Raw genomic sequence first — 57,671 nt, 5'->3', positions numbered from 1 at the left:
GGGCAAGGAAACCGTGCAGAACATTCTGGTCAGCCGGTTCTCCAACAGCCTGTTCGAAGCATTCTGGAACAATCACTACATCGACCACGTACAGATCACCGCCGCGGAAACCGTTGGCGTTGAAACCCGTGGCAGTTTTTACGAACACACCGGCGCGCTGCGCGACATGGTGCCCAATCACCTGTTCCAGTTGCTGGCGATGGTGGCCATGGAACCTCCGGCAGCGTTCGGCGCGGATGCGGTGCGGGGCGAGAAGGCCAAGGTGGTCGGCGCCATTCGCCCATGGACCGTGGAAGAAGCGCGGGCCAACTCGGTACGCGGGCAGTACAGCGCCGGCGAAGTGGGCGGTAAGCCACTGGCTGGTTATCGCGAAGAGGCCAACGTTGCACCCGACAGCAGCACCGAAACCTACGTCGCGCTCAAGGTGATGATCGACAACTGGCGCTGGGTCGGCGTGCCGTTCTACCTGCGCACCGGCAAGCGCATGAGCGTGCGCGACACCGAAATCGTTATTTGCTTCAAACCGGCGCCATATGCGCAGTTTCGCGACACCGAAGTCGACGAGTTGCAGCCGACCTACCTGCGCATCCAGATCCAGCCGAACGAAGGCATGTGGTTCGATCTGCTTGCCAAACGTCCTGGTCCGGCGTTGAACATGGCCAACATCGAGCTGGGTTTTGCTTACAAGGATTTCTTCGAGATGCAGCCGTCGACCGGCTACGAAACACTCATCTACGACTGCCTGACTGGCGATCAGACACTGTTCCAGCGCGCCGACAACATCGAGAATGGCTGGCGCGCCGTGCAGCCGTTCCTCGACGCCTGGCAGCAGGATGCGAGCGTGCAAAGCTATGCCGCCGGTGAAGACGGCCCACAGGCTGCCGAAGATCTGCTGACTCGCGATGGCCGCGTCTGGCATGGCCTGGGATGAGCGAGCCTGTCCGTTTTTTGCTGAGCGATATGGACGGCACGCTGTTGTTGCCCGATCACAGTCTGAGCCAGCGCACCATCGACGCTGTCCGGTCGTTGCGCGAGGCGGGCGTGCTGTTCAGCCTCGCCACGGGTCGTCCACCCAAAGCCATGCTGCAGCAGATCGAAGCCTTGGGCGTCGACCTGCCGACGGCGGCGTTCAATGGCGGCACCATCGTCAATCCGGACGGCAGTCTGCTGGTGGCGCATTACCTGCCGGCGACAACCGCACTGATTGCACTGGCGACGTTCGACGATCAACCTGATGTTGAAGTCTGGGTGTTCAGCGGCGGTGACTGGCTGCTCAAAGACCCGCACGGGCCGATGGTGCCGCGCGAGCAGCATGGCCTTGGTTATCCGCCGGTGGTGGTGGAGAGTTTTGAGCCGTATCTGGAGCGCATCGACAAGATCGTCGCGACCAGTAACAACACCGAGTTTCTGATCGAGCTGGAAGCGCGCCTGTTGTCCAAGGTCAACGGCATGGCGCAAGTCTCGCGCTCACAACCGGTGTACCTCGACGTCACGGCGCTGGAGGCGAACAAGGGCACGGCACTGGCGACACTGGCTGCGCATCTGGGCGTGTCGCTTGCGCACACAGCGGCGATTGGCGATGGCGGCAATGATCCGGCGATGTTCCATTGCGCGGGGTTGTCGATTGCCATGGGCCAGGCGGAAGAGGCGGTGCAGCGTCAGGCTGACGTGGTGACGGCGCCGAACACCGAGGACGGTGTGGCCCAGGCGATCGAGAAATACATCCTTGCTCGCTGACTCAACCGCATCCCGATGTGGGAGCGAGCCTGCTCGCGAAAACGGTGTGTCAATCAACGAATCCGTTGTCTGACTCTCCCTCTTCGCGAGCAGGCTCGCTCCCACAGGTTTATTCGGTACTGATCAGAGCCAGTAACTGACGGCATACCAGCCCAGCAGGCCCATCACCACGGTGTAAGGCACTGCCATCCATACCATCCGCCCATAAGACAAGCGCACCAGCGGCGCAATCGCCGACGTCAGCAGGAACAGAAACGCGGCCTGACCATTTGGCGTCGCCACACTCGGCAGGTTGGTGCCGGTGTTGATCGCAATCGCCAGCGTCTCGAAATGCTCGCGGCTCATGTGGCCGGCGAGGAATGCCTGCTTCACTTCGGTGATGTAGATGGTTGCGACAAACACGTTGTCGCTGATGGCCGACAACAGACCGTTGGCCATAAACAGCATGCCCGGTTGTTGATCTACCGGCAGCGTCAGTACCCACGTAATCAGCGGCACAAACAGGTGTTGATCGTGAATCACTGCCACCACGGCAAAAAACACCACCAGCAATGCAGTGAACGGCATGGCGTCCTTGAAGGCACTGCCCAGACGATGCTCGTCGGTGATCCCGGTAAATGTGGTGATCAGTACAATCACCATCAAACCGATCAGGCCGACCTCTGCCACGTGAAAGGCCAGACAGCCAATCAGGATCAGCGCGGCGGCGCCTTGCACCAGTAGCGCAGCGCGTTGACGCGCGGTACGTTCGGCGTTGTCTTCGGCGGCGTAGTTGGCCAGTACGGCGCGCACGTTGTCCGGCAGCAGGGTGCCGTAACCGAACCAGCGCAGTTTCTCCAGCAACACGCAGGTCAACAGGCCCGCAGCCAATACCGGCAGGGACACCGGCGCGACTTTCAGGAAGAACTCCGCAAAATGCCAGCCCATTTCATGGCCGATCAGCAGGTTCTGCGGCTCGCCCACCAGCGTACAGACGCCGCCAAGCGCTGTACCGACCGCGCCGTGCATCAACAGGCTGCGCAGAAACGAGCGAAATTGTTCCAGGTCGTCATAGTGCAGGGTCGGCAGGTGTTGGTCGTTGCCGAATTCGCTGTCTTTGCGCGGATCCTTGCCCGAGGCCACCCGATGGTAGACCGAGTAAAAGCCTACCGCTGCACTGATGATCACTGCGGTTACCGTCAGGGCATCGAGGAACGCCGAGAGAAACGCCGACAAAAAGCAGAACATCAGCGACAGTATCGCTTTGGAGCGCACGCCCAACAGCAGTCGCGAAAACAGATATAGCAGCAGGTCTTTCATGAAGTAGATGCCGGCGACCATGAACATCAACAGCAGGATCACCGGGAAGTTGTGCACCAGCTCATCGTAGAGCGCCTGCGGCGTGGTCATCTTCAGCAGCAGGGCTTCGATCAACAGCAAACCACCCGGCATCAGCGGATAGCACTTGAGGGCCATGGCCAGGGTGAAAATGAACTCGATCACCAACAGCCAGCTCGCCGCGACTGGGCCGACGGTGAACAGCACGAGTGCATTGAGGATCAGGAAGCCGACGATGGTCGCCTTGTACCAACGAGGCGAGTGCCCGAGAAAGTTGTGCGCGAGCGCCTGGGCGATTGAACCGGACATCGGTTGCTCCTTGTATTCAGAAGCGCGCAAGTTGCCGGATGTTTCAGCCGAGTTCAAGTTCTAACTGCCTGAAACACGCCCCTTTAGAACTGCTGAAGGCTGCGATCCTTCGATCCTGTTTCTAAAATCAAAAAATAGCAGCCTTCGGCAGCGCCTGCAGGAGTCGTAATTGTGTCAGGGGAAGATCAGTGATTGAGATACCGAGCAACCATCGCCCGGTAGTTGCCATCCAGCGAATAGCCACCCACCAGTATCGCGCCGTCTGGTTGCACGGCCAGTGAGTTGGCCGTGTCGAGGCTGCGGCCAAGGCGTGTGCGTAGCCAGCCGCGGCCATGACCGAAGCTTGGGTCGAGGCTGCCATCGGTGCGATAACGAGCGACGATGAAGTCTGCCTCGACACCGCCAAGGGTTGCTCCCACCGCAATCATCCGACCGTCTGCCATGCGTTGCGCGGCGCTCCACTGGCAGCCGCTGGGTCCGATTTCGAGCAGTTGCGGCTGGCCATTGTTGATGTGCGAATCCGGGCGACCATTGGGGTGCATGGTGAGCGCCAGGCAGCGGATCGGGTCGCGACTGCTGCCGAAACAGTGCAGTGATTCGGTGGACTCAAGAATCTGACTGACCAGTGCACTTTTGCCTTGGGCGGTGAACGCCATGAAACCATCTACCGCGAAGCTTTCATCAAGACAACCCTCGGGCAGATATCGCGCCAACAGACCTTGCTGCGGAAAGTCGATCGATCCGCCGACCACGATCCGCCCGTCGGCCTGCAACAATAGACTGTTGAGCCAGGTATTGAGCAGCAAATGGCGGATCATCACGAAGCCGCGACCGTTGAAAGTCTCATCCAGACTACCGTCGGGTTTGAGACGAATCAGCATGCCGGCGTGATCGGCGAGTTCGAAGTGATGGTTGGCGATCAGCAGAATATGCCCGTCGTCCTGAACCGCGAAGTCGCAGGCTTCGGCACCAGGTACACCGGGCGGGAGCCAGGTATCGCGGGTGCCCATGGACAAATCGCCCGGCAGACGCACGACTTGCCGGCCATTGTCGCCGAACGTCTGATCCGGATTGCCTTGCGCGTCAAACAAGGCCAGGGCGGGCAAGGTGCGATGGCTGTTTTCATAGTGCAAACCGGCCAGCAGGATGCGTCCATCGGCGAGCGCCTGGACTTTGCCGGCCATTGCTTCGAAACCATGGGTAAACGTGTCAATCACGCTGCCCTGATTGCCAAAGGACAAATCCGCAGAACCATCTGCAAGTAACCGTGCCAGGCCGAAGCGGCTGCCTTCGGCAACGCCGACTTTCGCCGCCACCAGAATTCGCCCCTGCGCATCGAGCGCGACATCCTCGGTCAGGCTGGACAAACTGCCGGCGAAATACACCTGGGCAACGCCGCCGTGGGCAAAGGTTTGGTCAAGTTGTCCCGCGTCATTCAATAACGCTGGGAGCGCAAAGGCGTTCAGTGTGGACATGCACGCATCTCCTTGCGAGTTGACCAACACCGAAAACCGGCTGGTAACTGCATGAGCGGAACATTCAAAACCTGAACTGAGGGAAGTACAACTGTAAGAACTAACAGGTGGAGGGTCGCACTGTGCCAGAACAGTGTCTTTTTGAACCAATTGCAAGCGTGCCAAGCAATTTACGCTGGAGCGTAATCCCCGAAGTTGTACAAAAGTACCGAGGACTCACCAGAAACAGCAACTAACAAGAGGAGGGCGGATGACCAGGAAGTCATCCGCATCACCCGGTTATCAGTGTGGCATCGACCAGGATTGCAGCGCGTAACCTTCTTCGCTCAGTTCAGCACGCGCCTGCTGCAGCAGTTGCTCAAGTTGTGCTGGATCGGAGTAGGCACTGCTGGGAATCTGTTTGCGACCGATGTGGGAGTTGGTGCGGTCGATAACGGTCAGGCTCAGTTCGCCATTGCCGTCTTGCGGCGCCCAGGCCACGCACTGGAAAGGCTTGAAGGCGTGGTTGGCAATCAAAAGTGCTTCGTTGATACGGAGCGGGGCAGTCATGGGGGTCTTCTCTCTATAGTGCCCAATCAGTGATTTGCCGTCGGTTGGGCTGACCGTCCGGCTGGTTACTTGTACTGATGCACGCAACCGGGGAGCAGGTCACACTCTTGGCAAAGAAATTTCGACTTTCTTTCATACACCCGGTTTTAAGTCAGTTTTGAAAGCTTGGCGAAAGCTTGTTAACGGCGAGTCAAAAACAGACATAAGTCGATAGCTAACTAACAACTAACGTTCTTATAACGAGTTTGGTTGTACACCTATAAGCAAACGATACAAGGCGCTGTCAAAATCTTGCTAGTGTTACAGCCAGGTCTGCCAAATGACTGTTTTTTCAACCTTTTCCTAAAATTTGGCGCCAAGGAACAGTCATGAGCGAAGCGCCTGCGTTACGACGTTTATTGGTGGTCGATCCGTGCGACGACTGCCATCGCCTGTTACCGGGTTTACGCGCGGTAGGGTGGGATGTCGACAGTTGTACCTTGGAAAACGCTGCCGACCGCAGCTGTGATGTCGGGCTCTTGCGTTTGCAGCCCTTTCATCTGGAACGACCCGAAGCCGTTAAAGAACTGATCAGCCGCAGCGGCACCGAATGGATCGCCGTGCTCAATCAGGAAGTTCTGCGAATGCAGAACGTTGGCGACTTCGTTTGCGAATGGTTTTTCGATTTTCATACCTTGCCGTTCGACGTGTCACGGGTGCAGGTCACCCTCGGCCGGGCCTTCGGCATGGCGCGGCTGCGCGGGCAGGGCACGATCCACGTCGATCAGCCTGAACATGAACTGCTTGGCGACAGCAAACCGATCCGCGAACTGCGCAAGTTGCTCAGTAAACTGGCGCCCACCGAATCGCCAGTGTTGATCCGTGGCGAAAGCGGCACTGGCAAGGAACTGGTTGCGCGCACACTGCATCGCCAATCCCAACGCCACAGCAAGCCATTTGTGGCAATCAATTGCGGGGCGATTCCCGAGCATTTGATTCAGTCCGAGCTGTTTGGCCACGAAAAAGGTGCGTTTACCGGCGCCCATCAACGCAAGGTCGGGCGCATTGAAGCGGCCAACGGCGGTACGTTGTTTCTGGATGAAATTGGCGATCTGCCGCTGGAATTACAAGCCAATCTGCTGCGGTTTCTGCAGGAGAAACACATTGAGCGAGTGGGTGGCAGTCAGCCTATTGCGGTGGATGTACGCGTGCTGGCGGCGACCCACGTCGATCTTGAGGCGGCAATCGAGAAGAAGCGCTTTCGGGAAGACCTTTATTACCGGCTCAACGTGCTGCAAGTCGTCACCGCGCCGTTGCGCGAACGGCATGGTGATCTGTCGATGCTGGCCAACCACTTCTCGCATTTTTATAGCCACGAAACTGGCCGCCGTCCGCGCAGCTTCAGCGAAGATGCGTTGATTGCCATGGGCAAGCATGACTGGCCGGGCAATGTGCGTGAATTGGCCAACCGCGTGCGTCGGGGCCTGGTTTTGGCCGAAGGCCGGCAGATCGAAGCGCGGGATCTGGGGCTGATCAGCCAGCATTCGATCGCCACGCCCATGGGCACCCTGGAAGACTACAAGACCCGCGCCGAACGCCAGGCCCTGTGCGACGTTTTGAACCGGCACAGCGATAACCTCAGCGTTGCGGCCAAAGTGCTCGGCGTTTCCCGGCCGACGTTCTACCGTTTGCTGCACAAACACCAGATCCGCTAGGGCGGGGGGCATGAAAAAGGCCCGCTGCGATCATCTCGCAGCGGGCCTTTTTCATGTAGGCAAGTTTAGAAGTAGTACGGGAATTTCAGGCTGAAGGAAAAGTCCGGCGCATCCTCGGTAATGCCGATGGACAAGTTGGGCACGATGGTCAGGTTGTCGGTGGCCGCAATGGTCATGCCGACGTTGAAGTAACCGGCGTTGGCGTCGCTGGACACCACCGATTCCCAATCCCCGCCATCCTGCTTCAATTTGCTCTTGCGCTGCACCAGGTCGGATACCGAGAACGACATACTCATCTTCTCGTTCAGTGCGAAGGCAATACCGGCGCCGATCTGGAAGCTGTCGCCGATCTTCACCTTGCCCGGGTTTTTCTGGTTGACGGTGGAGCTGATATCGTCGAACGACTCCTCGAGGTTGTGCGTATAGGACAGGCTGCCGAACAGCACGGCCGGGTCAAACGTCTTGACCAGCGAGATGCCCGGTGTGATCGACCAGACGCCGTTACCGGTCGGCAGGGTGTCAGGTACGAACAGGTTGGAGTTGGCGTCGGTCTGGCGCAGTTTGATCCCGAACGGATCCTTGCCGGTTGGCGCCTTGACCCGCAAGGTGACTACCGCATCCGGCGTGTTGACCGACTCGTCGAGGAACTTGTACGCAATACCGAAGTTGACGTCGCCGATGGTTGGATCCTTGGTGACGGTTTCCTCGGTGGTGACGCCCGCCGCACCCTCGTTGCCGCCGCCCGACTGATACGTCGACTCGCGGTACACCACGGGCACGTTCAAATCGAACTGCCAGCGATTGTCGAAGTTGTAGCGGCCTGTCAGGTCGAGCGTCCAGGTATCGGCCTTGATCCGGTCGAGGTTGATGTTGCCGAGAAAAATCGAGTCCAGTGCCAGAAAGCCGTTGAGAATCAGCTGGCGAGTGTCATAGCGCGAATAAGTGATGCCGGTTTCAACGCTGAATTTGCCACCGCCAAAAAAGCCGCTGGCCTCGTCATAGAGGTTGGATACGCTTTGCGCCGGTTGTGAATCGTCAGCCAGCGATTGCCCGTAAGAGGCGCCGCTGCCCCCGGCGGCTCCTCCTGATGCTGCGGCGGCACCGGTGCCGGTGGCGACGCGATTGCCTTTCATGTCCGACGGCGATTTCGCCAGCCGTTTTGGTGGTGGGGCAGCGGGTTGATCTTCTACCTGGCGTACCCGTTGCTCGAGTACCGCCAGGGCTTTTTGTTGTACTTCGTATCGTTGCTTCAGCTCCAGAAGTTCCTGTTTCAGGGCCTCTACATCCGCGTTAGGAGCCGCTTGCAGCATCGCGGCAGGGATAAGAGTGCTCAAACACACTGCTGCGCGCAGTGATACTGATCGATACATGAATAAGCCGTCCCTTTAAGCCCAATGATCGAGAATCAGCGTAGTTCAATATCCAATACTGCGTAGGGCACCGAGTTGGGTCAGGTTGCAGTCCAGTGCACCGGCGCTTCTGCCGTTATTGTTGAGTACGACGTTGAGTTGAGTCAGGTTGTTGACCACGTTGGCGCTGCCCAGCAATCGAGTGTTCTGCAGCAAACCGCCCTGGGCGACCTGTTGCAGTGCAGTCCCCTGATTGCCGCTGGCTTGAATTGCCATTTGAACGCCGCCGCCAGTGGCCGAAACCGCGACACTGCCCGCAGCGTTGCTGCCATTGATGGTTTGTCCGGCGACCAGCGCCTGGCCTTGGGAAGGTGCCAATGCAGGTGCCTGACTGGCTTCTTTGACGTTGATTGCAACATTGTTGTTGGCGGTATTGCTGTCGCCGGCAGCACGTACGCTTTGCGTCACGCCCTGGCTGCTGTTGAGTCCCGCGCCACCGATAACGGTGCCCGTACCCAGCACAGGGACGCTGCCGTTGCCGGTCTCTTTGATGGTCGAGACGTAGAATTCCGGTTTTACCGTCGCGGCCTGAATCTGCATCGAGGTCGCGGCCCCGATCAAGTCACCGCTGGCGTTGCGCCAGGTACTGCTCATGACAATGCCGAAGCTGATAATTCGCCCCGGCATGACATAACGACCACGCAGCTCGGCGAGCTCATGGTCCTTGATTTCGATAGGTGTGAATCCTGCATTGGCATAGCCTGAAGCACTCGCCGCCAGGCAGGCGGCGGCCAGCCAGTATGAGGTTTTCATTTGCTGCTCCCGGGACATCCAGTCCCATTTCTATAATCGGCGATTAAAAGAAGTCGCTCTGTATGAACCCGAAATCCATCAATTCAGCATCTTTGACAGGGTTGAAGCCATCCAGCTTGTTCTTGGCCGTCAGCGGTACCGGTGGACTGCGCAAGGCGTTGGCCTTGTCGTAGCCGGGGCCGACGATGGCGAAGACAATGCCGTTCCAACCTTTGACAAAGTCATCGTGTTTGTAGCGCTTATGTCCCAGGACAGGGTCTCCGATGTAAACCCACTCCTTGTCTGCACGCTGCAACACAACGAAATGCTTGTAGCCGCGAATATCTATCAGTACCACCACCGGAATCGTCACCGCTTCGAGCTTCTCGGGCGGTATCCGGTAGCCTCTGGCACGCATGCCGATGCTTTCCACGTAGCGCTTCATGTCGAGCATGGAGAAACCTTGAGTACGAACAAGGTCATGGTCTGCATGGACCAGCATGCCTTTGATGATGTGCTCTTCATCGACGTCGAGCCAATAAGCCTGGCGTAACACCGTGGCCAGTGCGGCAGCGCCGCAGCTGAAATCGGTTTTCTGTTCGACGATGTCGGCAAACTTGCGCTCACGAATGCTTTGCACGTCCTTGTAGACCAGTACGCCGCCCGGCAGGGCAGCCACAGGCATCTGCGCAGCCTGAGTCAGGCCACACAGGCAAAGCAAAACGAAAAGGGCCGTTTTACGCATGATCGATACGCCTTTGCGGACTGAGGAAAAGCCCCGTTTCCGGGGCTTTCGTTTCGATCGCGATTACAGGCAGGCTCTGCAACCTGCGGCGATGGACAGCGAGTTGCTTTGTTGGTTGCCCACACCCGCCGAGACGTTGGCTCCGCCGTTGCCGGAGAAGTTGTTCATCGAGTTGGTCATGTTGGCATTGTTGACCACTGGCGCTTTCCAGCCGTCTTTGGTCATGACTTGCTGAGTGGTTACGCCAGCGAGGCCAAAGGTACCCACGGCTTCGAACTTGGCTTTCTGGTCATCGTTGCCGCCGTGGCCGCCGCCACGATTGCCCCAACCGCCGTGATTGTTATCGTCTTCGATGGTTGCAGTGCCTTTTGCCTTGAACACGCCGGCAGCGGCATAGGTGCCGGTGAGGGTGTCGGTTTTGTAGGCCTGCACGCCTTTGTTATCTACAACCAGGCCAGTGGAAGACTGGTTGGCAGAAGCAGCAGCCTGAGCTACGCGGCCACCGGATACGGCGATCGCCAGGTTGTTTTTCTGCTGGTTGAAGTTGCCGGCAGTGACGTTGATACCGATGTTGCCGGAACCATTGTTGCCTGCGTTGTTGAGATTGGCGTTGTTGAAGGTGGACGAGTTTTTCACATAGTTGTTGTTGTTGACTTGAGTGGCACTCGAGGCAGCAACAGCGTTGCCGAAGATGAAGCTTTCGTCAGCGGTGGCCAGCGCAGCAGCGTTGTCCTGCTGGTTGCCGTCGCCGGCTGCAACGTTGGCGCCCATGTTGCCGTTGGAACCGTTGAGCGAATCACTGGCATTAGCGTTGTTCAGAGTGCCCTGGTTTTTCACCACGTTGCCGTCGCTGTCTTGCACGTCAAGCACAGCGGCACCGGCGCCTGCGGTGATTTGCAGCAGTTGTTCCAGGGTTGGGCCTTTAGGCTGGTTATTACCATGCCCGTTGCCGTGCCCATTACCACGATCGTCATCACGACCGCCTGCCTGTGCTGCGATTGCCATCACTGCTGCAAGTGCGAAAACCAGTGGTTTGAGAGCCATTGTAGGTTTCATGGTGTTTCTCCATCGTGCTTATTAGTTGGTTAAGTGTTGGTACTTTTCTAATTGCACTGCTTTTTATTTGGGTCAGTCTGCGACCCGGATGCTCAGGGTGTTAGCCATACGGTTCCCCACCCCGGCACTCTGGTTCACCTGGATTACCCCGCGGCTGCCGGTGAAGGCCTGATCACTTGTCGTGACCTGGCGACTGCCGATTGAGGTACCAGTTGCTCCTGAGCTCGGTAACAACGCCACGTTCTGTTGCGAAAGGGCGCTATCGTCAATGCTCTGCGGGGCAGCACTGATGCTGACACGCGTCACATTGGCCATTTGGTTGTTGGCCCCGGCGCCCTGGTTGACACCCAGAATTCCGTTGCCATTACTGAAAGAGTTGCCGCCGATGTTGGCGCTGGCGTTCATCGAGCGATCGGCAGGTGTGTCGATCCTCTGAATGACGCGGGTGGTGGCCTGAGATTCGGTACCGATGGCGATCGCCTTGGTATTGGATTGTTGCATCTGGTCACCGGCGGCCTGGTTGACGTTGAAATTGCCGCGGTATTGCATGCCTGAATCCTGAATGTTTGCGCTGTTGACTGAATTCGGGTCAGCCATGGCGCTGGTGCAACCGAGCACGGCGAGGAGAAGGAGAGTGCGATTCATCTCATTGGCCTCCGGCCATGCGGGTCAGGGGGGCCATGCCAGTGCTCATGGCACGGTTGACGGTATTGGAGATCGAGCCGCCGGCACCGCCGCCGGTGCCAGTTCTCATGCCCGGCAAGCCGTTGGTGTTGGTCAGCGTGTTCATCCCCGGCAGGTTCGAGGCAGGCGTGTTCATGTTGCCGCGTATCGAAGAACCACTGGCGACCCCGGCGAAGTCACCGTCACTGAGTTCAGTGCTGCTCAGGGTCTGATTGATTCGAGCAGAGGGGTTGGCGTTGACGGTCGTCGGGTAGGGGTCTTTGCCGCCATTGCGACCGATAGGGATAGGCTGAACATCGCGATTCAGGACGATCACGCCATTGCCTTCGGCCTGAACGTTGAAACTGATAAATGCGCTAGCCGCTGATCCGATCAGCAGAAGGCAGGTCATGCTCTTTTGGATATTCCCCACGGCTGCAATTCCTTCTTCAGTGGGCTGCCCTTGTCAGCGTTGTGAAGGAGATAGCGAAAGCTGTGCCGCTTTTGAATTGTTGTTGTTTTCCAGTGAGTTATCAGTAAAACGCGCAGCGCCGATGCACAGTGTGTTTCAGCGTTGAAACACACGCAGTCTCGCCAGCCTGTCAATTGGCTAAACAAAGCTCTGGAACAAGGGTTTGCGGGGATGTGTATCAGTGGCGTAACAAGTGCCATGACAAAGCGATGAATAGCGTTAAAACGGCCACTCTGCACTCGGGCGAGTGTTTCAGGAATGGACAGTCTTCCCCCAAAACAGGGGCAAACAGTGAGCCTGGCGCCCCGTCAGTCGGCCAACAGTCGCGCAACGGCCGCGAAGGCTTGGGCCTGTCGCTCGGCCCAGTCGCCCTGAATGATCTGGCACGGTTGCTGATGGTGTTGCAGCCAATCGCGCGTGGCCTGGAAGAAAGTGAGGCGCTGATCCAGATCCGGCTGGCAGCGCTGACCGTCATCGGTCCAGTCAATGCGTTCCGGGGACAACAGAAGGTGCAGGTCGTAATGGCGCGCCAGCAACTCGCCTTCCAGCCAGTCCGGGCACGCGCCAAACAGGGTCTGGCTCCAGAGAATATTGCTCAACAAGTGGGTGTCGAGAATCAGCAGCGCCGGTTGTTGCGCCCGCGCCTGATCTTCCCATTGCAGTTGTCCGCGGGCGATCTCGGGGATGTCGGCCAGGCAGGTGTCACGCGGATTCTGCTCGATAAACCAGCGCACGTACTCGTCCACCCGCAAACCGCCAAACTGTTGCTCAAGGCCTGCCGCCAGCCAGCTCTTGCCGGTGGATTCCGGGCCGGTCAGCACCACGACCTTCATGTGCGCAGTGCCGGGTCGGCGCGCCATTCACGAAAGCCCTGGATGGCAATCACGGTGAACAGCGCGTACAGGCCCGCGGTGAGGTAAAGCCCCTTATAAAGGAACAGGCCGACAAAAATCACATCCAGCACGAACCACAGTGCCCAGCATTGCAGGCGTTTCTGCGCCATCCATAACTGAGCAACCAGGCTGAAACCGGTGAGCGCCGCGTCCAGCCACGGTTGTGCCGCGTCAGTCCAGTGCGCCATGGCCGCACCCAGCAAAACACTGCCGACAGCGCCGACACCCAAGCCAAGGGCTATCGAACGAGCATCCAGGCGCGTGACCTGACGCCCGTCATGCATCGTCCCGGCGCGCGTCCATTGCCACCAGCCATAAACCTGCAGCGCGGCGTAGATCACTTGCAGCAACATGTCCGAATACAGCTTCACTTCAAAGAAGATCCAGCTATAGAGCAGCACCATGACCAGCCCGATCGGCCAGCACCACGGATTCTGTTTGACCGTCAGCCACACGGCGATGACACCGAGAGCGGCGGCAAACAGTTCAAGCCCGGACATGGGGGTTCCTTGAGGGGAGTTGAAAGAGGTGGCGGATTGTACTGTATTCGCCAGAACACTGAAGGACCCTGTAGGAGTGAGTTTGCTGGCGAGTGTGTCGGCCCACTCAACACTGATGCTGAATGTCGCGCCCCCATCGCTGGCAAGCCAGCTCCCACAGGGATTTATGCGGCACTCAGGCTTTGTGGCACGCCGCCAAAGCCTGCCAGCTGCCACAGGTATTTATGCGGTGCTCAGGCTTGTGGCACGCCGCCAAAGTCTGCCAGCCGCCACATGGATTTTTGTTGTGCTCACAGAAGATGGCACTGCACAAAAACCTGTGGGAGCTGGCTTGCCAGCGATAGCGGTGGGGCAGGCGACATCTCTATCGACAGGTCCACCGTTATCGCGAGCAGGCTCGCTCCCACAAGGGGAGTGGTTCTAGACGCGGAACTGGCGCAGCAGGCCGTTGAGTTGTTCGCTCAACTGCCCAAGTCTTACGCTCGCCGCACTCGACTGTTCCGCCGCCATGGCCGTGCTGTGAGAAAGCCCCGCCGCCTGGGTAACGTTCTGGTTGATGTCCTCGACCACATGCGCCTGTTGCAGTGTGGCGCTGGCAATCGACGCGTTCAGGCCACTGAGGTTGCGCAACGCCTGGCCGATGGCATTCAGGCTCGCCCCCGCGAGCCCAGCCTGTTCAATGGTCAGTTGCGACGCCTTGCTGCTGTCACCGATGACCTTCACCGCCGCCTCGGAGTGATTTTGCAGGCGCTCGATCATCGACTGGATTTCCGCTGTCGACTTCTGCGTACGTTGCGCCAGCAAACGCACTTCATCCGCCACCACGGCGAATCCACGACCCTGTTCGCCGGCCCGTGCCGCTTCGATCGCTGCGTTGAGGGCGAGCAGGTTGGTTTGCTCGGCAATCGAGCGAATCACCTCCAGCACGCTGCCGATCTGGGTACTTTCGGTGGCCAAGGTGCGAATCACCTCGACCGCTTGGTCAATGGTGCCCGAGAGCTTGTCGATCTGTTGCAGGCTGCCGTCGATATTGATCTGGCCCTGTTGCGCCTGCGCCTCGGCATCACGCATTTCGGTGGCCGCATGCTCGGCGTTTTTCGCCACGTCCTGGACGCCGTAAGTCACCTCGTTGATCGCGGTGGCCACCAGCTCCATTTGTTGCGATTGCTGCTGGCTACGTTGCTGGGCTTGCGAGGCATCGTTGCCCAGTTCGCTGGACGATTGACCGAGCGCAATGGCCGACACCTGCAACTCACCGATCACCCGGCGCAACTTGGCGGTAAACGCATTGAAGTGGTGAGCCAGTTCGGTCACTTCGTCCTTGCCGTGGGTATCGAGGCTGCGGGTCAGGTCACTTTCGCCGCTGGCGATGTTGGCCATGGCGTTCACGGTTTCCTGCAAGGGGCGCACGATGCTGCGCGCGATCAGGATCACCAGCAGAGCCATGATCACGGCAATCGCCAGCCCGATAACGGTGGCCTTGATCACCTGGCCCTGGAATTCGCCCTGCACGTCGTCGACGTAAACCCCGGAACCAAGTACCCAGCCCCACGGTTCGAACAGCTTGACGTAGGAGGTCTTGGCCACCGGCTCACTGGCGCCCGGTTTCGGCCAGCGGTAGTCGACCATGCCGGCGCCTTTGGACCGGGCAATCGCGACCATCTCGTTGAACACCGCAAAACCGTCCGGGTCGCGGATGGCCGAAAGATTCTGGCCTTCGAGTTTGGGATTGGTCGGGTGCATGACCATCACAGGGGTCAGGTCGTTGATCCAGAAGTAATCGCTCTGGTCATAACGCAGCCCACGGATGGCAGTGAGAGCCTGTTTCTGCGCGGCCTCTTTAGTCAGCGTGCCCGCGGTTTCCAGGTCGTGGTAATAGGTCAGCAGGCCGCTGGCGGTCTGCACCACGTGCTGGGTTTTCTGGGCTTTGGCGTGATACAGGTCGTCGTGGATCTGCTTGAGCATCAACACGCCCAAGGTCAGCAACATGACCACCGCCACAATCAAGATGAGCCACAAGCGTCGGCTGATCGACACACTGCGCAAGCTGTTCATAACGCTGTCACTCCGGATTCTTTTTCTTGTAATTGACGACCGCCAGCATCCGATCACGATTTCGCGAGCGGGCCTACGCGACCCAAGTCGTATAACGCGGCAGCGCTATTAAGGCTTGTCTGTTAGGATTTCGGCCCCGCGCGTGAAAACCTGAATCGAAGTTGATATTTCACGGAATTTTGACCCGTTCGTAGGGATCCTGTGCGCGCGGAATCGGTCCAGCATTAACCAGCTACGCTGATCGCAGTGAACGTAAAAAATACTATCGGGGCATGCCCGCGTGCATCGCTCTTTGGGGGATTGATGGATCTTTGGACCGCCTTGCAGGCATTGATACTAGGAGTTGTAGAAGGGCTGACGGAGTTTTTGCCCATTTCCAGTACCGGACACCAGATCATTGTTGCCGACCTGCTCAACTTCGGCGGCGAACGGGCCATGGCGTTCAACATCATTATTCAACTGGGCGCGATTCTCGCCGTGGTCTGGGAATTTCGCCGCAAGATTATCGACGTGGTCATTGGCTTGCCGACCCAGCCAAGTGCGCGGCGCTTCACGGCTAATCTGCTGATCGCGTTCTTGCCAGCCGTGGTCTTGGGGGTGATTTTTGCCGATCTGATCCACGAATACCTGTTCAACCCGATCACTGTTGCGGCGGCGTTGGTGGTGGGCGGAGTGATCATGCTGTGGGCGGAAAAGCGTCAGCATAAAGTGCATGCCGAAACGGTCGATGAGATTCGCTGGAGCGACGCCCTTAAAATCGGCTTCGCCCAATGCCTGGCAATGATTCCCGGCACTTCGCGTTCCGGCTCGACGATCATTGGCGGCCTGCTGTTCGGCCTGTCGCGCAAGACAGCCACCGAGTTCTCGTTCTTCCTCGCCATGCCGACCATGGTCGGTGCCGCAGTGTACTCGGGCTATAAGTATCGCGATCTGTTTGTACCGGCGGATTTCCCGGTGTTTGCCATCGGTTTCGTCACCGCGTTTATCTTCGCGATGATCGCCGTGCGCGGTCTGCTCAAGTTCATCGGCAGCCATAGCTACGCGGCATTCGCCTGGTATCGGATTGTGTTCGGGCTGGTGATTCTGGCGACGTGGCAGTTCGGCTGGGTGGACTGGTCGGCGGCCAAGGCATGAGTGATTCGCGCGCGCGCCGCCCTGAAGGTCGGCCGTCCGGTGGCGGTATTCAGAACCTGAAACTGAAGCTGGTCGTCCTGTTGATCGTCTGCGCATTGCCGTTGGCAGGCTCGCTGTCGATGTGGCTGAGCGGCATTTCTCTGGTGCCGCTGGCGGCGTATGGGATTGTCAGCGTGTTGGCGTTTTTCATGTACTGGGCGGACAAGCGCAAGGCTCGCAACGATGCGTGGCGTACGCCGGAAAACATCCTCCATGCGCTGGAACTGGCTGGCGGCTGGCCGGGTGCGTTGATTGCCCAGCAGGTGTTCCGGCACAAGACGCGCAAGGTGTCGTTTCAGATGCTGTTCTGGGTGATTGTTGTATTGCATCAGGTGTTCTGGATCGACCAGTTGTTCCTCGGCTCGAACCTGTTATCCCTCATCTGAACCCACGCAAACCCTTGTAGGAGCTGCCGAAGGCTGCGATCTTTTGATCTTGATTTAAAAGCCAAGATCAAAAGATCGCAGCCTTCGGCAGCTCCTACACGGGTGAAGTGTTAAGCAACAATGCCGCCATAGCGAGGTGTTAAAGCAGCAATCCGATCCGGGTTTTCTTCGGCAACTTGCTCACCACCAACTGATGCGACCGTTGCAGCAACCCTTGCAATTCCTCGGTACCCAGCGGATAGGGCGGATGCATGATGATCCACTGTGCCCTTGCCAGATAAGGAGCCGGATGAATCCCGGGGCGGTCGCAATGGCCTAAAAACAGATCCTTGTCGACCTTGAACGCCAGCGAATCCCCACGCAGCCCTTGCAAGGCAAACATCTTGTTGCCGGCAATCGAAAATACGCGCACGCCACCCCACTTGTAGTCCTCGCGCGCGCCGGGCAATGCCAGACAAAACGCGGCGACGTCCGCTTCGCTCATTTTTCCCTTGCTCATAACAACCGCTCCCCGCAGGCATTGAACGACTCGACCAGGTGATCAATCCACGCACGCACCGCCGGCATGACCCCGCGTCGATGCGGGTACACCGCTTGCAGCCAACCGCCGGGCAGCGACCATTCTGGCAGCAACTGCACCAGCGCGCCGCTTTCCAGCTCGGCCTCGCAATACATCATGGGCAGTAACGTGAAGCCCTGGCCGGCCAGCACACAAGCCTTGCGCACGACAAAATCGTCGATGCCCAGCCGTGCTTCCATGCTCAGCTCGAAACTGGTGCCCTGTTGATCGAGTAAACGCACATGCACCAGCCGATCGGCCTCAAGCGCCCCGAGCACCGGCAAGTTCTTCAGGTCTTGTGGGTGGCTGATCGATTGGCCTTGCATGAATGTCGGGCTGGCCACGACCACCATTTGCGCCTGACGCAGACGGCGCGTGACCAGTAACGGGTCTTCATCACCCAACTCGCGCACGCGCAGGGCAACGTCAAACCCTTCGGCGACCAGATCGACCCGACGATTGAGCAGCACCACTTCAAGTTGCACCTGAGGAAATTTGCCGAGGAAGTCGCTGATCACCCACGGCAGCATTTCATGCGCCAGGCCGGTGGGGCAGGACACCCGCAAACGTCCCCGCGGTTCGCTGGACATGCTGGCGACGGCTTCGTCGGCCATTTCCGCTTCAAGCAGCATCGCCTGACAGTGACGCAAATAACGCTCGCCGACCGCAGTGAGGTTGAGTTGGCGTGTGGTGCGCTGCAGTAAACGCGCACCGAGACGCTCTTCCAGTTCGGCGATGCGCCGCGACAGTCGTGACTTGGGAATCCCCAGCAAACGGCCGGCCGCCGCAAAACCGCCAGCCTCGACGACTTTGGCGAAATAGTAGAGATCGTTGAGATCTTGCATGGTTGATATCCAACTGTTCTATCAGTGGGACGAACTATCGCATTGCTGGCGGCTAATCAGCTATTGGTTTGTTGCGTAGGATTGTCTCTATTCCGTCGCCACCGGCGATTCATTCCAGGGGATTCCACATGAAACTGCTGCATATCGATTCGAGCATTCTGGGCGACAACTCGGCTTCCCGTCTGTTGAGCAGCGAAGTCGTCAAAGCCTGGCAAGCCGCTGAGCCAAGCGCTGTGGTGACTTACCGCGACCTGGCCGCTGACGCCATCAGCCATTTCTCGTCGACCACGCTGGTTGCCGCAGGCACCACCGCTGAACTGCGCAACGCTGCACAACAACACGAAGCCGACCTGAGTGCTTCGACGCTGGCCGAGTTCATCGCTGCTGACGCTGTAGTGATCGCTGCACCGATGTACAACTTCACCGTACCGACCCAACTCAAGGCGTGGATCGACCGTGTTGCCGTTGCCGGTCAAACCTTCCGCTACACCGAAGCCGGCCCCGAAGGCCTGTGCGGCGGCAAGAAAGTAGTGATCGTTTCCACCTCTGGCGGCATTCACGCCGGTCAGGCCAGCGGTATCGCCCACGAAGAATATCTGAAGCTGGTATTGGGTTTCCTTGGCATCACCGACATCGAAATCGTCCGTGCCGAAGGCTTGGCGTACGGTGACGAAGTGCGCAACAACGCCATGACCGCCGCGCAAGCGAAGATCAGCGAGCAACTGTTCGCCGCCGCTTAAGGCTTGCGTAAGAAACAGCTGATGTTCAGGTAGCCCCCAAAAAACTCTGTATTCTGGTTCCGCAAGGGCCAAATACGGAGTTTTTTATTTCTGGCTGTTACATAATCTGGCCCGGGTTATGCAGTCAAACGATCAGCGTCTGAGTGCAATGTTGTGACCTGCGCACCGAATCCACGGCTTTCTGGTCTCACACTGCAACGGATCTTTCGATTGAGTCACAACAGGGTGGGGCGTCCGGTGATACGTCTTTGTGCAACGTTACTGATTTGCCTGCTCGGCAGCCTGATTACGGTGCAGGCGGCGCCGGGGCGCCATCCTGTCTGGAGCGTTGGTTACCATGAGATGACGTTCCTCGATCCGCTCGACTTGCAACCGATGCGCGCCATCGCGTTCTATCCCTCCAGCGACCGCGAACACCTGAGCCTGCTCGAGGGTTATTCGGTCGAAGCCGGCGAAGACACCAAAGTCGCCATTGGTCGATTCCCGATGCTGATGCTGTCTCATGGCAACACCGGCACGCCGCTGGCGCTGCACGATCTTGCCACGTCACTGGCGCGCAAGGGGTTCGTCGTGGTGGCGGTGATTCACCCCGGCGACAATTCCAGGGATCACAGCCGACTCGGCACCCTGAGCAATCTTTATGGGCGGCCGATCCAGATTTCCGAAGCGATTACTGCGACCCTTGGCGACCCCATGCTGGCGCCGTTCGTCAATGCTGAACAGGTTGGCGTGATCGGCTATTCGGCCGGGGGCGAGACAGCGTTGATTCTCTCGGGGGCGCAACCGGATCTGGATCGCCTGCGCCGCTATTGCCAGGAACGCCCGGACGACCGCGACGCCTGCAATACCCAAGGCGAGCTCATTGTTGACCGTGATGACTTGCAACCGGTGGCCGACCCACGCGTGCATGCCTTGTTGCTGATGGCGCCGCTCAGCCTGAAATTCGGCCGACATACGCTGGCTGACGTACATGTGCCCGTGCTGCTGTACAGCGGCGATGGCGACAAGCTGGTGGCTTTCGATAAAAACGCTGCCGCACTGGCGCGCAAACTGCCGACTGCACCGGACTTCAAATTGCTGGCCGGGGCAGGGCACTTTGTGTTCATGGCGCCGTGCAACGAAGAGCAGATCATTGCCATGCCGGCGTTGTGCACGGATGCAGATGGGGTTGATCGCAAAGACATCCATCGCAATCTGATTTCCGAGGCCGGCCGATTCTTCGCCCATGCCCTGGGCCGGCCTACACGGGCGGGTATGCAGACTGCGGATCAATAGCGTCAGGTGTTTATCCTGAAGTCACCATAAAACCCTGTGGGAGCGAGCCTGCTCGCGAAAGCGGTCTATAAGTCAATGCGAAATGTTGAATGTAAATCCGTCTTCGCGAGCAGGCTCGCTCCCACAAGGACTGTGTGAGTTTTCAGGAAATTGCCCGGCGCTTGAGCATCAAGGTCAACCCCAGTCCCGTCACCGACAACAGCGCCGCACTGAAGAAAATCCACGAATACCCCAGATTCAACGCCACCGCCCCCATCAACGGCCCGGCAACCGCCAGTGCCAGATCAAAGAACACCGCGTAGGCACTCAACCCGGCACCGCGACTGGAACTCGGTACCTGCTTGATCGCCTCCACGCCCAGTGCCGGATATACCAACGACAGGCCAAACCCCGCCAGTCCGGCGCCGATCAATGCAAACGCGGTGGAGGGCGCGAGCCACAGCATCACCAGCCCCACGGTTTCAACGGCAATGCAGGCGATGGCCGAGGTGAAGCCGCCGAATCGACTGATTGCCGAAATAAACATCAGCCGCGACACGATGAAGCACACCCCGAACACTGTCAGGCAATACGCCGCGCCGCTCCATCCGCGGTTGAGGTAATAGAGGGTGATAAATGTGGTGAGTGTGCCGTAGCCGATTGAGGCCAGCGTGAGGCTTGCGCCGAACGGTGCAATCCGCCCGAACACGGCCCAAAACGGCAGACGCTCACCGCGTATCACCGGTACCGAAGGTTTGTTACGAATCAACAGCAACGCCCCCGCCGCCAAGACCGACAGCGAAATACCGAGGCTGGCGAAACCGTATTCGGCCACCATCACCACCCCCAGCGGCGCACCAATCGCAATGGCGCCATAGGACGCGATACCGTTCCAGCCAATGGACCTGGCGGTGTGCTCGACCCCGACCTGGCCCATACACCAACTGATGGTGCCGACACCGATCAACCCCTGCGCAATGCCCAGCAACAATCGCCCGAGAATCAGAATCAACAGGCTCGGCAGCGGATAGCTTTGCAGCAGCGTGGACAACAGCGTCAGCGCGCCACTGAGCACAATCCCCAGCAAGCCATACACGATCGCCCGTTTGGTGCCGATGGTGTCAGACATGCGCCCGGCCATCGGCCGGCTGAGCAGGGTGGCCAGGTACTGCGAGCCGATCACCAGTCCGGCAATGATCGCGCTGAAACCCAGTTGTTCATGAACATAACCCGGTAGCACCGCAATCGGCAGCCCGATGCAGAGGAAGGCAATAAAGGTATAGAAAACGATAGAGACGATCTGCACGGTGATCGCCATGGAGCGTTGCGGTGGCAGTTGCTGCGCAGACATGAGGACTCGTTCGCGGGCGGCGGTGGGAGAATTCGCATCATGGCGTGGGTGTGGAATAAAAGGAAGCTGGCTAACTATTTTTCCGGAAATGCATTCCCCTGTGGGAGCGAGCCTGCTCGCGAAGGTGTCTGCACCAAAAAATGACTGACCCTGAAATGCAAAAAGCCCTGTCACATGGACAGGGCTCTTAACTTGCAGCTAGCAGCTGAAAACTCGAAGCTGCTTTTTTAGAATACGACACCCTGGCTACGCAGGTAATCATCGTACGTACCGCTGAAGTCGGTCACGCCGTCCGGGCTCAGCTCGATAATGCGAGTGGCCAGGGACGATACGAACTCACGGTCGTGGCTGACGAAGATCAGCGTGCCCGGGTAGTTTTCCAGCGCCAGGTTCAGCGCTTCGATCGATTCCATGTCCAGGTGGTTGGTCGGTTCGTCCATGATCAGCACGTTCGGCTTTTGCAGGATCAGCTTGCCGAACAGCATGCGGCCTTGCTCACCACCGGAAATCACCTTCACCGACTTGAGGATTTCGTCGTTGGAGAACAGCATCCGACCCAAAGTGCCACGGATCACTTGCTCGCCCTGAGTCCACTGACCCATCCAGTCGAACAGGGTCATGTCGTCTTCGAAGTCGTGCGCGTGATCCTGAGCGTAGTAGCCCAGCTCGGCGGCGTCGGTCCACTTGACGCTACCGGCATCCGGAGTCAGTTCGTTGACCAAAGTACGCAGCAGCGTGGTCTTGCCGATACCGTTCGGGCCGATGATCGCGACGCGCTCGCCGGCTTCAACCTGGAAGCTGAAATCCTTGAACAGCGGCTTGCCGTCAAAACCTTTAGCCATCTTCTCGACCATGACAGCCTGGCGGTGCAGCTTTTTGTTTTGATCGAAGCGGATGAACGGGCTCACGCGGCTCGAAGGCTTGACCTCGGCCAGCTGGATCTTGTCGATCGCCTTGGCGCGGGAAGTGGCCTGCTTGGCTTTCGAGGCGTTGGCCGAGAAGCGGCTGACGAACGATTGCAGCTCGGAAATCTGTGCTTTCTTCTTGGCGTTGTCCGACAGCAGTTGCTCGCGGGACTGGGTCGCCACGGTCATGTACTCGTCGTAGTTGCCCGGGAACAGGCGCAGCTCGCCGTAATCCAGGTCAGCCATGTGCGTGCACACGCTGTTCAGGAAGTGACGGTCGTGAGAGATGATGATCATCAGGCTGTTACGCTGGGTCAGAATGTTTTCCAGCCAGCGAATGGTGTTGATGTCCAGGTGGTTGGTCGGTTCGTCGAGCAACAGTACTTCCGGATCGGAGAACAGTGCCTGAGCCAGCAACACGCGCAGTTTCCAGCCTGGCGACACTTCGCTCATCGGGCCGAAGTGCTGCTCGATGCCGATACCCAGGCCCAGCAGCAGTTCACCGGCACGGGATTCGGCGGTGTAGCCGTCCATTTCGGCGAATTCGGTTTCCAGCTCGGCCACGGCCATGCCGTCTTCTTCAGACATTTCGGGCAACGAGTAGATGCGATCGCGCTCGGCCTTGACCTTCCACAGCTCTTCGTGACCCATGATCACGGTATCGATCACGGTGAATTCTTCGTAGGCGAACTGATCCTGGCGCAGCTTACCCAGGCGTACGTTCGGCTCGAGCATGACCTGGCCACCCGTCGGGTCAAGGTCACCGCCGAGGATTTTCATGAAGGTCGACTTGCCGCAACCGTTGGCGCCGATCAGGCCATAACGGTTACCCGCGGCAAATTTGACGGAAACGTTTTCGAAGAGCGGCTTGGCGCCGAACTGCATCGTGATGTTAGCTGTAGAGATCAAGAGTTTTTCCTGCGAAGCATTCTGAATAGCGAGGGTGCGGCTGTAGCGCTTGGCCCGAGTCAAGGTGCGCTGAGGCGGGGAGTTCCCGGCATCAACCAAGGGGGCGCGTAAAGTTTGGCGGCGATTGTACTGGTCTGGCTCTTTAAACGATAGGGCGAAGACGTCGCGGGTGCCGATTGGCACAATCGCGAGACAGTTTTTCACAGATGAAGGTTCACTATCGGTTACAAAGTGTGGCTAAAATGCCATCCATTCACCCACCGCCCTACAGCGGCGCGGGCTCAAGGACGTGCCATTTTGTACTCAGACCACTGCATAAGACGCTGGGCCTCAGGCCGACAGGCGCGCAGTTTGTTAACTTCTGACGTGTGACGAATTCCGTGAAACTCATCATTGCTGCTATTTATGTCATTTCCATTGCATACGTTCACTTGCGTGGCCGTGTGCGCCACAAACTGGGTCGGCAACTGAGCGATCATTCGACGTTTCTGGCACCGATCAACTGCTTTCTCTACCTGTTCTCGAAAAAGCCGAACAAGCCTTACCTTGATCCGGCTGAATTTCCCGACCTGAGCCCGTTGCAGGCGCATTGGGAAGAAATCCGCGAAGAAGGCCAGAACCTGCTGCGCGCGGGGGAGATCAAGCGTTCGAACCAATACGACGACGTCGGTTTCAACTCGTTCTTCAAAAGCGGCTGGAAGCGTTTCTACCTCAAGTGGTACGGCGAGAGCCATCCGTCGGCCATGAAGCTGTGCCCGCGCACCACGGAACTGGTTCAGAGCATCGGCTCGATCAAGGCTGCGATGTTTGCCGAACTGCCGCCAGGTTCGAAACTGGTACGCCATCGCGACCCGTACGCCGGCTCCTATCGTTACCACTTGGGCCTGGACACGCCTAACGATGCGGGTTGCTACATCAACGTCGACGGTGAGAGCTACCACTGGCGTGACGGTGAAGCGGTGATGTTCGATGAAACCTTCATCCATTACGCGGAAAACACCACCGACAAGAACCGCATCATCCTGTTCTGCGACATTGAGCGCCCAATGAAGTACCGCTGGGCTGCAGCGTTCAATGCCTGGTTCAGCCGTACGGTAATGTCCGCCGCCGGTGCGCCCAACGATGCGGGCGACCGTACCGGTGGGATCAACCGTTTGTTTACCAAAATCTACAAGATCAGGTTGCGTGGCAAAGAGCTGAAGAAGCGTAATCGTGCTCGGTACTACATGGAAAAGTGGGCGATCCTTGGTGGTTTGCTGGCGATCTTTATTCTGATCTGAACATTATTGCTGTGACTGTCCTGACGCCATCGCTGGCAAGCCAGCTCCCACAGTGGCCAGCGTGAGGCTGCGATCGCATTCACACCGCTAAACCTGTGGGAGCTGGCTTGCCAGCGATGAGGCCCTGAGATTCACCCGATGACTCAGGAGGCTTTTTTGGCCTTCTTCGCTGGCGCTGCCTTGCTCGCCGTTTTGGCCTTCGGCTTGGCGGGGGCCTTGCCACCCAGGCTACGTTTAAGCAGCTCGGTCAAGTCGATAACATCGGCAGTCTTGCGCTGTTCCTCACCACCCACCGTCTCGACATCCTCGATCTCGCCCTTATGGGCCTTTTTCTCCACCAGCGCCATGATCTTGTCTTCGAACTCGTCTTTGTAATCCTCGGGGCTCCAGTCCCCGCTCATGTCCTCGACAAGACGTTTGGCCATGTCCAACTCACCTTTGGCAAGCTGAGGCTTGGTCACTTCGCTGCCCAGTTCCAACTGATCGAGGCCGCGTACTTCCTGGGGCCAGCGCAATTTCACCAGCACCAGCGCTGACTCCAGCGGCATCACCGCCGCCAGATACTGGCGCGTGTGCAAGACGACGCGGGCGAGCGCAACCTTGTTGGTTTTGCTTAACGTTTCACGCAACAGCGCGTACACCTTGCCACCGCGCTTGTCCGGCGCCAGGTAGTAGGGCGTATCGATGTTCTGCAACGGGATCTGCTCGGCGTCGACGAAGGAAAAGATGTCGATGGTCTGGGTCGAAACCGGGTGCGCCGAGCGGATTTCCTCTTCGCTGAGCACCACATAACGACCCTTTTCGTAGGCCACACCTTTGACGATGTTTTCCTTGGTAACTTCCTTGCCGGTCACCTTGTTGACGCGCTTGTAGCCCACCGGGTCCATGCTGCGACTGTCGAGCCAGTCAAAGTCCACGCCTTGGGATGAGGTCGCTGAAACCAGCGCGACAGGGATATGGACCAGTCCGAAGCTGATCGCGCCTTTCCAGATTGCCCGAGCCATGGTGAGTTCTCCGAGTGATGATCAGGTGACCTGAAGCCCGGCGCGAAAGTTTCCAGAGAATGCGCGTTTTCAATTAGGTTCGGTCAAGCCGTGTTACATGTTGTTTAACGCCGACGGGTTAACAAATCCGAACCTGAAGCGTAGCGTGGACTCGAAGGCTCTACACCACGCACATCGAGAGGCTGACCCATGAACCGATTTCTGATTGGCATTGCCGTCCTGACACTCAGTGGCGGTCTGGTTCATGCGGACGTTGTGCTAGCGCAGAGTCCGACCGGCAACAGCAACAATCCCTATAACAGTCCGATTCGCCGGGCGAATCCCAACAGCATGCAGGGCACCCAGCCCAGTGCGCCGCCCATCCGTGGACCAAGCACCGTTCCCGTGCCGCGTCCGCCAACCCTCGATAACCGGGGCATTGGCAATGGCCAGCCGATCCGTTCAGCGCCGGCCAAGCCACCTACATTCATTCCAAACCCACCCTCGCGAAGCACCGACACTCAACGTTAAACGGCAGGTAAAACGCTCTGCCAGACTTTGAAACGACAAAAGGAATCGTGCATGTTGCGTAAAACCCTTCTGGCCAGCCTGTGCGCCGGCGCTCTGATCAGTGCTCCGGCATTCGCCGCTGCCCCCAAAGAGCTGCAAAGCGAGCAAGGCACTCTCGAAGTCACAACAATTGCCCAAGGGCTTGAGCATCCATGGTCGCTGGCCTTCCTGCCGGATCGGCAAGGCATGCTGGTGACCGAACGACCGGGCAATCTGCGCGTGGTGGGTGCGGACGGCAAGCTATCGGCTCCTCTAAGCGGCGTGCCGCAAGTATGGGCCAAGGGGCAGGGCGGTTTGCTGGATGTCGTGTTGTCACCCGACTTTAAACAGGACCGACTGGTTTACCTGTCCTATGCCGAAGGTGGCGGCGCTGGGGACAAGGCAGGCACGGCGGTGGGGCGCGGTTACCTGTCGGATGACTTGAAAACGCTGAAGGATTTCAAAGTGATTTTCCGTCAGGAACCAAAGCTCTCCACCGGAAACCACTTCGGTTCTCGGCTGGTGTTTGATCGCGATGGTTATCTGTTCATCACCCTGGGTGAAAACAACGACCGGCCGACCGCGCAGGATCTCGACAAGCTGCAAGGCAAGATTGTGCGGATCTACCCGGACGGCAAGGTTCCGGACGACAATCCATTCGTGGGGCAGTCAGGCGTGCGCCCGGAAATCTGGGCTTACGGCATTCGCAACCCGCAGGGTGCAGCACTTAACCCGTGGAACGGCACAGTCTGGGAAAACGAACACGGCCCGCGCGGCGGTGATGAGGTGAATATCATCGAACGCGGGAAAAACTATGGTTGGCCGCTGGCGACCCACGGCATCAACTATTCGCTGCTGTCGATTCCCGAAGCCAAAGGCAAAAGCGTTGAAGGGGGCGTCGATCCGCGCCATGTGTGGGAGAGATCACCGGGCGTCACCGGCATGGCGTTTTACGATGCCGATCGCTTCAAACCCTGGCAGAAAAACCTGTTTATCGGCGCGCTGGTGAGTCAGGAGTTGATTCGCTTGCAGTTCGATGGCGACAAGGTCGTGCATGAGGAGCGCTTGTTGGGTGAGCTGAAACAGCGCATTCGAGACGTGCGACAGGGACCGGATGGGTATCTATATGTGCTGACGGATGAGGAGAACGGTTCGTTGTACAAGGTTGGCCTGAAACCCTGACTTTGAAATGCATGCCCTTGTAGGAGCTGCCGGAGGCTGCGATCTTTTTATCTTGCCTTTTAAAAAACCAGATCAAAAGATCGTCCGATCCCGGCCCGAGCCTTCGGCAGCTCCTACAGGGTCAGGGTCAGACTACTCACTACGAGAGTAAAGAATCACGGCGGCCCTTAGCTTCCCCCGCCCAAACCGGCACATCTTCTCGAACTCGCCATGACTGACCGGCACATGCTGGCAGTCAATGGGCTGGCGGTGCTGGCTATGGTCGACGTCCGGATCGTGCAGGTAAACGAAATCCTCATCGCAATCGGTCACCACCACCCAGTGCGGCGATTTCGATCGAGTCAGCCGATAGCTGCTGATCAGCACCAGCGGCTGGCCTCCCGCTTCCAGTAAGCGCGGCAAATCCAGCGGAGCACCGATCACGCGCTCGACATCGGTCTGCGCCAACTGTGCGGTGAATTCTTCATGGACCAGGCGCATGACGTCTTTTTTATGCTCATTGCGTACGCCGTCGAGGAACAACGGCCCCGCGAGGCTCAACTCCAGACGCACGCGAAATCCCCGTCGCCATGCGGCGAGCGCCAATCCCTGCGGACTGCAACCACCATGCCCCGACGTCATGAAAACGGTCGTCGCCTCGCGCCAGATCTGCAGTTCCTCACGGCGCTCTAACAAGCGTTCTGACTGCAACGCCCCCATGGCCATCAACAGACACGCCGGGCCACAGGTGAAATCGGTGGTTTGTCCGTACCAAGGCACTTTGATGCTGCGTGAGTCTCGATGCTGGAGAATGCGTTTCTCCAGGCGCAGCGCGTCGGCATGGTCTTCGTAGTAATCGTGGATCAGTGCAAAACGCCGGTAGCCGTTGCGTTCATACAGGGCAATGGCGGCGGGGTTGTCGGTGCGTACCTCCAGGCGCAGGTACGCGCAATCTTGTTCCAGCGCGCAAGCCTCGATACGTTGCAGCAGTTGTTTACCCAACCCGCTCCCGCGCGCCTCGGCGGCAATGGCAATGGAATACAGGCGCGCCAGCGACGTACCGCGGTGAAACAACGCCAGTGCGTAACCCCGTAAATGGCCGTCGACCTCGGCCACCAGCAGCTGTGCGTGGGCGCGGGTAATCATCCAGTGAAAACTGCGACGGCTGAGCCCGTCCGTGGTGAAACATTGCATTTCCAATGCCAGCAACGCCGGCAGATCTTCAACTACCGCCAAACGAAAAACAGCACTCATATGACCACCGTAAAAGTTGCGTAACGAAACGAGACTTTCGAAAAACTTCGTGCTTAATAGAAAAGGTCTTGTTCTCCAACGGATCAATCTCTATGTCAGCGGTACAGGGTCATTGGCGCGAAGTATCCGAGCAAAATTTGCCGGCGGCAACTTATTTAAATTCAGCGACTGGTACTTCCAGCCGGGTGTTGATCATTGTCGAGCGCAAGGAAGATTGGGCGTCTTACTTCCCCAGCGAGGACATCATCACGGCGCAGGAATACCTCGAGCAAACCCGTGACAGCGAGCCGGGCAAGCGTGTGCAGGTGATCAATCTGTGCCGCAGCTACAAGTACCTCGGCCATGGCTATTACTGCTCGCTACTGGCCGAAGCCCGCGGGCACAAAGTGATTCCGTCGGTTCGCACGATCAGCGAACTGACCAAAAAATCACTTTACGGCCTGGCGCTGGACGACCTCGATAAAACCCTGGAAAAAGCCCTCAGTCATCATCTATATAGCGATACCGAAGGTTTTACCCTGACGTTGTACTTTGGCAAAACTCATATCGAGCCATTACAGGATCTGGCTCGACAATTGTTTGAAGTGTTTCCCTGTCCGATTCTGTTAGTTGAGTTTCGTCGAACTAACGGTTGGCACATCGAGGGCATAAAGTCCGGTACGTTACATAAGTTGCGCGACGACCAGGAAGATCAATTCGCCAATGCCCTTGATGGCTTCAGCCGCAAAGTCTGGCGGGTGCCGCGTTCCCGGCAAGTGGCGCGGTATGACGTGGCGATCTTGCACGACCCGCAGGAAGCGCTGCCGCCATCAAACAGCAAGGCGCTTGCGAACTTTGTTCGGGTCGGCAAGACCATGGGCATCGACGTCGAGCTGATCGAGCGCAAGGATTACGCGCGACTCGCCGAGTACGACGGCTTGCTGATTCGCGAAACCACCAGCGTCGACAACCATACCTACCGTTTCGCCAAGAAGGCTGAAAGCGAGGGGCTGGTGGTGATGGACGATCCGGCCTCGATTCTGCGCTGCACCAACAAGGTCTACCTCACCGACCTGCTCAACAGCCATCAACTGGGCATGCCGGCGACGGAGATTCTGTACAAGGAGCGACCCGAAGATTTCGAACGGGTAGGGGAACGGCTTGGTTTTCCATTGGTGTTGAAGATCCCCGATGGCTGTTTCTCGCGGGGTGTGATCAAGGTCGAAAGCCAGCAGGCGCTACTCGAAGCCACGGCCGAGCTGTTCGAACATTCGGTGCTGTTGCTGGCTCAGGAGTTTTTCTACACCGAGTACGACTGGCGCATTGGCGTGCTCAACCGCAAACCGATCTTCGCCTGCCAGTACTTCATGTCCAAGGGACACTGGCAAATCTACAACCACAAGGCCAAGGGGCAGGACATCAACGGCGAATGCCGGACAATGGCGATCCACGAGGCCCCCCGCGCCGTGGTGGAACTGGCGGTGAAAACAGCCAACCTGATTGGCGACGGTCTCTATGGTGTGGACCTGAAACAGGCTGGCGACAAGGTGGTGGTGATCGAAGTGAACGACAACCCGAACCTGGACGCCGGCATCGAAGACGCTTATTTGCAGGACGATTTGTATTCACTGGTGCTGGAAGAGTTCGTGCGGCGGCTGGAGCTCAAACGTCGCGGCCAGGCCTGGTGAAGCGCCGATGATCAACAGTTTTGCATTGGGCCGCGGCGCCTTGCAGCGAGTCGAACGACTGGACGCCGAGGTGATGCTGTTCAGCGATCCCGACGCCGCCGAGCGTGACCTGCTGCACAGTCATTTCAAAGTCGATGAGCACGCACTGGCCTCGGCACTCGATCCGGACGAAGTGTCGCGAATCGAGTTTCACCCCGACCACTTGTTCCTGATCTGGAAGCGCCCGGAAAACTATTCCGGTGGCGGCAGCCTGGCGTTTGAAGTGTCTTCGTGCGGTTTGCTTTTCTCGCCCGGGCAGTTGCTGGTGATCGCCACCGACGACACGCCGCTGCACGGCCTCGGCACTCGCCAACCGTTAAACACGCCGCTGGATGTTCTGCTCGACCTGCTGTTCAACAACATCCATCACTACCTCGGGCACTTGAAGGTGATCAAACTGGTCGCCCGCGAGTTGCAGCAAAAATTCAATGCCTCGATGCAGAACCAGCATCTGGTGCAAATGTTCAACCTCAGTGAAAGCCTGATCTATTACATCAACGCCCTGCACAGCAACGGCGCAGTGCTGACGCGGCTGCGCAACCACGCCGAAAAACTGCATTTCAACAGCGAAGCGATCGGCCTGATCGACGACCTGATCATCGAAAACAACCAGTGCTACAAACAGGCGGAGATTTACTCCACGGTGTTCTCCGGGCTGATCGACGCGCGCGGCAACCTGATGAACAACAGCATGAACAACCTGTTGCGCAAACTGACGTTGATCAACGTGGTGTTTTTGCCGTTGAACCTGATTGCGAGCATTGGCGGAATGTCGGAGTTCAGCATGATGACCGCAGGAACACCGTGGTGGGTCTCGTATCCGCTGTTTTTGGCGGCGATGTTGCTGGGAGCGGGAGGGATGTTGTTTGGTCTACGGCGTTTGGCCAGTTGATCGTTGGTAATCCTTGTAGGAACTGCCGAAGGCTGCGATCTTTTGATTTTCAAGATCAAAAGATCGCAGCCTCCTTCAGCGCCTACACGGTTTATGTATTTCTGACAGTCCCGCTTTTGGCCGAACCGCCACCGTGATGCCTTGTTATAGTTCGGGCCTCATTTTCAGCCCGGTAAAGGATCACTGCCATGTCTCAATACACCGCCTTCAGCGTCGAACTGGCCGACAATATCGCCCATGTGCAGATCAATCGTCCGGAAAAGATCAACTCGATGAACGCCGCGTTCTGGAGCGAGATTGTCGAGATTTTCCAGTGGATCGACGACACCGACGAAGTGCGCGTGGTGGTGCTAAGCGGTAACGGTAAACACTTTTCCTCCGGCATCGACCTGATGATGCTCGCCGGCGTCGCCAATGAACTGGGCAAGGATGTCGGCCGCAACGCGCGCCTGCTGCGCAAAAAGATCTTGACCCTGCAAGCCTCGTTCAACGCCGTCGATAACTGCCGCAAACCGGTCATCGCGGCGATTCAGGGTTATTGCCTGGGTGGCGCGATCGATCTGATCGCCGCCTGCGACATGCGTTATGCAGCCGAAGACGCGCAATTCTCGATCAAGGAAATCGATATCGGCATGGCCGCCGATGTTGGCACTTTGCAACGGTTGCCACGGATCATCGGTGACGGCATGCTGCGTGAGCTGGCTTACACCGGTCGCAACTTTGGCGCTGAAGAAGCGCGCAGCATCGGTCTGGTCAATCGCGTTTACAGTGACAAGGACGCGCTGCTCGAAGGTGTGCTGGATATCGCTCGCGACATCGCGTCCAAGTCGCCCATCGCAATTGCCGGCACCAAGGAAATGATCAGCTACATGCGTGACCATCGCATCGACGACGGCCTCGAATACGTTGCCACCTGGAACGCCGCCATGTTGCAATCCACCGACTTGCGCGTGGCCATGGCCGCCCATATGAGCAAACAGAAACCCGAATTTGTGGATTGAGAACCATGACATCTCGCTGGACCACTGCAGTACTGGACACCGATCAACCCGGCGGCTGGGCCGTGGCGCGTAGCCCCGAAGGCTTTCTGTTCGACGACAACGGCGCGCTGTTCCCACGGGAATGGCTCAAGCGTCAGGACTTGTCGGTGCTGACCGAGCATGGCATCGGCCACCTCGATGGCGAGCCGGTGTACCTGCTGGAATTGCGCAGTGCCAGCGAGGTCATGGGTTGCAGCTGGAAGGGCCTGCGGGCATTCATGCTCGACGGCGATCACACGATATACAAAGTGCTGGGTTATGCCGCGCAGATCGGCACCTGGGCCCGTGAACACCGCTTCTGTGGCAATTGCGGGCAGGCCATGAGGCAAGTGCCGCGCGAGCGGGCGATGTATTGCCAGCCGTGTGATCTGCGCAGTTATCCGCGGATTTCGCCGAGCATGATCGTGCTGATTACCCGTGGCGACGAGATTCTGCTGGCACGCTCACCGCGGTTTGTCACTGGGGTTTACAGCACGCTAGCCGGTTTCGCCGAGCCGGGCGAATCGGCGGAGGACTGCCTGATTCGCGAGGTGCGCGAAGAAGTGCAGATCGAGGTGAAGAACATCCAGTATCTGGGTAGCCAGTGCTGGCCGTTCCCGCACTCGATGATGCTGGGTTTTCACGCGGAATACGCGGGCGGGGAGATTGTTTGTCAGGAAGACGAGATCGAAGACGCCCAATGGTTCAACGTGCACGACCTGCCGCCCTTGCCGGCGTCAAAATCGATTGCACGTTATCTGATCGACGTTTATGTGGCGCGGCGTTTAGGCCACGCTGAACCAGTGCTGCCAGGCTAGGCGCACAGTCAATCCCAGCACCACGGTGATGAACACCGGACGAATGAACTTGGCGCCACCGCTGATCGCGGTGCGCGCACCAAAGAATGCGCCAACCATCACCGACAGGCCCATGCTCAGGCCGATGATCCAGTCTACTTGCCCGGAAAACACGAACACCGACAGCGCCGCGATGTTGCTGACGAAGTTCATGCTGCGCGCCACGCCGCTGGCCTTGACCAAGTCGATCGGGTACAGCAGCAAGCTGCTGACGGTCCAGAATGCCCCCGTGCCGGGACCGGCCACACCGTCGTAGAAACCGAGGCTGAAGCCTTGGGTCGATTGCCACTTCTTCTTGATCGGCGCGTTGCTGTCCAGCGGCGCTTTTGGCGTGCCGCCGAACAGCAGATACAGGCCGCAGGCGAAGACGATCACCGGGAGCATTTTGTTCAGCCATTCTGCCGGCAGGTAATGAGCGACGACGGCGCCGGTCAACGCACCGACCAAGGTGCCGACAATCGCGTGCATCCACTGGCGAGGATGAAACAGCTTGCGCCGGTAGAAAGTGAAACTGGCCGTCGCCGAACCGAAGGTTGAACTCAGCTTATTGGTGCCCAGTACCAGATGCGGCGGCAGGCCAGCGGTCAGCAGCGCAGGCGTGGTCAACAGACCGCCACCGCCGGCGATGGCATCGATAAAACCGGCAACGAAAGCGACAACGGCCAGAATGGCCAAAGTGGTGAGGTCAACGCTGAGTTCAAAAGGCATGGAGTCGACTTATTCGGCAGGGGCGCAGATCGGGGCTGCGCGGAGGGCTGCCATGTTACTCATTTCCAAGTGTTGCGGCGAGTCGACTGACGTCATCGCGAGCAGGTCTTAGAGTTGTTCCCAAAACCCTGTAGGAGCTTTCGAGTGCAACGAGGCAGCGATCTTTTGATCTTGAAATTCAGAAGCAAAATCAAAAGATCGCAGCGTGCCGCAGCTCCTACAGGGGATTGCGTTGTGCCTAGGTCAGGCGTTGCGATCAGCCAACGCCCGCTCCATCCGCGCAATCCCTTCTTCCAGCAACGACCGCGGGCAGCCGAAGTTCAGCCGCACGAATTGCTGATTCTGATCGCCAAAGTCCAGCCCGGCGCTCAAACCTACCTTGGCCTGTTCAAGGAAGAACTGCTGAGGGTTTTCCAGATCCAGCGCCGAGCAATCGAGCCAGGCCAGATAAGTCCCCTGCGGCACATTGATGCTCACGCCCGGCAAACGGCTGCGAACCGCTTCAACCAGATAATCACGGTTGGCCTGCAAGTAGGTTTTCAACTCGGCAAGCCATGGTCCACCTTCGCTGTAGGCGACGCGGGTGGCTTCCATGCCCAGCGGATTGACGCTGTCGACCATGCCGCAACGGGCGTGATTGACGCGTTCGCGCAGGGCGGCGTCCTGGATGATCATGAACGAGGTCTTGAGGCCGGCGATGTTGTACGCCTTGCTCGCCGACATCAGGGTGATCGTGCGCTGGGCGATTTCCGGGCTCAGCGATGCGGTCGGAATGTGCACGCGGCCATCGAAGCACAGCTCGGCATGGATTTCGTCTGAGATGATCCATGCGTCCTGCGCCACGCAGATGTCCGCCACCGCTTGCAACTCATCGCGGCCGAACACTTTGCCGATCGGGTTGTGCGGGTTACTCAACAGCAGCGCGCCGCCACCGTTCAGCGAATCACGCAAAGTGTCCAGCGGCGTGGCGTAGGTGCCGTCAGCCTGCGGCACGAATTCCAGCTCAACCTTGTTCAGACCCCAATGAGCCGGCGCATGGCGCAGTGGCGGGTAGTTCGGTACTTGCACCACGACATTCTGCTGCGGCTGCACCAGCGCCTTGAGCGCCATGTTGAAGCCGGATTCAACGCCTGGCAGGAAGATCAGCTCTTGCGGCTGCACCTTCCAGGCGAACTTGTTCCAGAGGTCGGCAACGATGGCTTCACGCAGGTTGTCCTGTGCCACGCTGTAACCCACCAGCGGGTGCAGCAGGCGCTGTTGCAGCGCGTCGATGACCACCGGGGGCGCGGCGAAATCCATATCAGCGACCCACATCGGCAGCACGTCGGCCGAATAGCGGCTCCACTTGGTGCTGCCCGTGTTGTGGCGGTCGAATACCTGATCAAAATCGAAAGTCATGCGCTGTCTCGTGAAGGCGGGTGAGTTCTGTCCGCCATGATAAGCCCATGACCTTGTGGGAGCACACAAAACCTGTGGGAACTGGCTTGCCAGCGATAGCGGTGGATCAGTCACCATCATTGTTGGATGTGCCAACGTCATCGCTGGCAAGCCAGCTCCCACAGGGAATTGAAGTTGTCAGGGAGAGCCCCGACAAACGGCCGACGGTCGGTTTTCACACAGTCTTTGTGGTCATTGTCTACAGTGAAAAAGCGGGCACCCGTTGCCGCAACCGTGTTTGTCCAGATAAAGCCCGGCATCAGTACCGGGTTCCACCTGATCAGGAGTGCACGATGGATCTCAGCCGTCGTCAGTTCTTCAAGGTCGCCGGTATCGGCCTTGCAGGCTCAAGCCTGGGCGCGTTGGGCATGGCCCCGACGCCTGCCTTCGCCGAGCAGGTGCGTCACTTCAAGCTTGCCCACACCCATGAAACCCGCAACACCTGCCCGTATTGCTCGGTCGGCTGCGGCTTGATCATGTATAGCCAGGGCGATGCCGGGAAGAATGTCGCGCAAAATATCATCCACATCGAGGGCGACGCCGACCACCCGGTCAACCGTGGCACCCTCTGTCCAAAAGGCGCGGGCCTGCTGGACTTCATTCACAGCCCGGGCCGTTTGCTGTATCCGCAGACGCGCAAACCTGGCAGCAGCGAATGGACGCGGATCAGTTGGGATGAAGCGCTGGATCGCATCGTCGACCTGATGAAAACCGACCGTGACGCCAATTTCATCGAGAAAAATGCCAACGGGCAAACGGTGAATCGCTGGCTGACCACCGGTTTCCTCGCGGCCTCGGCGGCGTCCAACGAAGCGGGCTATATCACCCAGAAGGTGATTCGCAGCCTCGGTCTACTGGGGTTCGATAACCAGGCGCGTGTCTGACACGGTCCGACGGTGGCAAGTCTTGCCCCGACGTACGGCCGTGGTGCCATGACCAATACCTGGACCGATATCGCTAACGCGAATCTGATCCTGGTGATGGGCGGCAACGCAGCAGAAGCGCATCCGTGCGGCTTCAAATGGGTGACCGAGGCCAAGGCGCACAACGCCGCGCGGCTGATCGTGGTCGATCCGCGTTTTACCCGGACCGCTTCGGTGGCCGACTACTACGCGCCGATTCGCACCGGTACCGACATCGCCTTCATGGGTGGTTTGATCAATTACCTGCTGACCGAGGACAAGATCCAGCACGAATACGTGCGCAATTACACCGATGTGTCGTTCATCGTCAAAGCCGGTTATGGCTTCGAGGACGGCATCTTCAGTGGCTACGACGTGGCCAAGCGCAGCTATACCGACAAATCCGGTTGGGGGTACGAAATGGGCGAGGACGGCTTCGTCAGAGTCGACCCGACCCTGCAAGATCCGCGCTGCGTCTATCAACTGATGAAGCAGCATTACAGCCGCTACACCATCGACCTCGCGAGCCAGATCTGCGGGATGCCGGTCGATGCCATGCAGAAAATCTGGGACGAAATCGCCACGTGCTCGATACCGGGCAAGACCATGACGATTCTCTACGCGCTCGGCTGGACCCAGCATTCGATCGGCGCGCAAATCATCCGCAGTGCGGCGATGGTGCAACTGTTGCTGGGCAATGTCGGCATGCCGGGCGGTGGGGTGAATGCCTTGCGCGGGCACTCGAACATTCAGGGCCTGACCGACCTCGGATTGCTCTCCAATGCGTTGCCGGGCTATCTGTCATTGGGCACCGACACCGAGCAGGATTACGCCACCTACATCCACAAACGTACGCAAGTACCGTTGCGGCCGGGGCAGCTCTCGTACTGGCAGAACTACAGCAAATTCCACGTCAGCCTGATGAAGTCATGGTACGGCGCCCACGCCACCGCGGAGAACAATTGGCTCTACGACCATTTGCCGAAACTCGACATCCCCAACTACGACGTGTTGAAGATGTTCGACCTGATGAGCCAGGGCAAGGTCAACGGCTACTTCTGCCAGGGCTTTAATCCCATCGCCGCGTTGCCTGACAAGAACCGCGTGATGGGCGCGTTGGCCAAACTCAAATGGCTGGTGGTGATGGACCCGCTGGCCACCGAAACGTCGGAGTTCTGGCACAACGTCGGACCGTACAACGATGTGAAAACCGACGAGATCCAGACTGAAGTCATTCGCCTGCCGACCACCTGTTTTGCCGAAGAGGACGGCTCGCTGGTCAACAGCAGCCGCTGGCTGCAATGGCACTGGAAGGGCGCCGATGGCCCGGGCGAAGCGCAGACCGACATCCGCATCATGAGCGAACTGTTCCTGCGCCTGCGCAAGCGTTATCAGGCCGAGGGCGGCAAGTTTCCCGACCCACTGCTGAAACTGACGTGGCCGTACAAGATCGCCGACGAACCGTCTCCGGAAGAACTGGCCAAAGAGATCAACGGCAGCGCCGTCACAGACTTCACCGATGCCAGCGGCGCAACGGTCAAGGCTGGCACGCAACTGGCCGGGTTCGGTTTGCTCAAGGACGACGGCAGCACCGCGTCCGGTTGCTGGATTTTCGCTGGCAGCTGGACCGAGGCCGGTAATCAGATGGCCCGGCGCGACAATGCCGACCCGTATGGCATGCATCAGCACCAGGGTTGGGCTTGGGCCTGGCCGGCCAATCGGCGGATTCTGTACAACCGCGCTTCCGCAGACGTTGCGGGCAAACCGTGGGACCCGAAAAAGCGTCTGGTCTGGTGGAACGGTAAAGTCTGGACCGGCACCGATGTGCCGGACTACAAGGCCGACGTACCGCCGGAAGCCGGGATGAACCCGTTCATCATGAACCCGGAAGGTGTGGCGCGATTCTTCGCCGTCGACAAGATGAATGAAGGGCCATTCCCCGAGCATTACGAGCCGTTCGAAACCCCCATCGGCATCAACCCGCTGCACCCGCAAAACAAACAGGCCACCAGCAACCCGGCAGCGCGGATCTTCGATTCGGTGTGGGAAACCCTCGGCGAAGCCAAGGACTTCCCGTACGCCGGCACCAGCTATCGGTTGACCGAGCATTTCCACTTCTGGAGCAAGCACTGCAAGTTGAACGCGATTGCCCAGCCTGAGCAATTCGTCGAAATCGGCGAGGTGCTGGCGAAAGAGAAGGGCATCGCTGCAGGTGATCGAGTGCGGGTCAGTTGCAAACGCGGATTCATTGAAGCGGTCGCGGTAGTGACCAAAAGGATCCGGCCGCTGCAGGTCAACGGCCAGGTCGTGCATCAGATCGGCATCCCGTTGCACTGGGGTTTTACCGGCCTGACGCGTCACGGTTACCTGACCAACACCTTGGTGCCGTTCCTCGGCGATGGCAACACACAGACCCCGGAATCCAAGTCATTCCTGGTCAACGTGGAGAAAATCTAAATGGCCAGCCAAGACATCATTGCCCGCTCGGCCACCACCACGGTGCCGCCCTCGGTGAGGAATCAGGAGGCGGTGGCCAAGCTGATCGACACCACCAAATGCATCGGTTGCAAGGCCTGCCAGGTCGCCTGTTCGGAATGGAACGAACTTCGCGACGAGGTCGGCCACAACCACGGCACCTACGACAACCCGCAGGACCTGAGCGCAGAATCCTGGACGCTGATGCGCTTCACCGAGCACGAAACCGACGCCGGAAACCTCGAATGGCTGATCCGCAAGGACGGCTGCATGCACTGCGCCGAGCCGGGGTGCCTGGCGGCGTGTCCGAGCCCCGGTGCGATCATCAAGCACGCCAACGGCATCGTCGACTTCGATCAGGATCACTGCATCGGTTGCGGTTATTGCATCACCGGGTGCCCGTTCAACATTCCGCGTATCTCGCAAAAAGATCACAAGGCGTACAAGTGCACCCTGTGTTCGGATCGAGTCGCGGTAGGCCTGGAGCCGGCCTGTGTGAAAACCTGCCCGACCGGCGCTATCGTCTTCGGCACCAAGGAAGACATGAAGGAACACGCCGCCGAACGCATCGTCGACCTGAAAAGCCGTGGCTTCGAGAACGCCGGTTTGTATGATCCGGCCGGCGTCGGCGGCACTCACGTCATGTACGTGCTGCACCACGCCGACACGCCGAGGATTTACGCCGGTCTGCCCGACGCGCCAACCATCAGTCCGCTGGTGGGCTTGTGGAAAGGCATCAGCAAACCACTGGGCTTGCTGGCGATGGGCGCAGCGGTGCTGGCCGGGTTCTTCCACTACGTGCGCATCGGCCCGAACCGGGTTGAAGAGGATGAACATCCGACCGCGCCCGACACCTCGGTGCATGTCGTTGATCCGGCGGTGCATACCTTCGACCCACGCGGAGAGGACCGGCCATGAGCAACAAGACGATCCTGCGTTACACCGCCAACCAGCGCACCAATCACTGGCTGGTGGCGATTCTGTTTTTCATGGCCGGGCTGTCGGGGCTGGCGCTGTTTCATCCATCGATGTTCTGGCTGACCAATCTGTTTGACGGTGGGCCGTGGACGCGGATTCTGCACCCGTTCATGGGTGTGGCGATGTTCGTGTTGTTTCTCGGTCTGGTGTTCAATTTCTGGCGTGCCAATTTCTTCATCGCCAACGACCGGCAGTGGCTGCGGCGCATTGATCGGGTAATGGTCAACGACGAAGAAGCCGTGCCGCCGGTTGGCAAGTACAACGCCGGGCAAAAGCTGCTGTTCTGGACTTTACTGCTGTGCATGCTCGCGTTGCTGTTCACCGGGCTGGTGATCTGGCGCGCCTGGTTCAGCGCGTTTTTCGGCATCACCCTGATCCGCTGGTCAATGCTGCTGCATGCACTGGCCGGGTTTGTGCTGATCCTCAGCATCATCATCCACATCTACGCCGGGCTGTGGATCAAGGGCTCGGTCGACGCGATGCTGCATGGTTGGGTCAGCCGCGCCTGGGCGAAGAAACACCACGCACTGTGGTATCGCGACATCACCCGCGATGAGCGTCAACCGGACGTGCCAGAGCGACCGATCACCAAAAAGGGCTGACCTTTGCCAAGCATTCTTGAACCCGGAGAAATCGAAGCGGCGGCCAGTTCGCCGCCGTTTCTGCACCTGCCACCGCACAACCTTTTTACCTTGCGCGCCGAACGTCTGGAGCGATTGGCCGAGGGGCACCCGTTGGCCGAGTATCTGCGCTTGATCGCCGGTTTGTGTCGGGCTCAGCAGCAAGTGCTGGATGATCCGCCGTCGACCGGGCCAGTCGATCAGCAACGGCTTGCCCTGTGCCAGCAACACGCTTTGCCGCCGTTCGGCGCCGATACGTTGATCCGCGAAGATGACTGGCAAGCCTGGCTTGCGGCTCTGCTGCAACGCTACGCACCCCCCGCGCAACCCGCCGTGATCGATGCAATCACCCTGCTGCGTAGCGCCGATTCCGGGCAATTGCGCAGCTGGGCGGTGGCGCTGGTCAGCGGTCAATATTCCATGGTGCCGGCGCAACTGGTGCCGTTTCTTGGCGCGGCGTTGCAAGCGGCGTGGAGCCACTGGCTGCTCAGCGCGCCCAACCTGCAACTCAAACCCGGCGACAGCCTCAGTCAATGCCCGGCCTGTGGTTCACCAGCCATGATCGGCGTGGTTCGCCATCGCGGCAAACACAACGGCTTGCGCTATCTGGTGTGTTCGCTGTGCGCCTGTGAATGGCACGTGGTGAGGGTCAAATGCGTGTATTGCGAGTCGAGCAAAGGCCTCGACTACCTGAGTTTTGAGGACGATCGCCACGCCGCCAATCAGGCGCCATTGCGCGCCGAAGTCTGTCCGGGCTGCAACAGCTATCTGAAATTGCTCTATCTGGAGAACGATGCCGACGCCGAGGCGTTGTCGGCCGATCTGAGCAGTTTGCTGCTGGACATGCGTCTGGCGCAGGACGGTTATCAGCGTCTGGCACCCAATCTGCTGCTGGCACCGGGAGACGAATGAGCGCAGCGTCTACACTCGCCGGACAGTCTTTTGTTTCGGGAGTGGCAGATGTCTGCAAGTGTTGCCCTGCGATTACCTTCCATTGATGGTTTGTTGCGTCACCCGGCGTGTCTGCCGCTGGCCGAGCGTTATGGGCGTGAGGCGTTGCTGTCGAGTTTGCGACAGCTGCTGGATGAACTGCGCTCGAGTGTGGTGAACGGGCAGTTGTCGGCGGTTGAAATCAGTCCTGAAGTGCTGGCCGGCCGGGTGGGCGAACGGCTTGTGCAGCAACAACGCAGCCAGGTTCGGCGGGTGTTCAACCTGACCGGCACGGTGTTGCACACCAATCTCGGCCGGGCGCTATTGCCTGAAGAAGCCATCGAAGCGGTACAAATGGCGGCGCGTTATCCGCTCAATCTGGAATTCGATCTGGCCAGCGGTAAACGCGGTGATCGTGATGATTTGATCGAAGGCCTGATCCGCGAACTGACCGGCGCCGAAGCCGTCACCGTGGTCAACAACAATGCCGCGGCGGTGCTGCTGACGCTGAACAGCCTCGGTGCACGCAAGGAAGGCATCATCTCGCGCGGCGAGTTGATCGAGATCGGCGGCGCTTTTCGCATCCCCGACATCATGGCCCGCGCCGGCGTGCGTTTGCACGAAGTAGGCACCACCAATCGCACTCATGCCCGTGATTACGAAGCAGCGATCAGCTCGCGCAGCGGTTTGATCATGCGTGTGCATGCGAGCAATTACAGCATTGAGGGTTTTACGGCCCGGGTGCAGACCGCCGAGTTGGCCGAGTTGGCGCATCGTCACGGGCTGCCGTTGTTGGAGGATCTGGGCAGCGGCAGTCTGCTGGATTTGACGCGCTGGGGGTTGCCAGCTGAACCGACGGTGCGACAGGCACTGCTCGATGGCGCCGATATCGTCACCTTCAGCGGTGACAAGTTGCTCGGCGGCCCGCAGGCCGGATTGATTGTCGGAAGCAAAGCGCTGATCGCCAAGATCAAGAAGAACCCACTCAAGCGTGCATTGCGAGTTGACAAGTTGACCCTGGCGGCGCTGGAAGCCGTGCTGGGTTTGTATCGCGATCCGGATCGACTGGCCGAGCGATTGCCGAGTCTGCGCCTGTTGACCCGTGCGCAAGCCGACATTTTTGCGCAAGCGTCACGATTGCAACCGGCCATGGCTGACGTTTTGGGCGAGGTCTGGCGTGTGGGTGCCGTGCAGTCACTCGGCATGATCGGCAGTGGCAGCCAACCGGTGGCGCGCCTGCCGAGTGCGGCGCTGTGTTTGCGGCCGCAAGTGTCCAGGCGAATGCGCGGCCGTCATCTGCTCAACCTTGAAGCAGCGCTGCGTGCCTTGCCGATCCCGGTGCTCGGGCGCATCGATGACGACGCGTTGTGGCTGGATCTGCGCCAACTCGACGACGAGCCCGCATGGCTGGCGCAGTTGCCGCTCTTGCAGGTCGCGCAATGATTGTCGGCACGGCAGGGCACATCGACCACGGCAAAACCTCGTTGCTGCAAGCGCTGACCGGGCAAACCGGCGACCGCCGCCCGCAGGAACGCGAGCGCGGCATGACCATCGACCTCGGTTATCTGTATGCCGAGCTGGAACCTGGTGCCGGGCTGAGCGGTTTTATCGATGTGCCTGGCCACGAAAAATTCACACACAACATGCTCGCCGGCGCGCAGGGCATTGATCTGGTGTTGCTGGTCATTGCGGCGGATGACGGCGTGATGCCGCAAACCCGCGAACATCTGGCGATTGTCCAGTTGCTCGGCATTCCCCGTGCGGTGGTGGCGATCACCAAATGCGACCGGGTCGAAGCGGGCAGGGTGGAGGAAGTGCAGCGCCAGACGCTGGACTTGCTCGAAGCCGGGCCGTTTGCCGAGGCGCCGATTCTGGCTGTATCGAGCGTGAGCGGGCAGGGCATTGATGAATTGCGACAGATCTTGTTGCAGAGCCAACGTGAAGTGCTTGAACGCAGTCGTGACGGTGGTTTTCGTCTGGCCATCGATCGCGCCTTCAGCGTTGCCGGTGCCGGGATTGTGGTCACCGGCACGGCGCTGTCGGGCGTGGTCGCGGTGGGCGACAAACTGGTTTTGGGGCCTGCCGGTAAAGCCGTAAGGGTTCGTGGTTTGCACGCGCAGAATCAGCCCTCCGAACACGGGTGCGCCGGGCAGCGCGTGGCATTGAATATCAGCGGCGATCGTCTGGCACTGGAGCAAATCCACCGCGGCCAATGGCTGCTGAGCGAGTGGCTGTACGCGCCGACGCAACGGGTCGATATCGAGTTTCAACTGTTGCCCGGCGAACGCCCCTTCGAGCACTTCCACCCGGTGCACCTGCACCTCGGCACTCAAGACGTCATCGCCCGCGTAGCCTTGCTCGAAGGCCCGCGCCTGAACCCCGGCGAACGCATGTTCGCGCAATTGCTGATCAACGCGCCGGTGCACGCGGTGAAGGGCGATCGGCTGATCCTGCGCGATCACAGTGCGCAACGTACCCTCGGCGGCGGGCAGGTGCTCGACCCGTTCGCCCCGGCCCGCCAACGTCGCAGCCCCGAACGGCTGGCGCAACTTGAGGCCTTGGCGCGCAGTGAATGTTTTGAGCAGGTGCTGCCGGTGTTGCTCAACCACAGCGCCGGCGGCCTCGATCCGCAGCGGCTGGAGCGCCAGTTCAATCGTCCGCGCGAAGACTGGTCATTGCCGCAGAACGTCCGGTTGATCAATACGCGCCAAGGGCCGGTGCTGTTCAACGTGCAGCGCTGGGGTCAACTGAAATTCACCCTGCTGGAACAACTGGCGAAGTTTCATGAACTGGAGCCCGATCAGATGGGCCCGGATCGGGATCGACTTCGGCGGTTCAGCGGGTTGGCGCTGGAGCGTTCTATCTTCGTCAGTCTGTTGGAGGAATTGCTCGGCGCCGGTTCGATCAACGCCAGCGGGCCGTGGCTGCACCTGCCGGATCATCAGGTGCGCTTGAATGCCGAAGACGAATCCTTGTGGCTTCAACTGCAACCGCTGTTCGAACAGTCCGGATTCGATCCGCCGTGGGTGCGCGACATCGCCGGAGTTGTTGAGCAAGACGACGCCGTTGTCCGCTTGCTGCTGCGCAAACTCGCGCGCCTTGGGCTGATGCATCAAGTGGTGCGCGACCTGTTTATCAGCGACGCGATGCTCCGGCAAATGGTGGCCATGTTGCTGCAACTGGCCAAGGAAAATCCGCAGATCCAGGTGACAACCTTCCGCGATGCGCTAGGCTTGGGACGCAAACGCTCAATTCAATACCTCGAATACTTCGATCGCCTCGGCCTGACCCGGCGCAGCGGCGAATCACGACAAATCCGTCACGACAACGCGTTGGCCATGGAGGACGCGCACTGAGTTCAAGGAAGGCAATCGCGCCCGGTGGCGCGGCCGGGCTTCAAACCCGGTTGGGGACGGCATCCGTTCCCGGGCAGGTTCGACTCCGGCTGCCTTCCGCCATTTCCCTGACACAGGCAACCGCAGTCCGGCGCAGGGAGGGATTTCCATCTACTTCACCAAGGAGAATCCCATACCGTGTGATCGGCATAGTTACAGATATATACCCTTTGGCCATTCTTGCTGAATGCCACTGCCTTGGACCCGCTTCCCGCAGCAATTTTTCGTATTGCCAGCGTGTCGGCATCAAATATGGCCGCTTCACCTGCTACACCAACACCGCATAAATGTTTTCCATCCGGGGTTATCGCCAGATTTGACAGTCCTGGTTCAATATTCCTGCGTAGGGTGATGATGTGTGCCGGGGTGCTGATTTGTAGTATTTGATTCTCACTTAACGCATATACGAATTTTCCGTCTGGACTTGCGACTATATTAATTGCTAACGTTCGGAGATCGAGGTATGTAGTTCTGTCAGTATTAATCTCGAATATCGCGAGCTGCGAACTATAAATGCCTAAGGCAATGTACAAGTAGCGACCATCTGCAGATAGCGACGATGCGACTGGAATAAAGCCTATGTTGACGCTCCGAATAAATCGGCCGGTGGCAATGTCAGATATTTCTGTCTTTCCTCCTTTGACGCCGAGTAATTCACCAGGAGCGTAAAGTTTGCTGTTGTCAGGGCTTATTTCCAGAGTTGAGCGAAAGTTAGTATTCGTAAAAGTTCGCAGGTGTGACAGGTCGGAAGAACTGTATTCTTGGATTTCTCGCGAAAAGCAGACATACAGTCTGTTGCCGTCCGGACTGATGTTGAAGTCGTTGGGAAGCCGGGTATCTATATTGGCTGACTTGATAACGCGGTGTGTGGCGAGATCAATTAAATCGATTGTGATCACTCTGTTAGTAATCTCAGATGCGAATCCGAGAACATATACACGAGTACCATCAGGACTGACTCTGATGTAGCGCGGAAACCGGGTTTGTATGACATTCAACTTTTCCACCACGCTGAATGTCCGTGCGCTCGACTCAAAGCCCGAACCATAAAGTGCCTTTGCCTTGTAAAGGTGAGTCGTCAGGCTCAAGCCTGAATCGCTCAACGCCCAATTGCCTGTTGTCACATCTGCGGTGGCGTCCCCTCTGGACGTGGCGCCGTCGAACACTTCAACTTTCTGGCCTTTGGCCGCAGTGCCAGTCAGGGTGACGGCGGTTTCTACGGTAGTGCCCCCCTCGGGAATTTCATCCCCGCTCGGTGAGCCTTTGACGGATGTAATTTGCGGCTTCAGATCCTCCACAGCCTTGATGGTATAGGTGCGCACCGGGAACGTTACCGCTTTGCTTTTATCGGAACTGCGATCAATGCGTGTTTTTGCGCCGGGTACCAGCGTGGAGAGGTCCAGTTCGGAGCTGGTGTTGCCATTGATGATCGGGTTTGAGCCGCCGCCCGGGGTGCCAGGGGCGCCGGTCCAGGTCACGGTGATCTCGTCGTCGAGGTCCATGCCGACGTAATCAATGACTGCGGTCAGCTCATCCTGCGCTGCGAAAGGGTCGAGGGTGGCACCATTCGGCGCTTGTTTGATAGCCGGAGCTTTGAGCTCCAGCGCAGTTGCGACACGGAGCGCCAGCGGGTTGGAATAACTGGTGCCACCCGCTGCGCGTTTGATTTCGGATACCGGGCCAGTGCGGCCGGGGATGTCGAGTTCCTTTAAGGCCGGGGTGCTGTTTTCGGGCAGGTCGTTGGCGGACATGGGTGAGGTACTCCGGTCGGTTAGGGGCCGGAGTCATTACGCGCTGAATGGGAAGATTGCGCACCTGTCAGATCTGACAGGTCGAAAGTACTTCTCGACAGACGGTCTTTTACAGGCGGGCGTTTGAATTCAGGTTCAACGCTTTCGGCGGATCCCGCATCTTTTGCTCTCAAGCTCTGTACCATCCGCCAATCCTGACAATGGATTGCTGGAGTTCCGCTTGAAAAATCCAACCAAAAGCACCGTGCTTTTCTTCATCTTGTTGGTGTGTGCGAACGCCGCGGGATGGCTGTACTACGTGACCATGCACGGCACCGTGACACGTGGAATGCCAATGATCAGAACCACAGAACCGCTGCTGATTGGCGGGCGTTATGGTGATGAAAACAGCTATGTACTGCCGATTGGCACCACACTTTATGAAGATAAAAGCTACCCGGAAGGGTTCACGCGTTATCTGGTCTACTTCAACCACAAAGGCCCGATTGATCACGAAACGGTGACGATGGAGCCGAAGTACGGCGGCTCGGTGGTTGTCCCGCAGTGGTTGGAAAGCATTGATGCCGTTACGTTGAACGACATTTTTAAACGTTTTCCTTTATCCAGGCGCGATGTTGCCGCGGCGGTCAAGGCCAATGACATTAGCCGGGATGATCTGATTGAGATTATCGCTGAGATGCCGGAGTGACGGATGAAGGCGTTTGTCGAACACCGGGGTTTCGATTGTCATTTCGCCGAACGCCAACGTGGTGCGCGAAGCGATGCTGACTGAGTCGGCGCCATCGCTGGCAAGCCAGCTCCCACAGGGATTTGGGATGTGCCCACCATTTTTGGTAACAGATAAAATTGTGGGAGCTGGCTTGCCAGAGTTTGCAGTGCATCAGGCAACATTTCTATCCACTGATACACCGCTCTCGCAAACAAACTCGCTCCCACAGCTTGACCGCGTTATGACAACGGCGGGGTGCGTGGCGGGATCATGCGTTTACTGCCCGTCGATTCAAACGCCGCGGCCAGGCGCAGCAGGCTCGAGTCGTCGTAGGCGCGGCCGGCGAAGGTCAGGCCGACCGGCATGCCGATGTCGGCCATGACGCCCATCGGCACGGTGACGGTGGGCACGCCCAGGTGGCGGATCGCGAGGTTGCCGTTGGCGACCCAGATGCCATTGCTCCAGGCGATGTCGGCGGACTCCGGGTTCACATCCGCATCCGCCGGGGCGACATCGGCGACGGTCGGGAACAACACGGCGTCGAGGCCCAGCTTATCCATCCAGTCCTCAAGATCGATGCGCCGGGTTTGTTCCAGGCCACGCAAACCATCGGGAACAGTGGAGATTTCATTCCACGGCGTGATGCCACGCTCGGCCATGCGTACGTATTCGTCCATGCCGGCGACAAGGTCACCCTCACGGTTGGGCAAAGTGCCCGGCTCGTGCGGGAAGATTTTCGCACCGTCGACGTCGACCAGACGATTGAGCTTCGGGTCGCCGTTGGCTTGCAGGAAGTCGTCAAAAGCCCAGGCGGTCAGGTCCCACAGTTCATGGTGGAGAAACTCTTTGGACACCAGCCCACGGGTGAACACGGTCGGTGCGCCGGGGCGGTCGCCTTCGCAGTTGGAGACCAGCGGGAAGTCGGTTTCGATCACTTCGGCACCGGCGGCTTCCAGCGCCTGACGTGCCTGTTTCCACAGATCGATCACCGACGCGCGCGTGTTGATGCGTTGGCCGGTCGGGCCGCCGATGCCCGGCGCTTCGCTGGTGCCAGCGTCAGGGTCGGCGTTGATGAACATGCGCGGCACGGCGAAGCGCTTGCCGGCCAGCGCGGTGCGGTCGGCAGCCAGTTCGGCGTAAGCGGCAGGGCGTACGGTGCTGACACTCGGAATCGGCACCCAGGGTTGCAGGCGCCACAGATCGCCACGGGTGTCAGGGTCTTCGGCAACGACGATGTCGAGGACTTCGAGCAAGTCAGCCATGGTGCGCGCGTAGGGCACCACGACATCCATGGTCGGGGTCAGCGGCCAGTTGCCGCGCACCGAGATCACACCGCGCGACGGCGTGTAGGCGCACAGGCCATTGTTCGAAGCAGGACCGCGCCCGCTCGACCAGGTTTCTTCCGCCAGGCCGAATGCAGCAAAACTTGCGGCCGTGGCGGTGCCAGCGCCATTGGACGAACCGGAGGCGAACGGTGCGGTGAGGAAGTCAGCGTTGTACGGGCTCACGGCGCGGCCATAAACCCCGCGCTGCATGCCGCCATTGGCCATCGGCGGCATGTTGGTCTTGCCCAGGCAAATCGCCCCGGCACCGCGCAGACGCTCAATGGTAAACGCGTCGCGGTAGGCCACCAGATCAACAAAGGCCGGGCTGCCGGACGCGGCGGTCAGGCCCTTGACCAGATAACTGTCCTTGGCGGTGTAAGGAATGCCGTCGAGCGGGCTCAGGGTTTCGCCTTTGGCGCGGCGGGCGTCGGCGGCCCGGGCTTCGTTCAGCGCTTCGGGGTTGCGCACGACAACCGCGTTGAGCGCTGTCGCTGTGTCGGCGCCGTCGTAGGCATCGATGCGGGCGAGATAGGCCTGCACCAGCTCAAGCGACGTGGTCTGGCCGGACTCAAGCGCAGCGCGCAATTGGGCGATGGAAACTTCAGTGACTTCGATCATGCGTTCACCGCCGATTGCAGTTGAGCGTCATGGGTTTTTGAAGAGCTATTCATATCAGTTCTCGTGCACGGCTTTAGCGACAAGGTTAAGACTGGCGCCTATTTAACACCATGCCGGGCGCGGAGTAATCGGCGGGATGGTTTTTGTCCATCGATGCCTCCTTGGCGGGCCCATCAATCAAACAGACAGAATGCAAGGAGGTGATCTAGGCTCAACGCATTCCTAACGATACGCTTGACAGGAAAACCACTGTGGACGAGAAACCGCTGATCGCTTTCAACAGCTCCAGAGCTTTGCTTGACGTCCTGATCCGTGCGGGGTTGATCGCCACGTTGGTGCTGTTCTGTTACGACATTTTCCATCCGTTTCTCAATGTGATGCTCTGGGCGCTGATCCTGGCCGTCACTCTGTACCCGTTGAACCGGATGCTCGGCGCAAAACTTGGTCAGCGCTACGGCTGGGCGGCGGTTATTTTGGTGTTGCTGGGATTGCTGATCCTGATGGTGCCGTTGAGTCTGCTGGGCGCCTCGGTGGCCGACTCGGTGAAGGGCGGGATGCAGGTGCTTGAAAGCGGCCAATTCGAAATCCCGCCGCCGCCGGCCAATGTCGAGAACTGGCCGCTGATCGGGCCACCGATTTTCGGCATCTGGCAGCATGCTTCGCAGGATCTGAGCTGGGCTTTCCAGGAACTGGCGCCGCACCTCAAGGATTGGGGCAAAGTGATGCTGCACCAAGCGGCCGGGGTGGGAGCGGGCATTGTGGTGTTCGTCGTAGCGCTGATCGTTGCCGGGCTGATCATGACCTACGGTGAAAGCGGCCATCGCACCGCCGTCGCCGTCACCACGCGGATTTCCGGGCCCGTGCGTGGGCGGTGATTCTGGCGGTCGGTTATGCGTTGTTTATGGGTTGGGTGTATCAACCCGACGACGTCACCCAGGTGCTGGAATCGCCGCCAGAGCAAAATCTGCCCTGACTCACGCAGTGCTGAAGAGGTTGCAGCAGCCCGGGCAGGATTCTGCACCGGGCCACGCATGGTTCAGTTGATCCGTGGATGCTGTTGCACCAGGTTGTTGCGCTTGGCTTCCAGCTCGGCAATTTCGGCATCGATGTCTTCGATCTTCTGCTCGATATTGTCGTGATGTTCTTGCAGCAGCTCCTTCGCCTCTGCGAGGTCAGAGGCTGCGGGGGCGGCGCCACGCAACGGTTTGTTCGCTGTTTCTTTCATTGTCACGCCGGTGATCAGACCGACCACGGCAACCACCATCAGGTAGTACGCCGGCATGTACAGGTCGTTGGTGCTTTCCACCAGCCACGCCACGACGGTCGGCGTCAGGCCGGCGATCAACACGGAAATGTTGAAGGACGCCGCCAGTGCACTGTAGCGAATGTGCGTCGGGAACATCGCTGGCAGGGTCGAGGCCATCACGCCGATAAAGAAATTCAGCAACACCGCCAGCATCAGCAGCCCGGCGAAAATCAGGCCGATCTTGCCGCTGTTGATCAGGATGAACGCCGGAATGGCAAGGACGAACAGGCCAATGCTGCCGATGACGATAAAGGGCTTGCGGCCGATCTTGTCGCTGACAAAACCAATCAGCGGCTGCACGAACAACATGCCGACCATGATCGCGATGATGATCAACACGCCACGGTTTTCGCTGTAGTGCAGGTTATGCGAGAGGTAACTCGGCATATAAGTGAGCAGCATGTAATAGGTGACGTTGGTCACCGCGACCACACCGACGCAGGTCATCAGGCTACGCCAGTGTTGGGTGGCGATTTCCTTGAACGACACTTTCGGCCCACGGGCCAGACCTTCGCGGTCGCCTTGTTCGAGTTTCTCCACGTGCTGCTGGAACGCTGGCGTTTCTTCGAGCGCATGACGCAAATACAGACCGATCATGCCCAATGGCAGGGCGAGGAAGAACGGCAGACGCCAGCCCCACTCGAGAAACTGCTCTTCGCCGATAATCGTCGAGATCATCACCACCACGCCGGCGCCAAGGACGAAACCGGCAATCGAACCGAAGTCCAGCCAACTGCCGAGGAAGCCGCGCTTGCGGTCCGGCGCGTATTCGGCGACGAAGATCGAGGCACCGGTGTATTCGCCACCGACGGAAAAGCCTTGGGCCATTTTCGCTAGCAACAGCAGGATCGGCGCCCAGATACCTATGGAGTCATAGGAGGGGATCAGGCCGATGGCGAAGGTGCTGAGGGACATGATGACGATGGTCGCGGCGAGGACTTTCTGTCGTCCGTACTTGTCGCCCAACGCGCCGAAAAACAGGCCGCCCAGCGGCCGGATCAGGAACGGCACGGAGAATGTCGCCAATGCCGCGATCATTTGTACGCCAGGATCGGCGCCGGGGAAGAAGATCTTGCCGAGCGCATAGGCGACAAAGCCGTAGACGCCAAAGTCGAACCATTCCATGGCATTGCCGAGTGCAGCGGCCGTAATGGCTTTGCGCATCTTGACGTCATCGACGATTGTGATGTCTTTCAGACCAATCGGTTTGACGCTGCTTTTACGTGATTTCATCCGGGTATTCTCTTTACTGATCCATCTTTTCGCGTCAATGCCATCTATTTGATGGCGCGTGCTTAATGGGTCTGATACATGAGGACACGAAATAATTCACCGCTCGCGGCTTTTTTTAATTTTCAAACACGAGATCAAAAGATCGCAGCTTCGTTTCACGCGACAGTTCCTACGGGGGGGGGCAGTGTCCCGAGGGCTGTCGAAAGCTGCACTTCACATCAGACAAAAAACGTCTTTACGACCGATGCACCCGGCCACGGGCTCTACTTACGAATCGCCACGTACGATTTACCCAGATCACTGGCCCAGCCATCCAGCACCACTTTGACGTCATCGGCGCTCAGCACCTGTTTGTCGTTTTCCAGCGGCACGCCGGTGCCCTTGCGCACGACTTCGGCCACCACTTCGCCGGTCGAACCGTCCTCGAAAGAGACTTCCGTGGCGATTTCACTGTCCTGATCGCGGATGCCGGTGGCGGTGCTCACGCCAGCCGCGACCAGTGTGACCGGCAGCCATTCATAAAATTGCAGGCCTTGGGTGCTGGCACTGACCCGGGTGATAGCCGGCCTGACGATCAGCGTATTCGGGCCGGGCGTGGACACCAGTTGCAGCACTTTGCCCAGTTCATGCCTGAGGGCTGCGTCGTAATACTCGGTCACCCCGGACAGCGTGCTCAGTGGAATCCGGTCAGTCGGCTCTGCGCTGGGATAGAACTGACTCGGCGCCAAATAGGCCTGGGTGTAACGACCTCTGACCAATGCCGGACTGACCCAACCCAATACGTCCTGACCCGAAGGCGACTTGTGCTCCTTCAATACGCTGTAGTCGTGCAGAAACCCGGTATGTTCGACCTTTTGGCTGCTGCAAGCCGACATGCTCAGGGACGCCGTGCACAAAATCGACATCAGGCAATGGCTTCTCATCAATGCGATTCCTTGTGCTTTGGCGGGGTGTCTTGCGAGCACTCGATGTGCAACTGGCCGTGGGTCATGATCCAGTGGATGAGGTCGGCGGCCGGGATCGAATGGGCGTACTCCACCCACTGGGCGTTGGTCGGGCTGAACTGCTCGAAGTAACGGCGCAGGACAATCCGGCTCTGATCACTGGACAATCCCAGGCAAAACTCCTGAAACAGGATCGGCGTATCGTGTGTCGGTGCTGTCGTGCGCTGGCTGAGGATCAACGGATATTGGGCGTTATGCCCCTCGGCGGTATACCTGCTGTGTAAGGCCTTCATGAACAACCCCCTGATTTGGAAAGGTGTGCAGGATGCAGGACGGTTTTTGCCGGACGATGTCCGGTTGATGTCACTGGCGAAGGAATGTTGCTCGATTGAAATAAATGACCCGGACGCCAGAATGGTTTTAGATGCGCTCTTTTCTGGATTGAGGATCCTGTGCCCGTGAGCAGACTGCTGATCGTCGACGACGACGTGGAAATTCTGTCGCTGCTGAAGAAGTTCTTCGTCCAGCACGCCTATGAAGTCGATGTAGCGGCGGACGGCGAGGCGATGTGGGCGGCGATCGACCAGCAGCGACCGGACACGATCATTCTCGACCTGATGCTGCCTGGGGAGGGCGGCTTGAGTCTGTGCCAGAAAGTGCGCGCGCAGATGGCCATTCCGATCATCATGCTCACCGCCATGGGCGAACTGAGCGACCGCATTGTCGGCCTGGAGCTGGGGGCGGATGACTACGTCACCAAGCCGTTTGCACCGCGTGAACTGCTGGCTCGTCTGCGTGCCGTGCAGCGCCGCGCGAGCGAACCGGCCAGTCAGCCGAGCGAACCGTCCCGGCCGGTGATTGCCTTCGCCGGTTGGCATCTGGATATCACCTGCCGCGAACTGCGCTCACCGCAAAACGTGATGATTCCGCTGTCTGGCGGCGAGTTCGACTTGCTGGTGGTGTTTCTTGAGCATCCGCAACGCATTCTGACTCGCGAGCAATTGATCGACCTGACCCATGGCCAGGGCCACGACGCGTTTGATCGCAGCATCGATGTGCAGGTCAGCCGGTTGCGGCGCAAGATCGAGCCCGACTGCAAACGTCCGGACCTGATCCGCACCGTTCGCAACGGCGGTTATATGTTCACGGCCAAGGTCAGCCGCTCGTGATCCGCCGGATGCTGCGGCGCGACACCCTCAGTCGGCGGATTGCCCTGACTATCGTTGCGGCGATGCTGACGTCGCTGGCCCTTAATGCCTTGTTCGTGCAGGTCGCCGGGATCTGGGCGCGTCCGCCGATTGAGCGTACCGGTTTGCTGGAACAGATTGCCGCTACCGTGCGCGTGATCGAGGCCGCGCCAGTACCGTTGCGCCCGCAGTTGGCGGACGCGGCAAGCAGCCCGCGGCTGAAAGTGGCGTGGAAAGCGCAGCGCGCCGACTTCGGGCTGCCGGCGGGCGGCAATCCGGTTGAAGCGGGCAGGGTGCCGGTGCTGCAACTGCTGTTGGCCGATGGCCGAACCATGGAAGCCTTCAACCCCGACGACTGGCCGAGCCACAGCCCGCAGGCGCACTATGCCGCACTTGTGCAACTGGTCGATGGCAGTTGGTTGTCGTTCACCCCACCGGAACGGGTTTGGGGGCTGGAGGCGAGTACGCGGATTGCGGTGGTTATCGCCCTCGGCCTGATCGCTACCTTGCTGGTGGCCTGGATCGCCACGCGCCAACTGGCTAAACCCTTGCAACGTTTCGCCAGCGCCGCGCGGCGTTTCGGTGGTGATCTGCGCGCACCGCCGATCAAAATCGAAGGCCCTGAGGAAATCCGCCAGGCGATCATCGCCTTCAACACCATGCAGGCGCAGATTCAGCATTTCATCGGCGAACGCACGCACATGCTCGCGTCCATCTCCCACGACTTGCGCGCACCGCTGACCCGCATGCGCTTGCGCAGCGAGTTCATGGAAGATCTGGATAACCAAGGCAAACAGATTCGTGACATCGAAGAGATGCAGTCGATGATCAACGCCGCGTTGGCGTTTTTTCGCGAGGACACCCACGGGGAACCCACCACGGCGTTTGACCTTGCCGAACTGCTGCAAACCATCATCGATGACTACCGTGACCAGAACATCGCCGTCGGTTACAGCGGCCCGGCACACTGGGTGTATGAGGGTCGGCCGCTTGGCATCAAACGAGTGATCGTCAACCTGCTGGAAAATGCCGAGAAGTACGCGCAACACCCGAGCATCGCCTTGAGCGGCGATGGCTACACGATCTGCATCGAGGTCAGCGACGAAGGGCCGGGGATTGCCGAAGAGTCGCTGGAGCGCGTGTTCGATCCGTTCTTACGCCTCGAAACCTCACGCAACCGCGAGACCGGCGGGGTCGGACTCGGACTTTCCGCGGCGCGGGCCATTGTGCGTGAGCAGGGCGGGGAACTGACGTTGAGCAATCGCAGCGGTGGCGGGTTAGTGGCGCGGGTTGAGTTGCCGATTCAATGACCACGCCTTTAGCCGCTGTCAGGGGCACCGTTATCAGCGCCAGGACATTCCGTGGTTATACGAATTCGATGGGATCGCATTCCTAAGCTGGACAGACGCGCATTATTCGACCTGCTGGAAAGCTGCGTGAAAAGCGATCTGTGGTTTATGGCCGCAGCCGTCGCCACGGACACACACTTTTTCACAAAGCCCTCCTGCCAACCATTCAATGGCAGAATCCCCTCAACTTGAAAGTTTTGGAGATCACTATGCTTCGTGCGTTTGAACGAAGACTCGACCCTTTTCCGCCTGACGAGGTACCACCGCCGCCCAACGGTCTGGCGCGTTTTCTGTGGGCCTGTACGCGAGGCGCGCGCGGTTACATTCTGCTGCTTGCGCTGCTGAGTGCCGCTGTGTCGATTTACGAAGCCTGGCTGTTTTCCTTTCTAGGGCAGGTCGTGGATCTGCTCTCGACCTGGCAGGCGGGCGGCGAAGCCGCCGCGCAGGAAAGTCGGGTGTTGTGGGGCATGGGCATTGTCATGGTGACCAGTGTCGGGCTGGTGGCGTTGCGCACCATGGTGCAGCACCAGATATTGGCGATTAACTTGCCGTTGCGCCTGCGTTGGGATTTCCATCGCCTGATGCTGCGGCAGAGCCTTTCGTTTTTTTTCGATGAGTTTTCCGGCCGGGTCACCACCAAGGTGATGCAAACCGCGCTGGCAGTGCGTGACGTGTTGTTTACCCTGATCGAGATCATTCCCGGGATCGGCGTGTATTTCATCGCGATCATCGCGCTGGCCGGTGGCTTCGCGCTGAAACTGATGCTGCCGTTCATTGGTTGGGCGGTGTTGTTCGCGCTGGCCATGTGGTACTTCGTGCCGCGGCTGGGCAAAGTCGGGCAGGAGCAGGCCAATGCGCGGTCAATGATGACCGGGCGAATCTCGGACGCCTACACCAACATCACGACGGTGAAGCTGTTCTCCCATTCCAATCGTGAAGCGCACTTCGCCCGTGCAGCGATGGAAGATTTCAAGCTGACCGGTTTTCGCCAGATGCGTCTCGTCAGCAGGTTCGAGATCGTCAACCAGGCCTTGGTGGTAGGGTTGATCATGTCCGCGGGTGGTTACGCCCTGTGGCTTTGGCACCAGGGCGATGTCGGCGCCGGTGCCGTGGCGGCAATCACTGCCATGGCGTTGCGCATCAACGGCATGTCGAACTGGATCATGTGGCAGATGACCTCGCTGTTCGAGAGCATCGGCACTGTGCAGGATGGCATGGCCACGCTGACGCAAGGCGCCAAGGTGCAGGACGCGCCGGATGCAGGTGTGCTGGTGACCAAGGGCGGCGCCGTTACTTTCGATAAGGTGCACTTCAACTACAACGGCGAACGCCAGGTGCTCGATGGCCTCAGCCTGAACATCCGCCCGGGTGAAAAAATCGGTCTGGTCGGCCGCTCCGGCGCCGGCAAATCCACGCTGATCAACTTGCTGCTGCGCTTCTATGACGTCGACAGCGGCGAGATTCGCATCGACGGGCAAAACATCGCGAAAGTGACCCAAGACAGTTTGCGCAGCGCCATCGGCATGGTTACCCAGGACACCTCGCTGCTGCATCGTTCGATTCGCGACAACATCGCCTATGGCCGTCCCGATGCCACCGATGCGCAAATCCGCAGCGCCGCCGCCAGCGCCCAGGCCGATGAGTTCATCAGTCAACTCAGCGACCGCCAAGGCCATAGCGGCTACGACACACTGGTCGGTGAGCGGGGCATCAAGCTGTCGGGCGGTCAACGGCAACGCGTCGCGATTGCCCGGGTAATGCTCAAGAACGCGCCGATCCTGCTGCTTGATGAAGCCACCAGCGCGCTGGATTCGGAAGTCGAAGTGGCCATTCAGGAAAGCCTCGATCACATGATGCAGGGCAAAACCGTGATTGCTATCGCCCATCGGCTGTCGACGATCGCGGCCATGGACCGGCTCATCGTGATGGATGACGGACGCATTATCGAACAGGGCACCCATAGCGAATTACTGGAGAGGAACGGCGTGTACGCGCGGCTTTGGCAACATCAAAGCGGCGGGTTTCTGGGTGAAGACAAGGGGTTGGTCGAGGCACTGGATCAGGCTTGAGATGCCAGGGCGCATGGCGCGGATTTATTGAGTTCCGTCCATGCGCCCTCTATATGGGCCGACAGTAGCCCGTGGTTAACCAGAACTTTGGGCAGAGGTCTACGCGTACCTGCCAGTCACCAACGCCGGCTTTCGACTCAGCATCGCGGTCATTCCCCAGCAGGCAAACCTGTATCTGAAGAGGGAAACTCCGAGAACGCCTGACAGTCTATGCTCCAAGACTTGACTCAACTGCTCAGGGTGCTGATGCATGAACTCTCTCTGGATCGCCCTGGCCATTTTCGGGTGCCTGGTTGCTGCTTCGCT

52 protein-coding genes and 1 tRNA gene (2 of these 53 cut by a window edge) are annotated in these 57,671 nt (G+C 58.9%); 28 read left to right on the top strand and 25 right to left on the bottom strand.

Annotated elements, in window-relative coordinates:
* On the top strand, positions 1–931 hold the 3' portion of the coding sequence (gene zwf, locus JJD74_RS12905; protein WP_042559044.1) for a glucose-6-phosphate dehydrogenase. The gene continues 593 nt to the left of window position 1, outside the view; only the last 931 of its 1,524 coding nucleotides appear in the window; its start codon lies beyond the left edge, outside the window; the stop codon is at positions 929–931.
* A complete protein-coding gene (locus JJD74_RS12900; RefSeq protein WP_200614382.1) occupies positions 928–1,737 on the top strand; it encodes an HAD family hydrolase in 810 nt (269 codons plus the stop codon). The genes zwf and JJD74_RS12900 overlap by 4 nt, the downstream gene beginning before the upstream one ends.
* Before the next feature lie 123 nt (positions 1,738–1,860).
* Here JJD74_RS12900 and nhaB read toward each other — a convergent pair whose 3' ends face one another.
* From nhaB to JJD74_RS12885, 3 genes are all read right to left on the bottom strand, one after another.
* The gene (gene nhaB / locus JJD74_RS12895) at positions 1,861–3,363 is read right to left on the bottom strand and encodes a sodium/proton antiporter NhaB (protein ID WP_200614379.1); all 1,503 of its coding nucleotides are present in this window, start codon (positions 3,361–3,363) and stop codon (positions 1,861–1,863) included.
* A 185-nt stretch (positions 3,364–3,548) separates the two neighbouring features.
* Positions 3,549–4,838: a delta-60 repeat domain-containing protein gene (locus JJD74_RS12890; protein WP_200614369.1), complete on the bottom strand. Its 1,290-nt coding sequence runs from the start codon at positions 4,836–4,838 to the stop codon at positions 3,549–3,551.
* A 282-nt stretch (positions 4,839–5,120) separates the two neighbouring features.
* Complete coding sequence (locus JJD74_RS12885) at positions 5,121–5,387, bottom strand: hypothetical protein (protein ID WP_042559048.1); 267 nt, start codon at positions 5,385–5,387, stop codon at positions 5,121–5,123.
* 368 nt (positions 5,388–5,755) lie between these two features.
* On the opposite strand from JJD74_RS12885, the gene JJD74_RS12880 reads away from it, so the two are divergent.
* A complete protein-coding gene (locus tag JJD74_RS12880) occupies positions 5,756–7,081 on the top strand; it encodes a sigma-54 dependent transcriptional regulator (RefSeq protein ID WP_042559049.1) in 1,326 nt (441 codons plus the stop codon).
* Between the two features lie 65 nt (positions 7,082–7,146).
* On the opposite strand, the gene JJD74_RS12875 is transcribed toward JJD74_RS12880, so the two are convergent.
* The 9 genes from JJD74_RS12875 to JJD74_RS12835 form a co-directional block, all read right to left on the bottom strand.
* Positions 7,147–8,451, bottom strand: coding sequence for a hypothetical protein (locus tag JJD74_RS12875; protein ID WP_200614367.1), 1,305 nt, complete (start codon positions 8,449–8,451; stop codon positions 7,147–7,149).
* Positions 8,452–8,496: 45 nt separating this feature from the next.
* The gene (locus JJD74_RS12870; protein ID WP_042559051.1) at positions 8,497–9,243 is read right to left on the bottom strand and encodes a hypothetical protein; all 747 of its coding nucleotides are present in this window, start codon (positions 9,241–9,243) and stop codon (positions 8,497–8,499) included.
* Between the two features lie 43 nt (positions 9,244–9,286).
* Positions 9,287–9,967 carry a C39 family peptidase gene (locus JJD74_RS12865; protein WP_200614364.1) on the bottom strand — a complete coding sequence of 227 codons (681 nt, stop codon included), beginning with the start codon at positions 9,965–9,967 and terminating at the stop codon, positions 9,287–9,289.
* A gap of 63 nt (positions 9,968–10,030) precedes the next feature.
* On the bottom strand, positions 10,031–11,023 hold the full coding sequence (locus JJD74_RS12860; RefSeq protein WP_200614362.1) for a heme utilization protein: 993 nt from the start codon (positions 11,021–11,023) through the stop codon (positions 10,031–10,033).
* A gap of 72 nt (positions 11,024–11,095) precedes the next feature.
* Positions 11,096–11,668: an adhesin gene (locus JJD74_RS12855; protein ID WP_200614360.1), complete on the bottom strand. Its 573-nt coding sequence runs from the start codon at positions 11,666–11,668 to the stop codon at positions 11,096–11,098.
* Between the two features lies 1 nt (position 11,669).
* Positions 11,670–12,119 carry a hypothetical protein gene (locus tag JJD74_RS12850; protein ID WP_200614358.1) on the bottom strand — a complete coding sequence of 150 codons (450 nt, stop codon included), beginning with the start codon at positions 12,117–12,119 and terminating at the stop codon, positions 11,670–11,672.
* Positions 12,120–12,466: 347 nt separating this feature from the next.
* On the bottom strand, positions 12,467–12,991 hold the full coding sequence (locus tag JJD74_RS12845; RefSeq protein ID WP_200614544.1) for an AAA family ATPase: 525 nt from the start codon (positions 12,989–12,991) through the stop codon (positions 12,467–12,469).
* Positions 12,988–13,551, bottom strand: coding sequence for a nicotinamide riboside transporter PnuC (gene pnuC, locus JJD74_RS12840; RefSeq protein WP_150603107.1), 564 nt, complete (start codon positions 13,549–13,551; stop codon positions 12,988–12,990). Before pnuC ends, JJD74_RS12845 begins: the two co-directional genes overlap by 4 nt.
* A gap of 420 nt (positions 13,552–13,971) precedes the next feature.
* Positions 13,972–15,606, bottom strand: a complete 1,635-nt coding sequence (locus tag JJD74_RS12835) for a methyl-accepting chemotaxis protein (RefSeq protein WP_200614356.1) — start codon at positions 15,604–15,606, stop codon at positions 13,972–13,974.
* A 303-nt stretch (positions 15,607–15,909) separates the two neighbouring features.
* Here JJD74_RS12835 and JJD74_RS12830 point away from each other — a divergent pair, with 303 nt between their 5' ends.
* Entirely contained in the window at positions 15,910–16,740 is an 831-nt protein-coding gene (locus tag JJD74_RS12830; RefSeq protein WP_200614353.1) for an undecaprenyl-diphosphate phosphatase, read from the top strand.
* Entirely contained in the window at positions 16,737–17,165 is a 429-nt protein-coding gene (locus tag JJD74_RS12825) for a DUF1294 domain-containing protein (RefSeq protein WP_200614350.1), read from the top strand. The genes JJD74_RS12830 and JJD74_RS12825 overlap by 4 nt, the downstream gene beginning before the upstream one ends.
* Positions 17,166–17,304: 139 nt before the next feature.
* Here JJD74_RS12825 and JJD74_RS12820 read toward each other — a convergent pair whose 3' ends face one another.
* Together JJD74_RS12820 and JJD74_RS12815 are read right to left on the bottom strand one after the other, a co-directional pair.
* Positions 17,305–17,664 (bottom strand): MmcQ/YjbR family DNA-binding protein, encoded by a 360-nt coding sequence (locus JJD74_RS12820; protein WP_042559061.1) that lies wholly within the window; start codon positions 17,662–17,664, stop codon positions 17,305–17,307.
* Entirely contained in the window at positions 17,661–18,569 is a 909-nt protein-coding gene (locus JJD74_RS12815; RefSeq protein WP_047301013.1) for a LysR substrate-binding domain-containing protein, read from the bottom strand. Before JJD74_RS12815 ends, JJD74_RS12820 begins: the two co-directional genes overlap by 4 nt.
* A gap of 128 nt (positions 18,570–18,697) precedes the next feature.
* Here JJD74_RS12815 and JJD74_RS12810 point away from each other — a divergent pair, with 128 nt between their 5' ends.
* Both JJD74_RS12810 and JJD74_RS12805 read left to right on the top strand, forming a co-directional pair.
* On the top strand, positions 18,698–19,309 hold the full coding sequence (locus JJD74_RS12810; protein ID WP_047301015.1) for an FMN-dependent NADH-azoreductase: 612 nt from the start codon (positions 18,698–18,700) through the stop codon (positions 19,307–19,309).
* A 237-nt stretch (positions 19,310–19,546) separates the two neighbouring features.
* Positions 19,547–20,584, top strand: coding sequence for an alpha/beta hydrolase family protein (locus tag JJD74_RS12805; RefSeq protein ID WP_200614542.1), 1,038 nt, complete (start codon positions 19,547–19,549; stop codon positions 20,582–20,584).
* A 142-nt stretch (positions 20,585–20,726) separates the two neighbouring features.
* On the opposite strand, the gene JJD74_RS12800 is transcribed toward JJD74_RS12805, so the two are convergent.
* Positions 20,727–21,914 (bottom strand): MFS transporter, encoded by a 1,188-nt coding sequence (locus JJD74_RS12800; protein WP_200614347.1) that lies wholly within the window; start codon positions 21,912–21,914, stop codon positions 20,727–20,729.
* A gap of 227 nt (positions 21,915–22,141) precedes the next feature.
* A complete protein-coding gene (locus JJD74_RS12795) occupies positions 22,142–23,728 on the bottom strand; it encodes an ABC-F family ATPase (protein ID WP_080896013.1) in 1,587 nt (528 codons plus the stop codon).
* Positions 23,729–24,108: 380 nt separating this feature from the next.
* On the opposite strand from JJD74_RS12795, the gene lpxO reads away from it, so the two are divergent.
* Positions 24,109–25,008: a lipid A hydroxylase LpxO gene (lpxO, locus tag JJD74_RS12790; RefSeq protein ID WP_200614344.1), complete on the top strand. Its 900-nt coding sequence runs from the start codon at positions 24,109–24,111 to the stop codon at positions 25,006–25,008.
* A 143-nt stretch (positions 25,009–25,151) separates the two neighbouring features.
* On the opposite strand, the gene ku is transcribed toward lpxO, so the two are convergent.
* The gene (gene ku, locus JJD74_RS12785) at positions 25,152–26,012 is read right to left on the bottom strand and encodes a non-homologous end joining protein Ku (RefSeq protein ID WP_115148035.1); all 861 of its coding nucleotides are present in this window, start codon (positions 26,010–26,012) and stop codon (positions 25,152–25,154) included.
* A 189-nt stretch (positions 26,013–26,201) separates the two neighbouring features.
* Between ku and JJD74_RS12780 the strand changes: the two genes are divergently transcribed.
* Positions 26,202–26,522 carry a hypothetical protein gene (locus JJD74_RS12780; protein ID WP_042559068.1) on the top strand — a complete coding sequence of 107 codons (321 nt, stop codon included), beginning with the start codon at positions 26,202–26,204 and terminating at the stop codon, positions 26,520–26,522.
* Positions 26,523–26,573: 51 nt separating this feature from the next.
* Positions 26,574–27,722: a PQQ-dependent sugar dehydrogenase gene (locus tag JJD74_RS12775; RefSeq protein WP_200614328.1), complete on the top strand. Its 1,149-nt coding sequence runs from the start codon at positions 26,574–26,576 to the stop codon at positions 27,720–27,722.
* Between the two features lie 132 nt (positions 27,723–27,854).
* On the opposite strand, the gene JJD74_RS12770 is transcribed toward JJD74_RS12775, so the two are convergent.
* A complete protein-coding gene (locus JJD74_RS12770; RefSeq protein WP_200614326.1) occupies positions 27,855–28,955 on the bottom strand; it encodes a GNAT family N-acetyltransferase/peptidase C39 family protein in 1,101 nt (366 codons plus the stop codon).
* Positions 28,956–29,047: 92 nt separating this feature from the next.
* Between JJD74_RS12770 and JJD74_RS12765 the strand changes: the two genes are divergently transcribed.
* The 4 genes from JJD74_RS12765 (at position 29,048) to nudC (ending at position 33,390) form a co-directional block, all read left to right on the top strand.
* Positions 29,048–30,622, top strand: coding sequence for a RimK family protein (locus JJD74_RS12765; RefSeq protein WP_042559071.1), 1,575 nt, complete (start codon positions 29,048–29,050; stop codon positions 30,620–30,622).
* 7 nt (positions 30,623–30,629) lie between these two features.
* Positions 30,630–31,553, top strand: coding sequence for a magnesium transporter CorA family protein (locus tag JJD74_RS12760; protein WP_200614324.1), 924 nt, complete (start codon positions 30,630–30,632; stop codon positions 31,551–31,553).
* A 188-nt stretch (positions 31,554–31,741) separates the two neighbouring features.
* The gene (locus JJD74_RS12755) at positions 31,742–32,554 is read left to right on the top strand and encodes a crotonase/enoyl-CoA hydratase family protein (protein ID WP_042559073.1); all 813 of its coding nucleotides are present in this window, start codon (positions 31,742–31,744) and stop codon (positions 32,552–32,554) included.
* 5 nt (positions 32,555–32,559) lie between these two features.
* Positions 32,560–33,390: an NAD(+) diphosphatase gene (nudC, locus tag JJD74_RS12750; protein ID WP_042559074.1), complete on the top strand. Its 831-nt coding sequence runs from the start codon at positions 32,560–32,562 to the stop codon at positions 33,388–33,390.
* On the opposite strand, the gene JJD74_RS12745 is transcribed toward nudC, so the two are convergent.
* Together JJD74_RS12745 and JJD74_RS12740 are read right to left on the bottom strand one after the other, a co-directional pair.
* Positions 33,358–34,137 (bottom strand): TSUP family transporter, encoded by a 780-nt coding sequence (locus JJD74_RS12745; protein ID WP_042559075.1) that lies wholly within the window; start codon positions 34,135–34,137, stop codon positions 33,358–33,360. The two genes, nudC and JJD74_RS12745, sit on opposite strands and share 33 nt — an antisense overlap.
* A 243-nt stretch (positions 34,138–34,380) precedes the next feature.
* On the bottom strand, positions 34,381–35,535 hold the full coding sequence (locus JJD74_RS12740) for a MalY/PatB family protein (protein WP_200614321.1): 1,155 nt from the start codon (positions 35,533–35,535) through the stop codon (positions 34,381–34,383).
* Between the two features lie 332 nt (positions 35,536–35,867).
* On the opposite strand from JJD74_RS12740, the gene fdnG reads away from it, so the two are divergent.
* From fdnG to JJD74_RS12705, 7 genes are all read left to right on the top strand, one after another.
* Positions 35,868–38,933 carry a formate dehydrogenase-N subunit alpha gene (gene fdnG, locus JJD74_RS12735; RefSeq protein WP_155418725.1) on the top strand — a complete coding sequence of 1,022 codons (3,066 nt, stop codon included), beginning with the start codon at positions 35,868–35,870 and terminating at the stop codon, positions 38,931–38,933.
* Positions 38,934–39,869, top strand: coding sequence for a formate dehydrogenase subunit beta (gene fdxH, locus JJD74_RS12730; RefSeq protein WP_042559079.1), 936 nt, complete (start codon positions 38,934–38,936; stop codon positions 39,867–39,869).
* A complete protein-coding gene (locus JJD74_RS12725) occupies positions 39,866–40,531 on the top strand; it encodes a formate dehydrogenase subunit gamma (protein ID WP_200614311.1) in 666 nt (221 codons plus the stop codon). Before fdxH ends, JJD74_RS12725 begins: the two co-directional genes overlap by 4 nt.
* 3 nt (positions 40,532–40,534) lie before the next feature.
* On the top strand, positions 40,535–41,461 hold the full coding sequence (gene fdhE, locus JJD74_RS12720) for a formate dehydrogenase accessory protein FdhE (RefSeq protein WP_200614308.1): 927 nt from the start codon (positions 40,535–40,537) through the stop codon (positions 41,459–41,461).
* Positions 41,462–41,509: 48 nt separating this feature from the next.
* Positions 41,510–42,922 (top strand): L-seryl-tRNA(Sec) selenium transferase, encoded by a 1,413-nt coding sequence (selA, locus tag JJD74_RS12715; protein ID WP_200614303.1) that lies wholly within the window; start codon positions 41,510–41,512, stop codon positions 42,920–42,922.
* Positions 42,919–44,835 (top strand): selenocysteine-specific translation elongation factor, encoded by a 1,917-nt coding sequence (gene selB, locus JJD74_RS12710; RefSeq protein ID WP_200614539.1) that lies wholly within the window; start codon positions 42,919–42,921, stop codon positions 44,833–44,835. The genes selA and selB overlap by 4 nt, the downstream gene beginning before the upstream one ends.
* A 6-nt stretch (positions 44,836–44,841) precedes the next feature.
* Positions 44,842–44,937: transfer RNA gene (locus tag JJD74_RS12705), tRNA-Sec, on the top strand.
* 53 nt (positions 44,938–44,990) lie between these two features.
* Here the strand turns inward: JJD74_RS12705 and JJD74_RS12700 are convergent.
* Entirely contained in the window at positions 44,991–46,625 is a 1,635-nt protein-coding gene (locus tag JJD74_RS12700) for a WD40 repeat domain-containing protein (RefSeq protein ID WP_200614302.1), read from the bottom strand.
* Between the two features lie 220 nt (positions 46,626–46,845).
* Here JJD74_RS12700 and JJD74_RS12695 point away from each other — a divergent pair, with 220 nt between their 5' ends.
* Complete coding sequence (locus tag JJD74_RS12695) at positions 46,846–47,313, top strand: hypothetical protein (protein ID WP_234451726.1); 468 nt, start codon at positions 46,846–46,848, stop codon at positions 47,311–47,313.
* 260 nt (positions 47,314–47,573) lie between these two features.
* On the opposite strand, the gene JJD74_RS12690 is transcribed toward JJD74_RS12695, so the two are convergent.
* Complete coding sequence (locus JJD74_RS12690) at positions 47,574–49,277, bottom strand: amidase (RefSeq protein WP_200614299.1); 1,704 nt, start codon at positions 49,275–49,277, stop codon at positions 47,574–47,576.
* A gap of 251 nt (positions 49,278–49,528) precedes the next feature.
* Here JJD74_RS12690 and JJD74_RS12685 point away from each other — a divergent pair, with 251 nt between their 5' ends.
* Positions 49,529–50,152, top strand: a complete 624-nt coding sequence (locus tag JJD74_RS12685) for an AI-2E family transporter (RefSeq protein ID WP_234451725.1) — start codon at positions 49,529–49,531, stop codon at positions 50,150–50,152.
* 161 nt (positions 50,153–50,313) lie between these two features.
* On the opposite strand, the gene proP is transcribed toward JJD74_RS12685, so the two are convergent.
* The 3 genes from proP to JJD74_RS12670 all read right to left on the bottom strand — a co-directional run bounded on the left by proP (position 50,314) and on the right by JJD74_RS12670 (position 53,053).
* Positions 50,314–51,816: a glycine betaine/L-proline transporter ProP gene (gene proP / locus JJD74_RS12680; RefSeq protein ID WP_042559087.1), complete on the bottom strand. Its 1,503-nt coding sequence runs from the start codon at positions 51,814–51,816 to the stop codon at positions 50,314–50,316.
* Positions 51,817–52,079: 263 nt separating this feature from the next.
* On the bottom strand, positions 52,080–52,739 hold the full coding sequence (locus JJD74_RS12675) for a DUF3313 domain-containing protein (protein WP_181818534.1): 660 nt from the start codon (positions 52,737–52,739) through the stop codon (positions 52,080–52,082).
* A complete protein-coding gene (locus tag JJD74_RS12670; RefSeq protein ID WP_042559089.1) occupies positions 52,739–53,053 on the bottom strand; it encodes a hypothetical protein in 315 nt (104 codons plus the stop codon). The genes JJD74_RS12675 and JJD74_RS12670 overlap by 1 nt, the downstream gene beginning before the upstream one ends.
* On the opposite strand from JJD74_RS12670, the gene JJD74_RS30795 reads away from it, so the two are divergent.
* From JJD74_RS30795 to JJD74_RS12650, 5 genes are all read left to right on the top strand, one after another.
* The gene (locus JJD74_RS30795; RefSeq protein WP_155418726.1) at positions 53,052–53,222 is read left to right on the top strand and encodes a hypothetical protein; all 171 of its coding nucleotides are present in this window, start codon (positions 53,052–53,054) and stop codon (positions 53,220–53,222) included. The two genes, JJD74_RS12670 and JJD74_RS30795, sit on opposite strands and share 2 nt — an antisense overlap.
* A complete protein-coding gene (locus JJD74_RS12665) occupies positions 53,219–53,929 on the top strand; it encodes a response regulator (RefSeq protein ID WP_200614289.1) in 711 nt (236 codons plus the stop codon). Before JJD74_RS30795 ends, JJD74_RS12665 begins: the two co-directional genes overlap by 4 nt.
* Positions 53,926–55,257 (top strand): ATP-binding protein, encoded by a 1,332-nt coding sequence (locus JJD74_RS12660; protein WP_200614280.1) that lies wholly within the window; start codon positions 53,926–53,928, stop codon positions 55,255–55,257. The genes JJD74_RS12665 and JJD74_RS12660 overlap by 4 nt, the downstream gene beginning before the upstream one ends.
* 248 nt (positions 55,258–55,505) lie before the next feature.
* Complete coding sequence (locus JJD74_RS12655; RefSeq protein ID WP_200614269.1) at positions 55,506–57,365, top strand: ABC transporter ATP-binding protein; 1,860 nt, start codon at positions 55,506–55,508, stop codon at positions 57,363–57,365.
* A 250-nt stretch (positions 57,366–57,615) separates the two neighbouring features.
* Positions 57,616–57,671: the beginning of a bestrophin-like domain gene (locus JJD74_RS12650; RefSeq protein ID WP_042559092.1), read on the top strand. Its footprint extends 700 nt past the window's final position; only the first 56 of its 756 coding nucleotides appear in the window; the start codon lies at positions 57,616–57,618; its stop codon lies beyond the right edge, outside the window.

The sequence above is a fragment of the Pseudomonas sp. MF6776 genome, assembly GCF_016613125.1.
Classification (GTDB): Bacteria; Pseudomonadota; Gammaproteobacteria; order Pseudomonadales; family Pseudomonadaceae; genus Aquipseudomonas; species Aquipseudomonas iridis.
The sequence above is the reverse complement of the archived record's forward strand: the minus strand, read 5'-3'. Positions and strand labels throughout refer to the sequence as shown.

Excerpts from the sequence above, each read along its gene's own strand:
- JJD74_RS12900 (WP_200614382.1), top strand. The coding sequence starts at position 928 with ATGAGCGAGCCTGTCCGTTTTTTGCTGAGCGATATGGACGGCACGCTG.
- nhaB (WP_200614379.1), bottom strand. The coding sequence starts at position 3,363 with ATGTCCGGTTCAATCGCCCAGGCGCTCGCGCACAACTTTCTCGGGCAC.
- JJD74_RS12890 (WP_200614369.1), bottom strand. The coding sequence starts at position 4,838 with ATGTCCACACTGAACGCCTTTGCGCTCCCAGCGTTATTGAATGACGCG.
- JJD74_RS12885 (WP_042559048.1), bottom strand. The coding sequence starts at position 5,387 with ATGACTGCCCCGCTCCGTATCAACGAAGCACTTTTGATTGCCAACCAC.
- JJD74_RS12880 (WP_042559049.1), top strand. The coding sequence starts at position 5,756 with ATGAGCGAAGCGCCTGCGTTACGACGTTTATTGGTGGTCGATCCGTGC.
- JJD74_RS12875 (WP_200614367.1), bottom strand. The coding sequence starts at position 8,451 with ATGTATCGATCAGTATCACTGCGCGCAGCAGTGTGTTTGAGCACTCTT.
- JJD74_RS12870 (WP_042559051.1), bottom strand. The coding sequence starts at position 9,243 with ATGAAAACCTCATACTGGCTGGCCGCCGCCTGCCTGGCGGCGAGTGCT.
- JJD74_RS12865 (WP_200614364.1), bottom strand. The coding sequence starts at position 9,967 with ATGCGTAAAACGGCCCTTTTCGTTTTGCTTTGCCTGTGTGGCCTGACT.
- JJD74_RS12860 (WP_200614362.1), bottom strand. The coding sequence starts at position 11,023 with ATGAAACCTACAATGGCTCTCAAACCACTGGTTTTCGCACTTGCAGCA.
- JJD74_RS12855 (WP_200614360.1), bottom strand. The coding sequence starts at position 11,668 with ATGAATCGCACTCTCCTTCTCCTCGCCGTGCTCGGTTGCACCAGCGCC.
- JJD74_RS12845 (WP_200614544.1), bottom strand. The coding sequence starts at position 12,991 with ATGAAGGTCGTGGTGCTGACCGGCCCGGAATCCACCGGCAAGAGCTGG.
- pnuC (WP_150603107.1), bottom strand. The coding sequence starts at position 13,551 with ATGTCCGGGCTTGAACTGTTTGCCGCCGCTCTCGGTGTCATCGCCGTG.
- JJD74_RS12835 (WP_200614356.1), bottom strand. The coding sequence starts at position 15,606 with ATGAACAGCTTGCGCAGTGTGTCGATCAGCCGACGCTTGTGGCTCATC.
- JJD74_RS12830 (WP_200614353.1), top strand. The coding sequence starts at position 15,910 with ATGGATCTTTGGACCGCCTTGCAGGCATTGATACTAGGAGTTGTAGAA.
- JJD74_RS12825 (WP_200614350.1), top strand. The coding sequence starts at position 16,737 with ATGAGTGATTCGCGCGCGCGCCGCCCTGAAGGTCGGCCGTCCGGTGGC.
- JJD74_RS12820 (WP_042559061.1), bottom strand. The coding sequence starts at position 17,664 with ATGAGCAAGGGAAAAATGAGCGAAGCGGACGTCGCCGCGTTTTGTCTG.
- JJD74_RS12815 (WP_047301013.1), bottom strand. The coding sequence starts at position 18,569 with ATGCAAGATCTCAACGATCTCTACTATTTCGCCAAAGTCGTCGAGGCT.
- JJD74_RS12810 (WP_047301015.1), top strand. The coding sequence starts at position 18,698 with ATGAAACTGCTGCATATCGATTCGAGCATTCTGGGCGACAACTCGGCT.
- JJD74_RS12800 (WP_200614347.1), bottom strand. The coding sequence starts at position 21,914 with ATGTCTGCGCAGCAACTGCCACCGCAACGCTCCATGGCGATCACCGTG.
- ku (WP_115148035.1), bottom strand. The coding sequence starts at position 26,012 with ATGGCTCGGGCAATCTGGAAAGGCGCGATCAGCTTCGGACTGGTCCAT.
- JJD74_RS12780 (WP_042559068.1), top strand. The coding sequence starts at position 26,202 with ATGAACCGATTTCTGATTGGCATTGCCGTCCTGACACTCAGTGGCGGT.
- JJD74_RS12775 (WP_200614328.1), top strand. The coding sequence starts at position 26,574 with ATGTTGCGTAAAACCCTTCTGGCCAGCCTGTGCGCCGGCGCTCTGATC.
- JJD74_RS12770 (WP_200614326.1), bottom strand. The coding sequence starts at position 28,955 with ATGAGTGCTGTTTTTCGTTTGGCGGTAGTTGAAGATCTGCCGGCGTTG.
- JJD74_RS12765 (WP_042559071.1), top strand. The coding sequence starts at position 29,048 with ATGTCAGCGGTACAGGGTCATTGGCGCGAAGTATCCGAGCAAAATTTG.
- JJD74_RS12760 (WP_200614324.1), top strand. The coding sequence starts at position 30,630 with ATGATCAACAGTTTTGCATTGGGCCGCGGCGCCTTGCAGCGAGTCGAA.
- JJD74_RS12755 (WP_042559073.1), top strand. The coding sequence starts at position 31,742 with ATGTCTCAATACACCGCCTTCAGCGTCGAACTGGCCGACAATATCGCC.
- nudC (WP_042559074.1), top strand. The coding sequence starts at position 32,560 with ATGACATCTCGCTGGACCACTGCAGTACTGGACACCGATCAACCCGGC.
- JJD74_RS12745 (WP_042559075.1), bottom strand. The coding sequence starts at position 34,137 with ATGCCTTTTGAACTCAGCGTTGACCTCACCACTTTGGCCATTCTGGCC.
- JJD74_RS12740 (WP_200614321.1), bottom strand. The coding sequence starts at position 35,535 with ATGACTTTCGATTTTGATCAGGTATTCGACCGCCACAACACGGGCAGC.
- fdxH (WP_042559079.1), top strand. The coding sequence starts at position 38,934 with ATGGCCAGCCAAGACATCATTGCCCGCTCGGCCACCACCACGGTGCCG.
- JJD74_RS12725 (WP_200614311.1), top strand. The coding sequence starts at position 39,866 with ATGAGCAACAAGACGATCCTGCGTTACACCGCCAACCAGCGCACCAAT.
- selA (WP_200614303.1), top strand. The coding sequence starts at position 41,510 with ATGTCTGCAAGTGTTGCCCTGCGATTACCTTCCATTGATGGTTTGTTG.
- selB (WP_200614539.1), top strand. The coding sequence starts at position 42,919 with ATGATTGTCGGCACGGCAGGGCACATCGACCACGGCAAAACCTCGTTG.
- JJD74_RS12700 (WP_200614302.1), bottom strand. The coding sequence starts at position 46,625 with ATGTCCGCCAACGACCTGCCCGAAAACAGCACCCCGGCCTTAAAGGAA.
- JJD74_RS12690 (WP_200614299.1), bottom strand. The coding sequence starts at position 49,277 with ATGATCGAAGTCACTGAAGTTTCCATCGCCCAATTGCGCGCTGCGCTT.
- proP (WP_042559087.1), bottom strand. The coding sequence starts at position 51,816 with ATGAAATCACGTAAAAGCAGCGTCAAACCGATTGGTCTGAAAGACATC.
- JJD74_RS12675 (WP_181818534.1), bottom strand. The coding sequence starts at position 52,739 with ATGAGAAGCCATTGCCTGATGTCGATTTTGTGCACGGCGTCCCTGAGC.
- JJD74_RS30795 (WP_155418726.1), top strand. The coding sequence starts at position 53,052 with ATGAACAACCCCCTGATTTGGAAAGGTGTGCAGGATGCAGGACGGTTT.
- JJD74_RS12670 (WP_042559089.1), bottom strand. The coding sequence starts at position 53,053 with ATGAAGGCCTTACACAGCAGGTATACCGCCGAGGGGCATAACGCCCAA.
- JJD74_RS12655 (WP_200614269.1), top strand. The coding sequence starts at position 55,506 with ATGCTTCGTGCGTTTGAACGAAGACTCGACCCTTTTCCGCCTGACGAG.